Origin of the sequence: Sphingobacterium sp. UBA2480 (genome assembly GCF_002341965.1) — a bacterium.
Lineage (GTDB): Bacteria > Bacteroidota > Bacteroidia > Sphingobacteriales > Sphingobacteriaceae > Sphingobacterium > Sphingobacterium multivorum.
The window spans coordinates 291,838-349,508 of the sequence record NZ_DDPA01000006.1 but is presented as its reverse complement, the minus strand read 5'-3'; the positions used below and the strand labels follow the sequence as shown (position 1 = coordinate 349,508).

The following is a 57,671-nucleotide window of genomic DNA, read 5'->3' as shown; positions in this document are numbered from 1 at the left end:
AACGGGAAAACTAAGGCGTACTTTTTTAGATATTTTTCCATATCTATAGCTTTTTAAATGTAGTATAGACAAATTTACCTTATTTGACGCAGATATCACAGAAAAGCCCCGGAATTTATATCCGGGGCCTCTCTTATTTTGTTTATTTTGTGCTAGTAGGCAGGCTAGTTGCGATACTTAATGTCCTTTTGGTTCAGCATCGATACGTTTAATATCTGCTCCTAATTTACGCAAGCGTTCTTCGATATCTTGATAGCCACGCTCTATCTGTTCGATATTGTGGATCACTGATTTTCCTTTGGCAGATAGCGCTGCAATCAATAAAGACACGCCGGCACGAATATCTGGCGAAGTCATTTCAATACCCCTCAGATGGTGTGATTTATTCAGTCCAATAACGGTTGCGCGGTGTGGATCGCACAAAATGATCTGAGCGCCCATATCAATCAATTTGTCGACGAAAAACAAGCGGCTCTCGAACATTTTTTGGTGGATCAATACATTTCCTTTTGCCTGAGTCGCCACAACAAGTACGATACTTAATAAATCGGGTGTAAAACCTGGCCAAGGTGCATCCGAAATCGTCAGGATAGACCCATCGATAAATGTATCGATTTCATAGGATTCTTGTGACGGGATAAAAATATCATCACCACGTAATTCAAATTTGATACCTAAGCGCGAAAATACAGATGGAATAACACCCAGTTCTTCAAAACATACATCCTTAATGGTAATTTCTGAACCGGTCATTGCCGCAAGTCCGATGAAAGAACCTATTTCAATCATATCAGGCAACATCCGGTGTGAAGTTCCGCCAAGGCGCTCTACGCCTTCGATGGTCAACAAATTAGATCCAATACCGGATATTTTTGCTCCCATGCGATTCAACATCTTACATAGTTGTTGCAAATAGGGCTCACAAGCCGCATTGTATATCGTTGTTGTCCCTTTTGCCAATACAGCAGCCATCACGATATTCGCTGTACCCGTCACAGAAGCTTCGTCCAACAGGATATAACTTCCCTTTAACTCTGTCGCGTCAACGTTAAAAAAATGGGTAGTCGCATCGTATACAAACTTAGCACCCAATTTTTCAAAGCCTAAAAAGTGTGTATCCAATCGTCTACGTCCGATTTTATCACCCCCAGGTTTCGGAATAGCGGCCTTTCCGAATCGGGCCAACAAAGGGCCGACAATCATGATAGAGCCGCGCAATCCACCGCCTTTTTCTTTAAATTCGGGTGACTGGAAATAGTCTATATTTATATCTTTAGCTTCAAAAACGTATGTGTCTTTATCTATACGATTAATTTTAACACCTAAAGCAGCCAATAGATCGATCAACTTATTGACATCCTTAATATCTGGGATATTACTGATAGTCATAGGTTCTTCTGTCAGTAAAACTGCAGAAAGGATCTGTAAGGCCTCATTTTTTGCTCCTTGAGGAATAATCTCTCCCTTTAACGGTTTTCCACCGATTATTTCAAATGCGTTCATTTATATATAAGTGATATCTTCTTAGTGTCATACCCCTGTTCTTGTATTTGCCTCGGGATATTTAGCCTTCCGTCTACTACACAAAGATGGAAGCCTCAAAGAACCATGCTACCGATTAAAGTGGTACGGTTCTAAAAAAAAGAAGGCAATTGTAAAGAAATCTGTTAATCACTTCGCAATTGCCTGCTTCTTTAAACAAAATCTTTAAGAACTAGCCCCGTTTGTTATTATAGTTACCCTGCGGCTTTCTGTTTCTGTTATTGTTGTTGTTGTCCCTGCCGTAGCTGTTGTTATTGTTGTCTCGACTATAGCTGTTGTTATTGCTTCCGTAGTTATTGCGCTTCGTATTATTGTTATTGTTACTTGTCATACGAGGCTTGCCTCCACCTTTCGACTGGTGACCGGAATTATTGTTATTGCTATTGTTATTATTTCCGCCAGAATTACTATTAGCAGGACCTTTAACGCGATTTCCCGGAGGCGGAGTTTTAAAGTCAAGTTTAGTCAATACGGTACCTTCTGGTAAGGTCAATTGATAACCTGATAATTCTTTTAGATCCTGGATGATCAACTCGTCTGAAACAGAATCTTTATTCCAGGTCAGGTAAGCCATTTTCATAAAATTAGCGATACCGATGACCATCTGCTCTCTTTTGGCTTCGTCATTGGCCAATAACGCCTTTTCAATCATTTTCTCTACGGTAAAACCATAGTGCTTGAATCTAATGGAATGCTGCGGATAGCCTAAATGCTCAACTTCGTGTTTCACACTTTTCGCTGTGGCAATTGGATAAGGCGAGTCGATATCCAATTTAAAATCAGAGATAATCTGTAGGTGATCCCACAGTTTATGTTTAAAATCAGACACGTCTCTCAAATGTGGGTTCAATACCCCCATCATATCGATTACAATCTGCGCATGTTTATTTCTTTCTTCCTTTGTGGGTAAAGTACAGATGTAATCTACCATATTTTGCACATTGCGACCATATTCTGCAAGGATCAATTTTGGTCTAGTGCTGTTGTAGTCAAAGTTCATATAGCTAATATAAGTACCTAATTAAACGATTAAGATATCGTTTTGGTATTTTATTATTGAATTATTCTAAGTTTTGCAAATTTAAGCAACAATTGTTTCTGTCCCAACTCCTTAAAGAAAATAGTTGCTTTTATATCTCCTTTGTTTCCTTCGAGATTCACAACTTTACCAAATCCAAAGCGTTCATGTTCAACTTCCATGCCGACCTGAAGATTTGATGTATCTGAAGGAGCAAAACCCGCAGTAGGTTTGTGGGCTTTCGGCAGTATCGATGTGGTTTTAACCATGGGCTTAGGCTTAGGTTTAGAAAACGTATCATCACTGTCCTTTTGCTGCCATGCAATTCGTTCGCCTTGAAAACTTCCGGCTGAGGCAGAAGTTTGTCGTGGTTTAAAATCCAATGCAAGACATGCCGGATTCAATTCATCCAAGAAGCGACTAGGTTCGCAGTTATTCAGCGTTCCCCAACGATATCGCGAAGTAGCATACGAAAGTAGTAATTTTTTTTCAGCTCTCGTAACGGCAACATAAAAAAGTCTTCGTTCCTCTTCCAGTTCCGACCTGGAATTCAACGACAACTGGGAAGGAAATAGGTTTTCTTCCAAGCCTACAATAAAAACAATCGGAAATTCCAATCCTTTGGAAGAGTGGATGGTCATCAATGATACAGTATCCGCATTTGGATCTTTATCATTATCGTCGTTTGTCAACAGGGCGATATCCTGCATATAGACATCAAGTCCACGTTCTTCGATATCTTCCCGTTCCGAAAATTCCTTGATACCATTGAGGAGTTCCTGGATATTTTCGTAACGTGCCAACCCCTCTACCGATTTGTCTTCGTACAATTCTTTCAGAATACCACAGTGCTGTGCAATATGCATTGCGGTATCAAATGCGTTATTGTTTTTGGCCAGGGCCTGAAAACTCTGTATCATCTGTGCAAAACCACCGACAGACGTTGCGCTACGCCCATCTAGAAACTGGGCCGCATTTGCAACAACATCCCATATACGGTACTGATTCTGATCTGCAGCGATCATGATCTTCTCGATTGTCGTATCCCCTATCCCTCTACGCGGGTAATTGATCACACGCTTGAGTGCTTCCTCATCATTCGGGTTGAAGGTTAGTCTGAAATACGCGATCAGATCTTTAATTTCTTTCCGTTGATAGAAAGAAGTACCACCATAGATTTTATAAGGAATATTGATTTTGCGTAAGGCCTCCTCCATAGCCCTGGATTGGGCGTTTGTGCGATACAGAATAGCAAAATCCTTATAATTAAGTCCTTTTAACGATTTCTCTTCAATGATTTGATCGGCAACGATCTTACCTTCCTCATTGTCAGAGAAAGCACGTGAAACCTTGATCTTTTCGCCCTCTTCATTATCCGAAAAAACATTTTTCTCCAATTGATTCTGATTATTGGCAATCACCGAATTAGCCGCATTCACGATCATCTTCGTAGATCGATAATTCTGCTCTAGTTTAAAGATCTTAACATCCGGATAATCTTTTTGGAAATTCAGGATATTCTGAATATTTGCCCCACGAAATGCATAGATAGACTGTGCGTCATCCCCAACCACACAGATATTTTCATTGACTGCTGCCAGGCGTTTAACAATAAGATATTGCGAGAAATTGGTATCCTGGTACTCATCGACCATCAGGTACCGAAATTGATGCTGGTATTTATGCAGTACCTCTGGATGTTTATTTAACAATACATTTGTTTTAAACAACAGATCATCAAAATCCATTGCCCCAGCACGGTAACAGCGCTGTGCATAGGTCATATAAATCTGTCCCAATTGACCACGACCATTGGAAATATCCTCGGCCAATATGGCTTCATTCTTATTATATTCCTGCGGTGAGATCAGGTTATTTTTTGCCTGTGAGATACGTCCGTACACATGATTGACATTATACAGCTTATCATCGAGATTCATTTCCTTTAAAATGGCACGCAACAAACTTTTGGTATCATCCGTATCGTAGATGGTAAAGTTTCTGGGATAACCGATCAATTCAGCTTCTACACGGAGTATTTTTGCAAACACCGAGTGGAATGTTCCCATCCAAATATTTTTCGCTTCGCTCCCAACAACAGAAACGATACGCGCGCGCATCTCTTTGGCCGCTTTGTTGGTAAATGTTAATACCAAGATATTGAATGGATCAACACCTTTTCGAATCAAGTGTGCGACACGATAGGTAATGACCCGTGTTTTTCCTGAACCAGCTCCCGCAACAATCATCACAGGACCTTCTGTTTGCTCTACGGCTCCTCGTTGTGAAGGGTTTAAACCCGCTAAATAATCCAAATTAACTCCTTAAATTTTAAAACCTGAGAATAGGGTATAAAAGTACAAATTTCCTGTTGATCACTCAGGCTATTTTGCTAATATTTTTACACAAAAAAAACCGATAATCAAGATTATCGGTTTTTATATGCTCCAAGCAATATCTAGCCTCTGCTGTTATAATTTGGTGCTTCTTTCGTAATGGAAATATTATGTGGATGGGACTCTCTCAGCCCTGCTCCTGTAATACGAACAAATTGTGCTTCCTGTAATCTTTCGATTGTAGCAGCACCACAGTAGCCCATAGAAGCGCGTAATCCACCAATGTATTGATAAACAACCTCAGCCAGTGTACCTTTATATGGAACACGTCCCACAATACCTTCAGGAACCAATTTTTTGATATCATCTTCTACGTCTTGGAAATAACGATCTTTCGATCCTTTTTCCATGGCTTCGATTGAGCCCATACCGCGGTAAGATTTAAACTTACGTCCTTCATAGATAATTGTTTCCCCTGGAGCTTCTTCCACGCCTGCGAATAGAGAACCAGCCATAATGGTGCTTGCTCCAGCTGCGATTGCTTTTGCAATATCACCAGTCTGTTTGATACCCCCGTCTGCGATCAATGGCACGCCAGTTCCTTTAAGGGCTTTGGCAACTTCATATACGGCATAAAGCTGAGGAACACCGACACCAGCAATGATACGGGTTGTACAGATAGAGCCCGGTCCGATACCTACTTTTACAGCATCTGCACCTGCTTCAGCCAAAGCTGTTGCTGCTGCACCTGTTGCAATATTTCCAACGATTACCTGTAGGTCAGGGAACTGCGATTTCACCAATTTCAACTTATCGATTACACCTTTAGAATGCCCATGTGCTGTATCGATTGTGACCACATCCACACCTGCTTTCACCAAAGCCTCCACGCGGTCAAGGGTATCGGGTGTAACGCCTACTGCAGCACCAACCAATAAACGACCATGGCTATCTTTGGCAGCATTCGGGTAATGCTTATATTTTTGTATATCTTTAAAGGTAATCAAGCCTTTCAAAATACCTTCTTCATTGACTACTGGAAGTTTTTCGATTTTTTCGTTTTGAAGAATTTCTTCCGCTTTCACCAAATCCGTTCCTTCGGGAGCAACCACAAGATTTTCCTTGGTCATCAATTCATTGATGGGACGGCTCATATCTTTTTGGAAACGAAGATCACGATTCGTTACAATACCGACCAATTGACCTTTTTCGTTCACAACAGGGATTCCACCAATCTTGTGCTCCTTCATAATATTGAAGGCATCACCCACCGTTGCTGTTGCCAATAACGTAACTGGATCCTGAATCATACCGCTCTCAGAGCGTTTTACTTTACGTACTTCAGCAGCTTGTTCTGCAATAGTCATGTTCTTATGTAACATACCAATACCGCCAGCTTGTGCAATCGCAATCGCCAAATCAGCACCGGTTACCGTATCCATTGCTGCAGAAACCAATGGAATATTTAATTTGATTTTTTTTGTTAGCGAAGTGCTCGTATCAACGTCACGGGGTAAAATTTCAGAATAAGCTGGAATTAATAAGACGTCGTCGTAAGTGAGACCTTCTGCTACGAATTTTTGTGGATCTAATTGCATGGCAAATATGTATTGGGTTTTCTATTTGCCAGGCAAATTTAAGAAAAATAAGCAATAATAAAAAATAAAAGATACAAATTACAATCGGAAGACAAATTAGAAACGTTATGAATTAAGCATTCATTACGGCCAACGTGTAAGCAATATCATTTTTTGGCAAGCTATTTGCTTTTGTGTAACACGAAAAGTTATTTTAATTAATGAAAATATAAAGATAAGATAATTATGAAAAAGACATTACTCTCATTAGCTGCCGTCGCAGCATTAGCATTTGGCGCACAGGAAGCGAAAGCTCAGTCTCCATTTAGATCAGCGATAGGTGTTGTATTCGATGGTACAACAACTGACTTATGGGGTGTTCAATATAAGCAATCTTTTGGCGGTGCCAACATGGGACAAGCACAGGTGATGTTTGACGACCACGTGGTTGCTGTAGGTGCAGACTACCAATATGCAAGACCCTTCCAAGGCGTGAATGGTTTGGGATGGTATGCCGGCGTTGGTGCACAATTGACATTTATCGACGTAGGAGATAATATTACAAATGTTGCTTTACGTCCTCAACTAGGTTTGGAATTCAAAATTCCAGTTGCTCCGATTGCTTTCCACGCAGACTGGAAACCAGACTGGAGATTGAACCACAATAGTGATTTTGATGCATCAACATTTTCTTTTGGTATCAAATACACATTGAAATAATATAAGCAACTAAACAGTGTAAAAAGGTCCTTCTCGTCTTGAGTAGGGCCTTTTTTTATAAATAAAATCAATTAATATTTCTTTTTTTCTTCAATTCTCCTATTTTTATGCCGTTGACCTAATTGGCATAAATAAAACTTTTCATTCTACAAAAATTTTATACCTTTGCCATTCTTGGTAAAATGTGATTAAACGAGAACTAATTATCAATTACATAAACAGTATTTAACATTAAAATTAATACAATTATAACAGACGATGCAAGGTAAAGGGCTGATTAAACTTTTAGTGATAGTGGTGTCATTAGCGTGTCTATACTCCCTATCATTTACTTGGGTGACCCGCAATGTGGAGCGAGATGCTGAGAATTTTGCCAAAGGAGACTTGGCAAAAGAGAAAAGCTATCTCGACTCAATGGCAGGTGAAGTAGTGTACAATTTAGGTTTTGCAAAATACACCTATCGGGAAGCTAAAGCAAATGAACTCGCTTTGGGATTGGATTTGAAAGGCGGTATGAACGTAACCATGGAGATCTCATTGGACGAATTGATCCGCAATTTGGCGAACAATCCAAAAGATGAGAAATTCAACAAAGCGTTGGAACAGGCAGTGGCAAAAAGTAAAACGAGTGCAAAAACAGTCGTTGCTTTATTTATGGAGGAATACAAATCCATCGGTGCGACAACGCCACTTTCAACATTCTTCTCAACAAAAGACAATGCTTCTTTAATTAAACCGGGTGATTCAGACTCAAAAGTTGAATCATTCCTTCAAAAAGAAGCAGACAATGCCATCCAAAATTCTTACAAAGTACTTCGTACGCGTATCGACAAATTTGGCGTTGCATCTCCAAACATTCAAATTCAACAAGGTACAAACCGTATTTTAATCGAATTACCTGGTGTAAAAGATGAAAGCCGTGTTCGTAACCTATTACAAGGTTCAGCTAAATTGGAATTCTATGAGACCTATACGAATCAGGAAGTTTATCCAATATTAGAAAATATCGACAAAACTTTAGCTTCAACGTTAAAAGCTGCTCCAGCAGCTACGACAAATGCTGCTGCAGATACAAGCAAAAAATCAGATGATTTATTGTCTAATCTAACCGGTGGTAAGAAAGATGCTAAGAAAGACAGTGCTACTGTAAATCTAGGTCAGAAAAATCCATTATTTGAAGTATTACGTCCAGCAGTTTATATGGGCGAAAACCAACAAATGGCGCTTATGCCAGGTTCCATGGTTGGTATTGCTTCTTTAAAAGATACAGCAAAAGTAAATGCTTATTTACAACGTCCAGAGGTAAAATCAATCCTACCTGGAAACTTAAAACTTTTATGGGCTGTAAAACCTGAGCAAAAGACACCTGAGCAACTATCATTATATGCAATTAAAGGATCTGGACAAGACAACGGTGCTGTATTGACAGGGGATGTGATCACTGACGCAACAGCAAACTTTGATGAGAAAAATCAACCTGTAGTTGGTATGCAAATGAACAGTGAAGGTGCTCATCAATGGAAGAAAATTACAGCAAAGGCCGCTCAAAACAGAGATGCAATTGCTATCGTTCTTGATAATGTGGTTTATTCGGCTCCTTCTGTAAACGGTGAAATTCCAAATGGTAGCTCATCGATCTCTGGATCTTTTACAGTAGAAGACACCAAAGATTTATCAAACGTATTGAAAGCAGGTCGTCTTCCGACAACTGCTAAAATCGTTGAAGAAGCAGTTGTTGGTCCTACTCTAGGTCAGGCTGCCATCGATGCGGGTGTTAACTCTGCTGTTATCGGTATTATCGTAGTAATGATCTTTATGATCGCTTACTACAATACTGCAGGTATCGTGGCAAACATCGCGGTGTTGTTAAACGTATTTATCATTATGGGGGTATTGGCATCCTTAAATGCTGTACTCACCTTACCGGGTATCGCGGGTATCGTATTAACGATGGGTACTGCGGTCGATGCGAACGTCTTGATTTATGAACGTATCCGTGAAGAACTGGGATTAGGAAAATCGATCCGTCAGGCTGTTGCAGATGGTTACAAACACGCTTTACCTTCCATCCTGGATTCGCAGATCACAACGTTTTTGATCGGTATTATCTTATTCTTATTTGGTAGTGGTCCAATCTTAGGTTTCGCAACAACATTAATGGTGGGTATCATTACTTCATTGTTTACTGCGATCCTTGTTACTCGTGTTATTTTCGAATGGATGTTGGCGAAAGATTTCAAAATCAAAGTCTCTTTCCCTTGGTCTGCAAATACCTTGCATAATGCAAACTTTAAATTCGTTCAGAAACGTAAAATCTTTTATGCGATTTCAATCGTTGCCGTGTTAATTTCTGCGGCATCAATTTTCACAAAAGGATTCAGTTTAGGTGTAGACTTCCAAGGTGGCCGTACGTATACTGTCCGTTATGATAAACCTGTGGACTTGGAAGCTGTACGTACAAACTTGGATGATATCTTCCAGAAAACAACTGAAGTAAAAGTCTTTGGTGCATCCAACCAACTGCGTATAACAACAACTTACCATATCGAAGAAACTTCGGACACTGCTGATAAAGAGGTATTGGACAAATTAAACCAAGGTTTATCAAAAGTAGATGCTTCCAATAAACATGAGATCCTTTCGTCCCAAAAAGTTGGACCAAGTATCGCTACCGACATCAAATCTAGAGCAACCAGTTCCGCAGTTTTCTCTATCATCATTGTTGCAGCTTACATCCTGATCCGTTTCCATAAATGGGAATATTCAGTTGGAGCAGCTATTGCAACAATTCACGATGCGATTATTTTATTGGGATTATTCTCAATTTTGGATGGTATCGTACCATTCTCATTGGATATTGACCAACACTTTGTGGCAGCGATATTAACTGTAATTGCCTACTCGGTGAATGATACAGTGGTTGTATTTGACCGTTTACGTGAATTCGTATCGAAACCAAATGCGCATAATGAAGATCTAGGCGATGTGGTAAACCATGCGATCAACTCTACTTTAAGTAGAACAATCATCACATCATTGACAATCGTGTTTGTGCTTGCTGTATTGTTTATCTTTGGTGGTGAAGTTATCCGTGGATTCTCATTCGCAATCTTAATCGGTGTTATCGTAGGTACATATTCATCGATTATCTTAGCAGCACCTTCGGTATATGACTTACGTAAAGGAAAGCATTTAGCAGAAGGTAATACAGCTAAAAAAGCTGAAGTCGTAAGACCATAATAGCTAATGTTAATAAAATAAAGAAGGGCGTTCGAATGAACGCCCTTTTTTTATTGCATTCAAATTACTTGTCACACTAAATATTTTAAATATATTTGTTACACTAAATATTTGTATGCTAAACGAAAAATTTGACCGCTACTCTTTCATCTTGGACCAAACGGCCAAGAAAGTAAAACAGTTCGCCCAATCTTCTTTTGCGGAGAAAGGATTTGATATTACTGTAGACCAATGGACCATCTTAAAGGCTTTATACGAAACAGATCAACTTTCACAAAAAGAATTGGCAAAGCGCTGCGGAAAAGACCAGCCCACACTGACACGGATCGTTGATATCCTTCTTAAAAAAAACCTGGCCGAGCGGATTACTGACGAAACTGACCGTCGAAGTCTCTACCTTCATTTGACAGAAGAAGGAAAATTAAAAGTAGCATCGCTAACGCCGCTTGTTACAGAGATTCGCATGAAGGCCTGGGAAAATCTAGCAGACGAAGATTTCGAAGCTTTTACAAGAATTTTGAATACAATATATAACAACTTAAATATAGAATAGCTATGATAAATACGGATATCTGTATCATCGGAGCAGGACCTGTTGGCCTATTCGCAGTTTTTGAAGCTGGACTTTTAAAAATGCGCTGCCATTTGATCGATGTACTACCTCAAGTGGGCGGTCAGCTTTCGGAGATCTACCCCCATAAACCTATCTACGACATTCCCGGTTATCCAAGTATCACTGCGCAGGAATTGATCGATAAACAGCTCGAACAGATTAAACCCTTTGACCCCACATTCACCTTAGGCGAGCGAGTGGAACATATCACAAAACAGGACGATGGTTCCTTTATCGTAGAAACCAATGATCATACGATGGTCCATACACAGGTCATTGTCATTGCCGGGGGATTAGGTTGCTTTGAACCGCGCAAGCCAGAAATCCCAAACCTTCATCTCTTTGAAGGAAAAGGCGTCGATTATATGGTAAAAGATCCCGCCAAATACCGGGATAAAAAAATCGTCATTGCCGGTGGCGGTGACTCCGCGCTCGACTGGACTTTCCATCTTGCAGATATTGCGCAACAGGTCACTTTAATCCACCGAAGTGACTCCTTCAGGGGTGCCCCAGACTCGGCTGAGAAAGTGTTCAAATTGGCCCAGCAGGGTAAGATCAACCTATTATTGTCTCACAATCTGACCAATATCCTTGGCAATGGCTACTTGTCCCATGTTGAAACCACAAATAAAGAAAAAGAAGTCATTGCTACAGATGCAGACTATTTTATTCCTTTATATGGTCTTACACCGAAGCTTGGTCCAATTGCAGATTGGGGATTAAATATCGATAAAAATGCCATAGCGGTCGATACGTTCGATTACTCGACCAATATCGAACGAATCTATGCTATTGGAGACATCAACACCTATCCAGGTAAACTGAAACTCATTCTTTGTGGGTACCATGAGGCTGCACTAATGTGCCAAAGTGCGTTCAAATTTGTGTATCCAGATCAAAAATTGACATTCAAATACACCACAGTAAACGGTATAAATACTTTCTAGCCATGGACGATAATTTAATTCAAGTCACTGTTATAGATCGGGATGGGACCGAAAATATCCTGGAAGTTCCGACCGATATCAATCTTTCACTCATGGAGATTTTAAAGGCATCCGACTATGAGATATTGGCCACTTGCGGTGGTATGGCGCTGTGCGCTACCTGCCATGTCGAAGTTGTCGAAGGACTGCATACACTTCCCCAAGCGAGTGATCAAGAACTCGACATGCTGGACACGCTTCCGGATGCCGATGATCAAAGTCGACTTGCCTGTCAGATGTATCTACAGAATAACAATAACGGCATGAAAATCAAGATCAAAGGTGCGCTACAATAGTATCATCATTGTGTATAAAATACACAATGATGATACTATACATCGTTTTTTTTCAAAGGGTACAATGTACACTATAAAGAGCTAAAAATCAAACAACTACAAAACATATTATTGAAAGAATTAGCCTCTTTACAATAAAATTCACAACATATCAGCATAATAAATAAATATTTTTTAGCTTTTTGAGCCAAAATTTAAGATATTTGCAGCTTAATTCGATTGTACCGAATTTTTACAACAAACTATTAAAAATATGCCAAGCAATAGTTCAAATAGAAAATTCCCAAGAGTAATCATTATTGGTGCTGGATTTGGAGGAATTGAAGTTGCTAAAAAGCTTAAAAATAAGGAAGTTGAAGTTCTGTTGCTGGACAGAAATAACTTTCATACTTTTCAACCATTGATGTACCAAGTTGCCACGGGTACTCTTTCAGCGGACTCCATCTCCTTCCCTGTTCGCAAAATGTTCAAAGGTCAAGACAACTTTCATTTTAGACTTGCTGACGTAAAAAGCGTAGACAATGAAGCTAAGATTGTAAGAACAGATGTTGGTGATTTTGACTACGATTATTTAATTGTTGCGACAGGTGCTACCACGAACTTCTTCGGAAATCAGCAAATCACGAAATATGCTTTGCCGATGAAAAATATACAAGAAGCATTAAATATTCGAAGCTATGTTTTACAGAACCTCGAAGAAGCAGTGCGAATAGAAAACCCTGCTGATCGTAAAGCTAATTTGAACTTTGTTATTGTTGGGGGTGGTCCAACAGGTGTAGAACTTTCGGGAGCAATCGCAGAAATTAAAAACAATGTTCTTGAGAAAGATTATCCAGAATTGAAAAAATCTGAGATGTCGGTTTACCTGGTTGAAGGACTTCCAAAAGTATTGGCCAACTTATCTGAAAAATCTTCTAAAGATTCAGAAAAGTACCTCAAAGATTTGGGTGTAGAAGTATTATTGAATGTTCAGGTAACTGGATATGATGGCAATTCAATTACTTTCGCCGATGGCAGAAGCATTGAAACAAAAACTGTTATCTGGGGAGCAGGTGTAGCTGGGCAGTATCCGAATGGTTTCAAAAAGGAGATTATCCAACGTGGTAACCGTATACAGACAGATGATCAATGCCGTGTTATTGATATGCCAGGGGTCTATGCTATTGGTGATGTTTCGGCATTTATCACAGATGATCTTCCTCGTGGCTTACCTGGTGTTGCACCGGTAGCGCAACAGCAGGGAGCATATGTTGCAAAACACATTCTCCAAACCATGTCCAATCAACCAACAGAGAAATTCAACTATTTTGATAAAGGATCCATGGCTACGGTAGGTCGTAACAAAGCTGTCGTCGACATGGGAAAAATCCATTTCAATGGATTCTTTGGCTGGATGACATGGATGTTTGTCCACTTGATGTCCATCTATGGATTCAGAAATAAATTGATCACATTCGTCAACTGGTCGATCAAATTTTTCACCAAAAACAGTGGTGTGCGTTTGATCTTCCACAAATATGATGAGCCAACTCCAGAGGAAAAAAAAGCAGAAACTGCCCACTAACTTCCTATTGGAGTCTAAATAAACATATTTCAGTAGCCCGACAGCGGCATTATCCCAAACGATAATGCCGCTGTTTCTTTTATCTTTATTAACCTTATGAAGCTGTTTCTCTTCGCCATATTAACCTACTGAATAGGCTTCTAAAACGTTGTGACGGCTTCGCTTATCAGCTCTTCAAAGCATTTGAGTCTTTAGCTAGTTTTCAAAACCACCTTTTCACTTTTGGATTCTTGCTCCTTGTGCTCCATGATTTAAAAAACACCCACTTATTTCTTAATTTAACACGGCGTCCGATTAAAAATAACTTCAGCCGGGACGTAAGAATTACAGATTATATTCGTTAAATTTAAAGACAGTTTTTTCCAGATAGAATTTACTTTCAGAATATAGTTTTTTTTGATGTATAACCTCAAAAAGATTAATTTTTTTTGTGTAGGTTTGCATATTATTTTAAAATAGCTTAAGGATTAGCAGATGGGCTTATTTAATTGGTTTACGCAAGAAGTTGCGATTGACTTGGGTACTGCAAATACCCTAATAATTCATAATGACAAAGTAGTAGTGGATGAACCTTCTATTGTTGCATTTGACCGCACCACAAACAAAGTGATCGCCATTGGTCGCCAGGCCATGCAAATGGAGGGTAAAACACACGATAATATAAAGACAGTACGTCCTTTACGTGATGGAGTAATCGCTGATTTTACGGCAGCTGAACACCTGATCAGAGGTATGGTCAAATTGGTAAACAATGGTAAGAGCTGGTTTTTCCCTTCCCTACGTATGGTTGTTTGTATTCCTTCCGGTATTACGGAAGTAGAGAAAAGAGCTGTACGCGATTCAGCGGAAATTGCTGGTGCGAAAGAAGTCTACTTAATTCATGAACCCATGGCTGCTGCTGTCGGCATCGGAATTGATGTGGAAGAACCAATGGGTAATATGATTATCGATATCGGTGGTGGTACCACTGAAATTGCTGTCATCGCTTTATCGGGTATTGTGTGTGACCAATCTATTCGTGTTGCAGGTGATAACTTCGACTCAGACATCGTTCAATACATCAGAAGACAACATAATATCATGATCGGTGAACGTACGGCTGAAAAAATAAAAATTGAAGTTGGTGCGGCTCTTCCTGAGTTACAGGAACCACCAGCAGATTTCGCCGTTCAAGGTCGTGATTTGATGACGGGTGTTCCTAAGCAAATTACTGTTTCTTATACCGAAATAGCGCATTGTCTGGATAAGTCCATATCAAAAATTGAGGAAGCGATCTTAAAAGCACTTGAAATCACTCCACCAGAATTATCAGCGGATATTTATCAAACAGGTATTTATCTTACCGGTGGTGGTGCATTGTTGCGTGGTTTGGACCGTCGTATACAAGCGAAAACTAAACTTCCAGTGCATATTGCTGAAGATCCATTACGTGCTGTTGTAAGAGGAACTGGTATTGCACTTAAAAATATTGGACGATTTAAATTCTTGATGCAATCATAACGTTCGATAATTAATAACAATATTTTATTAAAGAGCGATATAATATGCAAAACTATTATATCGCTTGCTTATTAAATACCCACATTAAAAAATGAGAAACCTTTGGTTATTCCTGAGACGATATAATGCATTCTTCTGGTTTATCCTATTTTTTGGATTCTCGTTATTTTTGGTGATCACCAACAATTCTTTCCAACGTAATTCTGTTTTAAATTCTTCAAATAGTATCATCGGAGGCCTGTATGCAAAGGTCAATTCCTGGAAAAGCTACCTGCACCTCGGGGAGACCAACGATGCACTTGCAAAGGAAAATGCACAACTGAGAAAGGACTTACAAGCCTATCGATCAACAGACAGCATCAAGATCGGTCCTGTCCCGGCAATCGATAGCAGTGAGTTTGGGCGTTACGAATTTATTATTGCAAATGTCATCAACAATAGCATTCACCAAAAGGCAAATACGATCACACTCGATAAAGGCAGTAAAGATGGTATAGAGCGAGGTATGGGTGTTATCGCTCCCAACGGAGTAGTTGGTATCGTATTGAATGTTTCCCAAAACTTCTCGACAGTGCAATCCCTATTGCATCCCGATACGCGTATATCCGTAACATTAGGCCACACCGAGGTTTTCGGCTCGTTGGTATGGGGCAATAGCATGGATTACCGCGCGGCAATGGTCAAGGAAATTCCAAACCATATCAAAGTCAACAAAGGAGATAAAGTGTACACCTCAGGATATTCAGGACATTTTCCAAAAGGAATTTTTGTTGGAACGGTCATTCAGACGGGGATCTCTTCAGGAGACGCTTTTTTGGATCTTAGACTATTGTTGAGTACCAATTTCTCCAACTTGCAACATGTCTACGTTGTAAAAGACTTGTTAAATAAAGAATTAAAGACACTAGAAGAATCGACAAAGGACAATGGCTAGGATTTTAATATTTAATATTATTCGATTTATCGTTTTGATAGGGATGCAAGTTTTCCTATTTCAAAATATCGGTTATTACAATCTGGTCGCTGCATTTCCTTATATCTTATTTATTTTTTTACTTCCTACAGGAACACCTAATTTCCTGGTGTATTTGATCGCATTTCTCACGGGACTTACCGTAGATTCGTTTTATGATACCCTTGGGGTCAATACCGCAGCCTGTGTTGCACTGGCAGCCTTCCGTATTTTCTTCATGAAAATTACGCTTGAAGTTGAAGAACGCGAATCTTTCTTTACCCCGATGTTGGGCTTCATGAATATTCGCTGGTTCTTTTCCTACATCTTTTTCGGAACATTGATTCATCATACATTTTTGTATCTCTTGGAATCTTTTTCCTTCCAGCACATCCAATACACCTTATTGAGTATCGTTTTAAGTTGTATATTTACAGTAATTATCATGCTATTATTTAGCATATTATTCTACAAAAAGAAAGATCGGTTGTAGTAAATCGATGGATAGAAATTCATTTCTATGAACAGTTTTTTTGCGCGTAAGTACGTCGTTTCAGGAATCTTTATTGCCATCACATTGACCTTGGTGGCCCGCTTATTCTATTTACAGATCATAGACGATTCCTATATACATTCCGCAAACAGCAATGTCATGCGCAAGGTCATTGTGTACCCCGCCAGAGGGGTTATTTTGGACCGAAAGGGAAAGGTATTGGTTCAGAACGAACCGGTATATGATCTTATGGTTACTCCGCGTGAGGTGAAAGAAATCGACACCGCTTTGTTTTGCAAATTGATAGACATTGACAAGGAGGGCTTTATCAAACGGATGGAAAAGGCAAGAGTGCACTCGCCTTACCGTGCATCTATTTTTGAAAAACAGCTGTCTGTACGGACATGGGCTCAATATCAGGAATACCAATATCAATTTCGTGGTTTCTATGTTCAAAAAAGAACAATCCGAAGTTACCCCGACAGCATAGCAGCTCAATTTTTAGGATATGTAAGTGAGGTAAATGATAAAGATATCGAACGCTCCAATGGGTTTTATCGTAGTGGTGACTACATTGGTCGCAGTGGAGTAGAACGCTCTTATGAAGACCTTATTCGTGGAAAACGCGGTGTCAACAACTTAATGGTTGATGCGTTGAACCGTCCGAAAGGGGTGTTTATGGAGGGGAAATACGACACACTTGCTGTTGCAGGGGAAGGACTGGTTTCCTCTTTGGATAAAGACCTTCAGATTCTTGGGGAGAACCTCATGAAAAATAAATTGGGGTCCATAGTTGCCATTGAGCCTGCAACGGGTGAAATCTTGGCCTATGTCAGTAGCCCGAGTTACAACCCCAACATGATGGTCGGCAGGCAGTCTGGCAATAATTATATGAAATTATTGAAAGACGAAACCAAACCGCTTTTTAACCGCCCTATTCAAGCCTCCTACCCTCCAGGCTCTGTATTTAAAGTTGTTTCAGCATTGACTGCGCAGCAGGCTGGTGTTATTGATCGTAATACCGTATTTTTCTGCCCACATGGATACAGCTATGGTGGTGGACGCGGCTGGATGGGCTGTACGCACTATCATGGATCAACCACATTACAGCGCTCTGTAGCCGTATCATGTAATACCTATTATGGTTTTACCTATGCTAAGATGATCGACGGACGTGGGCTTTCGGGACCTAAGGCCTACGATCTATGGCGCAATGCCGTGACACAGTTTGGAATTGGCCATAAACTAGGCATTGATCTACCGGGTGAAAAGCCGGGTTTACTGCCGACATCAGATTTTTATACCAAAAGATACGGTAACGATAAATGGCGTTCAAGTTTCAATATCTCCTTATCGATCGGACAAGGGGAAATGGGAATAACACCGTTGCAAATGGCCAACATTATGGCTATCGTTGCCAACAAAGGCTTTTATTACAGACCCCATTTGATTAAAGGTATTGGTGCACAGAAAATTGCCAAGAAGGAATTTACCGAAAAAGTCAGTGCCGGAGTGGATGAGCGGTACTATCCTGTTGTTATCCAAGGGATGAGTGATGCTGTTAATACACCCGAAGGTACCGCTTGGGCCAATCGTATCCCGGGCATCGAAATGTGCGGAAAAACAGGTACAGCGCAAAACCCACATGGTGAAAACCATGCCGTTTTCTTTGCTTTTGCCCCACGAGAAAACCCTAAAATTGCTATTGCTGTCTTTGTTGAAAACGCGGGTTACGGTGGAACCTGGGCAGGACCTATCGCAAGTATGATGGTTGAGAAATACCTCAAAGACACGATAACTGCGCCAAAATATATTCAGGACCGCATTTATAAAGCAAATTTTCTTCCTGCACCCAAAAAAGTTGTGGATCCAAAGACTAAAGATGTAAAAAAGACAGACTCAGTCAAATCGAAAACTGACACGTTAAAATCAAAACGCCAGCTGGCAGCTTTAACAAAACCAAAGGAAACAATTGTTCACCATAGCGAGATAAAGAGAAGATATGAATAATCAAAAAACAAGTTTTTTTGGAAAGATAGACTGGCTAACCATCACGCTTTGGCTTGCGCTATGCTTAATCGGCTTATTCAATATCCGTGCAGCGGTGTTTAATCCTGAAATGCCCAATTTCTTTACCTTAGGAACCAATTATGGAAAACAGTCTTTATATCTTGTTTCCGCAATTATTCTAGGGGTATCCATTCTCATCATAGACGCGAAATTTTTCAGTTCCGCCTCACCGATATTTTATGGTATAACAGCTGTATTGCTTGTCATCGTGCTCGTGGTAGGGCGAAATGTCGGCGGAAACCAAGCGTGGATTGACCTAGGTTTTTTCCGCTTACAACCTTCTGAGTTTGCCAAACTTTCGACCTGTCTGCTCTTAGCTAACTTTTTGAGCGCTCAGAGCAATAAAGCACCGACCATGCAGACACTGGCCATGGGAGCCGGTATTGTCTTATTTCCTGTATTTTTAGTTATGCTGCAGCCCGATACGGGATCTGCCCTTGCGTTCTTTTCGTTGATTTTTGTATTCTATCGTGAAGGCTATGTAAATAATGAACTGCTTATATTTGGCGGGCTCTGCATTTTACTTTTTGTTCTTTCTTTATTGGTCAATCCTTGGATACTTATCTTGATTTTAGCATTGCTTATTGGCCTTGTCATGTGGAACTACCGCAAGAGAAGAAAATACATTATCAATCTCAGTATACTTTTTGCTGCATGCGCTGTATTTATTCTCTGTGTGGACCTGGTGTATGAGCATGTGCTACAACCTCATCAACGTGACCGTATTGACATTATCCTGGGTAAAATGGAAGACCCTAAAGGAAAAGGATATAATTTGAATCAGTCGAAGATTGCAATTGGATCAGGGCAGCTCCTAGGCAAGGGTTACCTGCAGGGAACGCAAACAAAATACAACTTTGTACCTGAGCAGAGCACGGACTTTATTTTTTGCACCGTTGGAGAAGAATGGGGATTTGTTGGATCGGTTACCTTATTACTTATCTATCTCACCCTACTGCTTCGCATTATTCATATAGCCGAACGACAGCGCTCAGCCTTCGCCAGGATATATGCATACGGTGTAGCGTCCATTCTCTTTTTTCACTTATTCATCAATATCGGTATGACCATCGGTATTGTTCCGGTTATCGGTATTCCGCTGCCTTTTATTAGTTATGGTGGTTCATCCTTATGGAGTTTCACCATTTTACTGTTCATCATGCTTAAATTTGATTCAAATAGAAAAGGAGNNCTCCTTTTCTATTTGAATCAATATTTAATTCTTTTCAACTCTTTTACCGCATCATTGAGAAAAACTATCATCGCCTCTGCATGACGCAGAAAAATTGTTAAATGCGTTCCAAAACGAGCTGTATGGCCTTATCAACAACTTCTTCAGGTGCGGAAGAAAACCGGCCATCTACCCGACTTGCCAAGATCGCATTGATGGATAAAGCTTGATGTCCAAACATATTAGCCAACGCATAAATACCAGCTGTTTCCATTTCCAGGTTGGTGAAGCGCTGACCTTTATATTGAAAGGAGTTGATCAAATCTATAAAATTAGGAATCGTATTCGTGGAGCGGACAGTCCTTCCCTGCGGAGCATAAAATCCGGGCGCAGTTAACGTAACTCCCTTCGGTAAATCAAAGGCAATTCGATCCAAAAGGCCTGCACCAGCTTTCGCAACGTAGGGGTTTAGGTTTAATGCAGAGAAATATTTGGCTAGTTCTACCTGAAGCGCCTGCTCCTCGCCGTCGTAAGATCCCTGATAATAGTTCATCAATGCATCAAGACCTACTCCATAAGCAGAGGCTAAAATAGTTCCCATCTCGACATCTTGTTGTACTCCTCCAGAAGTTCCAATGCGTACAATATGCAATGAGCTGAGCGTCGACTTTACTGTTCTATTGGCAAAATCAATATTTGCCAGTGCATCCAGTTCATTCAACACAATGTCAATATTATCAGTACCTATACCTGTTGAGATTACCGTCAACCGTTTATTTCCCAGATAGCCGGTATGCGTAATAAACTCACGCTTCCCTTTTTTGAGTTCAATACGGTCAAAGTACTTCGAGACTTTGGCTACACGGTCTGGATCGCCAACTGTAATTACTGTACCTGCCAGATCTTCCGGCAATAAATTCAGATGGTATATACTTCCATCTGCATTTAAAATCAATTCCGATGCGTTGATCATATTGTATACAAATAGCTTAACTGACAACCTTCTATTTTGGAAAACCGATCCACAATTCGATTGACTTGCATTTTTCGGACTTCAAACTCCAAATAACACTGATTATCAAACTCTTGCTTTTCAATGTCCACGCCCTCTTCCTTTATGATCCGCATAATATCATTCATATGCAGGTAATCAAAGGTAATACTATAATGGTCATTCACTGTACGCTCGATAATTTCGGCATGGATCAAAGCATCTTGGGTTGCTGATTTGTAGGCATTAATCAAGCCTGGAACCCCCAACAAAGTACCACCGAAATAACGAACGACAATGACGATAACGTTGGTGACATCCATAGACAGCAGAACGTTTAAAATAGGTCGTCCTGCAGTCCCCGAAGGCTCTCCATCATCGTTTACACGAAAGACCGCACGATCAGGTGTGAGGCGATAAGCCCAACAATGATGCCTCGCTTTCGGGTGAATCGCTTTCACTTCCAAGATCAAATCTTTTAATTGATCTTCGGATTTAAAAGGAAAAGCATAAGCAATAAACTTACTTCCCTTATCCCTAAAAATTCCCTCGTATTTTGCATTGATAGTCCGGTAAGTATCTTCAAATAAACTCATAGATATGCTATGATTAAAACTGAAACAATAGAAAGCGCTATGCCTAGATAATTCAACAACGATAGCCTTTCCTTAAAAAATAAGACGCCGATTAACGCACCCAATGAAATTACGCCAATGTTCATCCCCGTAAATACAACTGATGGATTTTCTGGTAGCGCACGATGCGCTTTCATATAGAATAGGATGTTACAGAAGTTAAATACACCCAAAACCAATCCATAGCCCATAGCTTGCCTTGAAAAACGTTGTTTTTCCACAAAAAGGAAATACAGCAATAGCACTATTGCAATAGACATCGCCATCACAAAGATAATAAATAGGGAACTGATATAAGGTATATCGACATGCAAGGCGACTTGTTTGAAGAGGATATCAATTATGCCCATACCGATAAATACCAATAACGGGTAAAGCGCTTTATAACGACTGTCTGCCGAACTAACATGCTGATTCTTTTGCCAACCAATAGAACATAGGATGGCCAATAAACCAAGAGCTATTCCCAGCATCTTGTGTCCTTCCATTTTTTCATGAAAAAAGAAAAATGATGCAAGCAAGGGTATGAACAACGATAGGCGCTGTGCAATCTCTGTCTTGACCAAACCGCTATAGCGAATGGACAAAGCAATAAAAACAAACATTCCAGGAAGTAATATCGCCAGGCTCATATACAACGTCATCGGCATAGCATCCCATACCAGCGATTTTAGATCTGGTTGTAAGACAAAATAGGTCAGTGCAACTGCCATGGGGTAATTCCAAACGATAACCTGTTTGGTTTCAACTCCATTTTGTTTTTCCAATTTTAATAAAACAGCAACGGTGACGCTGCAGATGACACTTAATAAAACAAAAATCATGATTCAAATTTCATTTATCTCCAAAGGCCACGTTTCTCCTGACGAGCCTGACGCTCCAATTTTACAAATAATTCTGCATATTGTACATTTGGTGCCAGCGTATAGGATACTGCATACCCTTGTTCAACCAAATCCCGATTGATAAATTTCTTTCCAACATACACATAGGCAAGAAGTCTTCCATACCGATCCCGTTTTCCAACGTCAAAGACCAACTTAACACTTTTGCCGTTTAACATCGTCGTTAAATACTGCTTTGCTTCTTGACCATAGTACCCGATTTCCTTCCGCGCAGTACGTCTCGTTTCCGGAGTATCTACTCCTATCAACCTAACTTTCTCCCCTTTTGGGGTTCCATTTTCAATGACAAAGGTATCGCCATCAATAACACGCTTTACTTTGGCGTCCTTTTCCTCTCCTTTAAAAGTGAAACCTGTCAACACCAAACAGATCACACTTATACACACATAAAAATTAATTCGTTTTAGCATAAAATCCAGCGTTTGCCCAAAGGTAATAAAATACTTTTTTAACAAAACAGCTAAAAAAACAATAATATTAACATTAAAAACACCTAAATTTAATATAAAAATATAACTAAAAAACACGAAAAAATACAATCATTTTTAACACATAAAACAACTAAAAAATAAGGCTTTTTATAAAATAAAAATTGTTATAAAAACAGCCAAATAACCTAATTACAACATTATAACAAAATAGATATTCAAAAAAAATTAAAAATAAACAAGTAAAATTCAGCTAAAAAAACACATAAAAAACACATAAAAAATTCATTAAATAAATCAGATATTTTCAATAAAAAATTATTTTTTTCTTTGATATTTCAAAAACATTCGTACATTTGAAATGTCAAACAACAACAGGATGAACAGAACATATACATATTTCTATTTTAACTTCTTTTATTTTAAAAATAAGAGCCGGGATTAGATTGTGTATAAATCATAAAAAATACAAACAAGAAGAGTCCCGGTTCAAATGATCGGGACTCTTTTTTTTGGAGACAACATAGCGAACAAAAAACAATGAGTTTAAAAATTGCAATACAGGGAGCAAAGGCTTCATTTCATGAAGAGGCCGCATTTAAATTTTTCGGAAGAGAAGTTGAAATTGTAGAATGTGATTCATTTAAAAAAACTTGTGAATTGCTGAAGCAAAGAAAAGTCGACTATATCGTTATGGCGATCGAAAATTCAATTGCGGGAAGCTTATTGCCGAATTATAATTTATTGAGAGATTACAAGTTCCATATCACTGGGGAAGTTTACCTAAACATCCAACAGAATCTCATGGTATTGCCGGGCGTTAAATTAAAGGATATCAAACACATCGAATCGCATCCGATTGCTATTCGCCAATGCGAAGAATTTCTTTCTGAACTTGAGGGCGTACGCATAACCGAGGGATCTGATACGGCTGCAACTGCAAAAATGATTGCCGAGCGAAAATTGACGGATACTGCGGCAATTGCAGGGACATTGGCCGCTGAAATATATGGTCTTGAAATATTAGAAAAGAGAATCGAAACCAATAAAAAGAACGCAACGCGTTTCCTCGTACTATCGAATGAGGTTGTCGAACATAAAAATGCCAATAAAGCGTCATTATCATTCCAAACAGGAAATACAGTGGGATCTCTGGCGACTATTTTACAATGTTTTGCTGAACAGAATATCAACTTGAGCAAGATTCAGTCAATGCCGGTAATCGGAAAACGCAATGAATATGATTTTTTCGTCGACGTAGAATGGAAAAAACAAACAGACTACGAAGCAGCTATACGTAAAGTACTCAAACATAGTGTCAATTTCAATATTATGGGCGAGTATGTCAAAAACGAAAAACTATAATTAACAATTTACGCAGACAATATTAAAATAGATAATCAAACTTAACATGAAAAATACATTAGACATCACTCCTTTAAAATCTTGGTTGGATACAGGAGACAAACCTTTAATTATCGCAGGTCCTTGTAGCGCAGAAACAGAAGAGCAGCTGGTATCAACAGCGCATTTGTTGGCAAATACCGGAAAAGTAAATATTTTACGCGCTGGTATCTGGAAGCCACGTACACGTCCGGGAGAATTTGAAGGTATCGGTTCAATTGGTTTGGAGTGGTTGAAAAGAGCGAAAGAAGAAACAGGTTTATTAACAGCTACTGAAGTTGCTACAGCAAAACACGTGGAAGAAGCTTTGGCTGCTGGTGTGGATGTACTATGGGTAGGTGCACGTTCAACGGCAAATCCATTTACTGTACAAGAAATTGCTGATGCTTTGCAAGGCGTAGATATTCCAGTATTTGTTAAAAACCCTGTAAACCCCGATTTATCGCTGTGGATCGGTGCATTGGAACGTATCAACCGTGCTGGTATCAAAAAATTAGGTGCTATTCATAGAGGCTTCTCATCGTACGAGAAAACAGCATTCCGTAATGAACCAATGTGGGATTTAGCGATTCAGTTAAAAACGGCTTGTCCAAACCTACCGATCATCAACGATCCAAGTCACATCTGTGGAAACCGCGAATTGTTACCATACATCGCACAAAAAGCAATGGATATGGATATGCAAGGATTGATTATCGAATCACATATCGATCCATCTGTCGCTTGGACTGACGCAAAACAACAAGTAACGCCAGCTGCATTGGCCGAGTTGATCGACCACTTGACGTTACGTAAAGCTGCTTCGGACAACCCTTCATTTGAAGATAAATTAGCAGAATTGCGTAGCAACATCGACAAATTAGATGATTTGATCATCCAAAAAATTGGTGAACGCATGAAAATTGCTGAGAAAATCGGCGAATACAAACGCGATAACAACGTGACAATTTTGCAAGTTAACCGTTGGGATGAAATTGTTCAAAAACGCACAAAATTAGCGGAAGCGCTTTCTTTGGGTAGCGAATTTGCGACGAAATTCCTGGAATTAATTCACAACGAATCTATCCGCAAACAAAATGCGGTCATGAATACGCAAGAGCAACCAACAGCAGAAGCATAATGAATCAACAAGTCATCACGCTGACGCATCCTGCAAAAAAGATACAGGGCACGGTCCAACTCACAGGTTCAAAATCTGAGAGCAACCGTGCTCTTATTATCCAATCGCTGAGCAAAGGACAAGTTGAAATAGCCAACCTCTCTGAGGCTGCAGATACGGTTACTCTAAACCGCGTATTAAAAATCGCGTCAGAACCGCAACCTGGTTATAATACAATTGACATAGGCCCTGCAGGAACAGCTATGCGCTTCCTTACAGCTTACCTCAACCTTGTTAAAGGCAATTTTATCCTGACAGGGACAGAGCGCATGCAACAGCGTCCAATTGGGATATTGGTCGATGCCATGAAAGAAATTGGTGCCGAAATCCATTATGAAAAAAAGGTGGGTTACCCTCCTTTGAAGATTGAAGGCGGATTATTTCAAGGAAAAGACCGTGTTAAGATTAAAGGAAATATCAGCAGTCAATATATATCGGCCCTGCTATTAATTGCTCCGGCATTAAAAAAAGGACTTACCTTAGAGATTGAAGGCGAATTAACTTCCAGACCTTATGTATCCATGACTTTGGATATGCTTAAAAGTGTCGGGATCCAATATGAATGGACGGAGAATGCGATTAAAATTGCACCGCAAGCATTTGAAAAGCAAACCATATATGTCGAACCAGATTGGAGCGCAGCATCCTATTGGTATGCTATTGTAGCACTAGCTGATGCAGATGCCTCGATCGTATTGCCCGGGCTAAGACAACATAGTTTACAGGGCGATATTGCCATCATAAGCATTATGGAACATTTTGGGGTTTATTCGAGCTTTGAATCGGATGGATTGCATTTAACTAAAAAAGAAATCAATTCAGACAAAACCTTGTTCGACTTTAAAGAATGCCCTGATCTTGCGCAAACAGTAGTCGTTGTCGCAGCTGCTTTAAAACGTAATGTTTCCTTTACAGGTCTAGAAACCTTAAAGATTAAAGAGACCGACCGTATTGCTGCATTGCAGACCGAAATCGCGAAGTTCGGTGCTGAATTGATCGAAGATGGTGACACATACCATCTGAAAACTGCAGGTGTATATCAACCAGAAGATGTGACCTTCGAGACTTACGAGGATCACCGCATGGCGATGGCATTCGCACCTTTGGCTTTAGTTTTTGACCAAATCAAGATTGCTGAACCTCAAGTTGTAGAAAAGTCATATCCTGATTTTTGGAAACATTTACAAGCGCAAGCTTTTATAATTGACTAACATATCAAAAACAGGGATTAACATCAATATTAATCTCTGTTTTATGATACAATCTCCCAGATAGCCTTTTAGCTTGGGACAAAAAGTGTAATGTAATCTATTAGGCCATCTTCGAGTTACAGACTCATAATTTGTATTCAGTCTGGTGCTTTAGAATTGCATTTAAAGGCAAATTTATCTAAGTTTATTGAAATTTAATTTTTATGGCAGGAAATTCATTTGGCGATTTATTCAGAATTAGCACTTTCGGCGAATCACACGGCAAAGCTATAGGTGTAATTATTGATGGTTGCCCTTCAAATATAACAATAGACGAGGAATTTATCCAGTCTGAGCTCGACAAACGAAAACCCGGTCAATCTAAGATCACGACACAAAGAAAAGAAAGTGATACTGCACAAATCTTATCTGGCGTATTCGAGGGCAAATCAACGGGAACACCAATAGCAATTGTTATTCCAAATGAAGACCAGCGTTCGAAAGATTACACCCATATCAAAGATATTTTCAGACCTTCCCATGCTGATTTCACTTATCAGATGAAATATGGCATACGTGACTATCGTGGCGGTGGACGGTCCTCAGCGAGGGAAACCGCTGCCCGTGTTGCTGCTGGTGCTGTAGCAAAAAGCTTTCTGAATCAATTTGGCATCGAAATCTTTGCCCACGTTTCGGGAGTAGGTACTATTGAGGCGCCAAATGTAGATACCAAAGACCTCAAAGCTTTGCTTGAGTTGCGGGAAGCCAACATCGCACGTTGTGCAGATCCAGCGACAGCCAATGAAATGGTTGAGTTTATCGACTCGGTCAGAAAAGCAGGTGACACCGTTGGCGGACGTATTTCGGCTGTCATCAGACATGTGCCTGTGGGATTAGGCGAACCGGTCTTTGATAAGCTCCATGCAGACCTTGCTAAAGCAATGATAAGCATCAATGCGGTACATGGTTTTGAATATGGTTCAGGTTTTGCAGGTTCGGAGTTGCGAGGTTCCGAACATAATGATATATTTGTAGCAGATGACCATGATTTAAATCGAGTGCACACACATACCAACTTTTCTGGAGGGATTCAGGGCGGGATTTCAAATGGTATGGATATTACTTTCAAAGTAGCATTTAAGCCTGTTGCCACTATCATGAGAGATCAAGAAACAGTGGATATCCATGGCAACCCTGCTATTGCAAGTGGCAAGGGGAGACATGACCCTTGTGTTGTTTCGAGAGCAGTAATTATTGTGGAAGCTATGGCAGCACTTGTAATCGCGGATCATCTACTTAAAAATCAAAGTTACAAACATGCTGCAAGATAATTATGTCGTAGGTGTTGATATTGGAGGCACACATATTTCTGCCTGTATCATTGACACAAAACAATGGAATATATACTTAGAAAACGTGGCCAGAAACCACGTTTTTTCTCAAGGAGATGCTAAAACGATTTTACAAACCTGGGCATCAACTATACGCGATATCATAGCCACCTCACCGGCTCCTATTCAGTTCATCGGCATTGCTATGCCGGGACCCTTTGACTACGAAAATGGAATATCTAAGATACAGGGACAAAGCAAATATGACAATCTGTACAACATGGATGTCAAAGCGCTTTTAGCTGAAGAGCTGGGACTTCCGCCTACGTCTATCCACTTTATCAATGACGCAGCAGCCTTCCTACAAGGTGAAATATTCGTACAGAACTTGCAAACAAACAAGCGGATATTAGGAATTACGTTGGGTACTGGACTTGGATCTGCGGTATGGAATCAAGGTGAAAAAGCCTATGATGCCGCCCTATGGAACAGCCCTTACGAAGATTGTATTTTCGAAGAATTTCTTGTCACACGGTGGTTCATCAAACGTTTCAAAGAAGTATCAGGAAAAGATGTTACGGGACTTAAAGATATTTTAGATCATCATCGGGAAACTAAGGAATTTCAAATCATCAAAGATGAATATGCTAAACATCTCTTTGATTTTATGCAGTTCTTCGCAGAGAAACATGCTGCTGAAATATTTATAGTCGGTGGCAATATCGCCAAAGCGCTACCTATTTTCATTGGTGACCGAAGTGAATTTGAAAGATTTCAAATTTATACAGCAATACTTGGTGAAAAAGCCGCTATGATTGGCGCTGCGAGTATATTCAATTAAAATATCATCCCAGCCGTTGGAATATTTAGCTTAGTAAAGCAAAAAGATATCCATCTATTAAAACATAGATGGATATTTTTCTGGATTAGCTTCATGCATAATTGCATACACTGTCTCGACAACATCATCAGAAGATGGCTTCGAGAAATAATCCCCATCTGAGCCATATGGCGGACGATGTGCTTTTGCAGTCAGTGTCCTCGGCTGACTATCCAATAGATAGTAGCCATTTTGCTTCTCTAATATCTCTTGCAAGATGAAAGCTGAGGCCCCACCGGGCACATCCTCATCCACAATAAGTAGTTTATTTGTTTTCTTCAGCGATTCAGCACAAAGTTTTCCTTTGTCAAAAGGCTGCAATGTTTGTGCATCAATAATTTCGATGAATATCCCCAAACGTTCCAATTCCACGGCCGCTTCTTCAACAACACGTAAAGTTGACCCATAGGATACCACCGTGATATCCCGCCCCTCTTTAACACATTCGGCATAACCGATTGGCACAGTAAATTCACCAACGTTTTCTGGTAGACGCTCTTTTAGACGATACCCATTCAGACATTCGACAACGATAGCAGGTTCGTCAGAGCGGAACAACGTATTGTACATACCTGCTGCCTGGGTCATATTACGCGGCACACATACATGCAGACCTCTCAAAGATCCTAAAATTACTGACATGGGCGATCCGGAATGCCATATACCTTCCAATCGATGGCCACGTGTACGAATAATTAATGGTGCTTTCTGACCTGCAAAGGTGCGATAACTTAAACTTGCCAAATCATCACTTGCTACTGTAATACCATAGATTAGGTAATCCAGGTATTGGATCTCAGCAATTGGGCGAAGTCCACGGATTGCCAAACCTAGTCCTTTTCCTATAATTGAATTCTCCCGAATACCGGTATCAAATACACGATGCACACCTAGCTTTTCTTGTAAACCTGCAAAACCTTGATTCACATCTCCAATCTTACCGACATCCTCTCCAAACGCCAATAATCGTTCGTCACGCCGGAAGTTCTCTTCAAAACATAGATTCAAGACCTCACGTCCGTCGACCACTTTAGCTTCTTCACTGTAGACTGCAGGTACGACCGTCACGTGAGCAGGTGAATCTACACCATCTGTAAATAATTTTGAATTATAACGTTTCTCATTCAGTTCCTGCTTCTCTTTGTACCAATTTAATAATTGCTGGCGCCCGTCGCTATGCTGACCTTTAAGCTCGTGCAATACCTTGCGAACCTGGCCATAAACTTCTTTCAAAGAAGGCTCAACCATCGATTGCAATTTCTTTGACGCAAAATCAGCCCGCTCATTTGGAATACCCTGAAGTAAATCAATAGCTTCCCGAGCTTCGATGCTCAACGTTTTAATATAATCGGCCCAAGCTCGTTTTTGTTCTTGACGAACATGGTCTTTAGCATGTTGATCCAATTGATCCAATTCTTCTGTGGTAGCAATACCAGAACTTAAGATCCATTCTTTCATTTTCGCGATACAATCGAAATCAGTTTCCCATTGCAATCTTTCTTGCGATTTATACCGTTCGTGTGAACCTGAAGAAGAGTGTCCTTGAGGCTGCGTCAATTCGGTCACATGAATCAGACATGGAATATGTTTTTCGCGAGCAATTTGGGCGGCCTGCTCGTAGGTTTCACATAAACCCGCATAATCCCATCCCCTCACTTTGAATATCTCGATCCCGTTTGTTAGGTCTTCCTTCTGAAAACCTTTGAGGACTTCGGAGATATCTCCTTTTGTTGTTTGAATTTCATTAGGCACAGATATCCCATACCCATCATCCCAAATAGAAATCACTGTTGGAATCTGGTGAACACCTACGGCGTTGATGACTTCAAAAAATACGCCTTCAGAAGTAGCAGCATTTCCGATAGTGCAGAATGCAACTTCATTTCCTTTATTTGAAAAATAAGATAGATAGTCTAAATTTCTATTCTGTTTATACAACTTAGAAGCCAGGCCCAAGCCCAGCAATCTAGCCATCTGACCGCCAGTGGTCGAAATATCTGAAAACGAGTTTTTCTGAACCATTTGATCCAACCAGTTACCTTGGTCGTCCACAACACGCGTGGCAAAATGGCAGTTCATTTGCCTTCCTGCAGAAGAAGGATCTGCCTCAACATCGGGATGGGCATATAATTGAGAGAAAAAATGATAGACATCACTGATGCCAGAAGCAAATATAAATGTTTGGTCACGGTAATATCCCGACCGCCAGTCCCCATTTCTGAAAACTTTAGCCATCGCGATTTGTGCCAATTCTTTTCCATCGCCAAAAATACCAAACTTAGCCTTACCTGTAAGCACTTCTTTACGTCCCAATAAACTCACGTAACGACTTTCTAAGGCAGTTCGATAATCATTCACAATAATCTTTTTGAACTCGTCAAAGCTCAAAGTGGAAATAGATTCATTGTTTTGGTCAAATGCAGTATCAAACATATTCTTTTTTGTTTCAACAAATTTAACAAAAATATTATTCTATATAATTGGTGTTTATCAAATAAATTGATAATCAATAATTCAGATTTGAAATAGAATATTCTAATTTCTCAAATTAGTACTTTTTGACAAAAAATCCTAATTTTTACAGATTTTTAATTCCAATCAGCAGGCAAAAACACCATTGTCCTTTTTAATTTTTATTTTTGGGTTTTACATTCATTATTTTGAATTTTTCAGCACTTAAACTCGATAAAATCCTTATCGCTAATCTTGAAAAACAAAAGCTTTCTTCGCTTACACCTATTCAAGAAATAGCTATCCCCGCCATTTTAGAAGGTAGAGACTGTTTGGCGATTGCCCCAACCGGCACGGGAAAAACGGAGGCTTTCGCCGTCCCTATTATTCAGCGCTTACGAACCAAGATTACCCCAGATCACTTATCGGTCCTTATACTCCTTCCTACACGGGAACTTTGTATACAGACCAAACAACGCATATCGGGGCTTATCGATGGAATGGAGTTGACTATCGCCAGCTTCTATGGTGGCGGAACTTATGAAAGTCAACTCGACGTTTATCCGAAAGCCCAGATGGTCCTTGCGACTCCAGGACGTTTGCTGGATTTTATTGAACAAGGCATTATCGATCTAAAAACGATAGATATCCTGGTGATCGATGAATTCGATCAATTGTTAGATCTCGGTTTCACGAAAGAAATCAATAAAATCATCAGCACATTGCCTGCTGAGAGACAAACCATTTTCAGTTCAGCTACGAAAACCCCTGAAATCGAAAAAATTGTTCGAAAAAGATTAAGTACCCCTGTTGAGATCAACCTAGAAACAACGGCCAAAAAGGGTCAAATAGAAGAATCTGTCCTCTATGTTGATAAAAATGATAAAAAGACCCTTCTGCGTTATCTCCTTGAAAACCGTATTGCACAGCAAGTAATCGTTTTCACGCGAACAGTTCATGCTGTCGAACGCATCGCAACAGATTTAGATCGAAATGGCATTTCTTGCTCGGCATTATATGGCGATATAGCGCAGCAAAAACGAGAAGAGATTATTGCTAAATTCAGACAAAAAGAGGTACGTGTATTAATTGCGACGGACCTTTTGGCTCGAGGAGTAGATTTTCCGGATCTAGAAGCTATCATCAACTACGAAATTCCGGATTCCGCCGAGCTCTATACGCATCGAATCGGTCGAACAGGTCGTTCGGAAGCAGAGGGAAAAGCATTTACCTTTTGCGATGCGGAGGACAATGAAAAGTGGATAAAATTACAGTTATCCTTAAAACGGCAAATTAAAATTGACGATCAACATCCTTATTTATTGAGCTGGGAGAAAATGCGTTCTAGCAGCCAAAACAATCAACGAAAAGGCGGTTCGAAATCAAGAAAACGTCGTTAATTAATAAATATTCTTTTACTTTTACCAGCAAATCAAAAAATCACAATCCGAGATGAGTACAATACATTTATTTGACGATAGCAACAATGCGAATGATAATCGTTTGGGAGACCTGGAAAAAACGATTATAATAAATAGCCTGATGGAAGTTCCCTTTGAAGAGCGGGATGAAGAGTGGCGTGATATTTTTCTGGCTAATATTGCTGAATGCACCTTAAAATTAGCAGAAACAGAAGTGGTTGTTGGTCCTGATGGGTTCCCCTATTTTCAACTCGAAAGTGTTCCGAAAGATCAGAACTTTCAGGCCTTTGTCATTAAAAATCGGCTGAAGGATTACGTGTTGCCAAAAGGTTTTGGTATTGCTATCAATACACAAAATGAAAACCCCGACTGGGTATTCACCTACGGCGACTTGGTTAACTACTTTTTAAACGGAGAGTTTTATACAGATGATAGTGTTTTCTCAAAGAAAAATGAACAAACGATTATCGGTCAAGATGAAGAAATATTAGTGGGGCAACCTGCCGAGACCATTCTTCCACAGGCTGTCCGCAACCAATTACGTGAATTTTTAGATTATTATGGCGTAAAGAATGCAAAGGTGATGCTCATTGCGCGTAATTATAAAGATGAAGAAAATGCTTCACAAGATTTGGCATTCAATATCGCTGCGAACCAATTCAGGACTGAAAAAGAATTCACCAACATCATGGAAGCAATTGGCTGGTTTCTTCCGAGACATTATTCTTATATCGGATTGGATGAATTTGCAGTAGACAATGGTTTTATGCCACTGTAAAAGACAGAAACTAAAATATATACAAACATAATTAATCCATGTTTCCATTTAACGTAAGAGTGTACGGAATATTGATCAATGAAAATCAAGAGGTATTGATCAGCGACGAAAGAACGGAAAATGTTTCATTTACCAAATTCCCTGGTGGGGGCTTAGAATACGGGGAAGGCTTATTGGATGCTTTGATCCGGGAGTATCAGGAAGAATGTGCTTTTGACATTGCTGTGGTTAAACATATTTACACCACAGACTTTTATGAGAAATCAAGTTTTAACGATAGCCAAATCATATCGATTTACTATCAGGTCAAGAATACCTCAGCTATTCAGATCAGAACGACTACCAAAGCCTTTGACTTCGATCCTGATCAGAAACCTGAAGATAATAAGCTTCAGTCTTTTCGATGGGTACCGATTGAATCGGTGTTAACGGAAGATTTGACCTTCAAAACAGATCAGATCGCCTGGGAAGAATTCTTAAAAACGGTCAAATAATAATAATTTTTCAATTTTCATCATTTTTATTTGTATTTAAAAAATAAAGACATATCTTTACGTAAACCAATGGAAATACTTGATTTTTTTAAAGTATTGACCTTAATAATTACATTTTATTATTTATTTGACATCTCGCATGTGACGAGGAATAAAAGTAGAGGAGCGTGGGATGAGACATACATTGGTTTATTGAATTTGTAAATTCCTAGTCCTATAGGTTTTTTAATAGTTAGTGTGATTTTATGGCGATACTCCCCGTATCGCCTTATTTATTTTACACTTTTTTCCAGCCCCTATTTGAATCCCATATAAGAAGCAAAACAAAGGTTTTTATGTAAAACATCAACATTTTTAAAGCCAACTTGTGTCAATAAGTTGAGTTGATAAATCAGCGATCTTGGTGTATCCTCGTGTTCAATATAGTCAAAAACATGATCACGGTACTGTTCATCCTTCAGGCTAGTTAAGTATTCACCATATTTTTCTCTATAAATTAATTTTTGAAGCTGTTCATTATTTTGCTCAATCAAATCAAAAATCCACACACTTCCCCCGGTTCTCAATAAGCGGAACAGCTTGCCAAACGCATTTTCCCAATCTTTATCATCTCGAAGATGATGTAAAACGGATGTTGCGACGATGACATCAAATTTGTCTTCTTCCAAAGCAGCAGTACGAAAGTCGCCTTTAATCAAATGAATTTCTCCGTTGGTCAATTTTCCAACGCGTTTCTTTGCCCTATTTAACATGGGCTGGCTCAGGTCCAACAGACTAACATTTGGATTAGACTCCAATTTTTGCAATAGTTTTACGTCGTAATTGCCAGCCCCACATCCAATGTCCAATATATTTTGAGCGTTTGGATAAAGACTGACAATGGCATCCGTAATAAGCTCCATATTCCATACCGCATCCAATGTGGTTGCTTGACCTGTTTCTAAATTTGAGAACCGTTCGACATCATTGTCAAACCGTGTTTCAATCTCCTGTAGTGTAGCTTTGTTCATCTCTAAATTGTTTATGCTCTAAAGTTCAGATAGATTCCCCCTACAGCTGTATCTTACAGTCCGTCGGGCATTTCATCCATTAATTTTTAATAATTTAAAGGTAGGACTAACTGGAATTCATTAAAAATATTTATTTTGTCATCAATTCATACCAAAAAAGTATCGATGGAAATCCGACATCTCATTTATTTCAAAACAGTAGCCGAAGAGCTTCATTTTGGCCGAGCAGCAGAACGCTTATTTATGTCCCAGCCCCCATTAAGCCGGCAGATTAAAGATCTAGAAGACGAATTGGGTGTTATTCTTTTCTTCCGGACCAACAAACGTGTCGAGCTAACTGAAGCAGGTAAATACTTTTTGGAGGAAGTGTTAGAGATTCTGCAGAACATAGAGCACAGCAAAACGATCACCAAACAGATTCACAACAATATCTCCGGAGAATTCAAACTAGGCTATATCAGTTCAACACCAAAAAAGATGCTTGCTACAGTATTGAAGCAAATTCAACAAAAGTTTCCATACTTAAGGGTTAGTCTTTTTGAAACTTCGACACAGAAGCAAAAGCTGGCGTTGGAAAATGGAAAATTGGATCTAGGCATCATGCGCGCTCCAATTTATTCAAATGAATTGCTGACCACTCCTCTTTTCGAAGACCCTATGGTGATTGTAGGTCCTTCACAGGTGGAATTTAATGCGATCAACTTTTTTAATGAAAGTTTCATTTCTTTCAATCAGAAATACGCCTCCGAATATCACCGGCTTGTTATTAACACCTGTAATCGCATGGGCTTCGAACCTAAGATTGTACACCAGAGCAATTCGATGTCTTCCATCCTTGAGTTGGTAGCACAGGGGTTGGGCCTGGCAGTCGTCCCCTATTCCACCATCAAACAATACCCGCATTTAAACCTAAAAATCATGAAGCTTGAAGATATGGATAGCAAAACAGAAGTGATCCTGGTCTCTAATATAAAAAGTAAAAACAGTGCATTAGGCGAATTTATAGAATGTATTCAAAGAGAGTACCTCAATTTTAATGCATCCTAAAAAGTTTATCCTACGCTTGCCCATATAAAAGACACGGAGTCCACAAAATGTGAACTCCGTGTCTTATGTTAAAGAGTAGCACTATCTCTTCTCGAATTTATAAGCCAATGTTGCCATAAAACTACGCGGTGGAATCGGATTCACACTATAGTTTTCATGGATATAATAATTAAACGCGTTGGTAATATTGGATAATTTACCCAAAATACTCCAGTTTTTATAAGCATAACCAGCGGAGAAATCTATGGTCGTAAATGGACTAACAGAGATCAGACGATTGAGGCCATCGCGTACATTGATCTTAGTATTATTCCAACCTGCATTACGTCGACCTGTATAAAATGCGGAAAAACCTAATTTCAGTCCTTTAACTGTCCCATTTTGAATGGTATAAAACACGGTTCCATTAGCCGTATGTGCTGTGGTTCCTACCAGACGTACATTTTCTTCGTTCCCAGAAATTTCAGTCACTTTCTCCTTACCATCAACGATGGTTGTATAACTTGAAATCGGATTGGTTTCGGTATAACGCATATAATTGTAGGAATAACCTGCAATTACATTCAGTCCTGGAAGTAAGGTTCCAGTAACATCAACTTCCAATCCGCTTGAAGCCGTCTTTCCAGAAAATTCTTTCATATTTGCATCGCTATTGCTTGTTCCATTCGGAAGCACCAATAACTGTTGGGCAAAGCGATTGTTGTTAATTCTATACCAAGCAACATTTGCGGATAACCTACCGTTGAAAAAGTCATTTTTCACACCGGCCTCATACTGATCGATGATGGAGGGAGCCATCGGTTGATAATTCACATCATATCCCGAATTCGATGTAAAGTTATTCGCATAAGTGACATAGACACTTGATGAGCGGATCGGCTGATAGATCAATCCAAATTTAGGCGACCATGCTTTATCCACTTTTGCTCCAATCGGATTTTTTTGACCATCTAGATTAATAATCTCTTCCGATTGATTCGTCGCATAAGTATACTTTTCCGAATTCGGTGTACGCTGATACGTGTAGCGAATACCAGCCAACACTTTAAATTGTTCAGTAACTTCTATTAGGTCCTGAAAAAATACGCCATAACGAAAGATATCCGTCGTTGTTTTGGTCAATAAATCCGCTTGTGGCATATCTGTCCGAAGTCCATTTCCCGAAGCCAAATGCTGCGCAGTTTGCGAGGGATTAAAGACATAAATAGAATCGTATACACCGCCCACATTTTTAGATGCATCAATTTTATAGGCATACGCATTTGAATGCGACTGATCGGCATCTGCTCCCACCAAGATCTTATGCTTGATCGCCCCTGTTTTTACAGTTCCTGTTAGATTCAATTGCTGATTGGCTGTAAACTCATTTGATTTGGATCGGGTTAAATTCCGTGGAGCAATTCCATTTTTATTCGCTTGAATCCGATCTGATCCATAGTAATCACGATCGTAGGTTTGGTAACTTGCTATTGCGTTTAAATTCCATGAATCATTAAACTTATGGTTCAAATTGATCTGCCCGTTTGAGGTATTTGTTCTGTTGAAAGCAAAAGGCACATTCATAAAAGTGTTTCTTCCAACTTCATTATTCAACTTACCATCCACGGTCCCCATTCCAAAGTCCGGCGTAAAATCACTTTTTAAGTAATCGAATGTAAAGTTGAGATCAGTTTTATCGGATATTTTATATAAAACAGAAGGATTTATATATGTACGTTTTGATGTGACCTGATCCCTAAAGCTACCCGCTTTTTCATAAGTTCCGATAACCCGGAATGCAACCTTATTGGAGATTGGACCATACACATCTACTGTTGGTTTATAGAAGTCATAACTTCCTACACGCATTGACGCTTCGCCTCCATAATAAAATTTAGGCTTTTTCGTCACTAGGTTTACTACGGCCCCACCAGATACACCGCCATACAACAAAGCAGAACTTCCTTTTAAAATCTCGACATATTCTAAGGTGCTCGCCTCAATCGAACCTCCATTATTGGTTCGCGCGCCATTCTTAAATATATTATTCCCGCCTAAGCTATAGCCCCTTGCGTAAAAATTTTCGTTGACCCCACCACGGTTCGCTCCCATCGCGACACCGTTTGCATTTTTTAGCGCGTCGCTCAGGCGATTAACCTGTTGATCCGCAATTACCTGTTCGTTTATAATTTGTACACTCTGCGGCAAATCCCGGTCAATAATCCCTGCTTTACCCACATTCACTGTTTTGCTGTTGTGCGAGTTGTAGCCCACGACTTCCACTTGTTCCAATTGAGATTCAGAAATATTCAAAGCAACATTCACGGCCATCGCCTTTCCATTTTTAACCTCTATAGTACGCTCCTCGACTCCATTTCCGATACTTTTGATCCGAATAGTATAGGTTCCATCCGGAAGATTAGAGAAATGGAAGCTTCCATCACCTGAAGTCGAAGTAGACCTACCTAAAGAAACTATGGTTACTGTAGCCGATTCAATTGGTGCACCATCTTTGGTTTTAACACGGCCATGTATCCCCTTACTTTGCGCCGATGCATCCAAATGAATTGCTCCTACCAATCCTAGACTTAAAACAAGTCCTAGAAAAGTTCTTTTCATGTTAATAAATTGTGAGTTCGTAAAAATTATTTGTCGGCGCAAACATACGATATTATTTCATTGTTTAGAATAGTTTTAAATAAAAATAGTTTATTAAGCTAATAAAGCATGATTGAGCTGTATAGCAACTATGATATGCTGCACGGATTCATTGTAACTATTTCTATTATTCATCAGTATTTCCTTACATTTATACCAGAACTAACATCCCAACTAATCAATCCAATGAGAAAGTATAAGCTCCTACTCGCCGTCTTTATTTTTCTATTCGTTCCCACAGTTTTGCTGGGCCAGCACACACAGGTTGATCATGATCTTACAGAAATTATGCGTCGGTATAATGCCGTAGGGCTCAGTGTGGTCGTCGTCAAAAACAATAAAATTGAGTATCACAAAAATTATGGTTACAAAAACTTGGAAACCAAAACGCCTCTCGGAGAAAATGACCTCTTTCGGATTGCTTCGATTTCAAAGTCATTCACCGCAACATCATTGATGCAATTAATAGCGGATGGCCGATGCAAACTCGACGACGACTTCGGGGATTTGATAGGTTTCCCAATCAGAAATCCGAATTTTCCAGGCAAAAAAATCACCGTCCGGATGATCCTTTCCCATACCTCCAGTATCAATGATAAAAACGGTTACTTCAACCTAGATGTCATCAATCCATCCAAGAACCCCAATTGGAAAGATTCCTACAATCTTTATGAACCCGGCACACAATACCAATATTGTAATCTCAATTTTAATATGGCAGGAGCTGTTCTGGAGAAACTGACCAATACACGCGTCGACAGCTATATTGTTAACCATATCCTCAAACCGCTCAACCTATATGGTGGTTATTGTATCGACTCTTTGGACCAAAGAAGATTTGTTCCTTTATATTCCTTTGATGCTAAAGGTACACCGCATGAAGAACCCAGTGCCTATAATCCACGTCGGGAGGAACTCAATCAGTACATCTTGGGCTATAGCACTCCTGTGCTCTCTCCGACAGGTGGAATGAAAATATCTGCCTTAGATTTAGCTAAATACATGATGATGCATATGAATTACGGCCATAGCAAGGGAAAAAACATCATCGATAAAAAGTATGCGAAGATTATGCAGACCGCTGTAAATAAAGAATCGGGCTATGGATTAGCTATGATGAATAATTCTAAAATTATACCGGGGATTACTTTGACAGGCCATACGGGTTCGGCTTACGGGCTTTATAGTGCACTATTTTTCAACCCTGCAAAGAAATATGGCTTTATTGTCATTACAAACGGCTGCAATATTCCCGACAGCGATGACTTCAACCCTTTGCTTGAAGACTGCATTAGCGCCCTGTACGATGCTTACATTGAATAGGCAACGGCTTACATCAAATAGGCAAAAGTTTAATAAATAAACGAAAGCCAAACCCATAAAATAGAGCCTTGTCCCGGTTTATGGCAAAACCAGGAGCCTTCGTATCAACTGGACAATAACAAAGTAAAAAAGCTGNNCAGCTTTTTTACTTTGTTATTTTTACTATTTCTTGTTTTCCACCCAGTTTACAATAGCAGGATCCAGCGGATTCGTCGCAGAACGGAAACGATGGACAAGTTTGCCGTTCTCATCAATCAAAAACTTTTCAAAGTTCCATTTGATATCACCTTTAAAATCTGGGTTCTCCTGAGCGGTCAAATATTTAAACAAGGGTGAAATTTGATCTCCTTTTACATCGACCTTTTCGGCCATTAAAAAATCAACACCATAATTTTGTTCACAAAACTCTTGAATCTGCGCATTTGAACCCGGTTCCTGTTGTCCAAAATTATTTGCCGGAAAGCCAATAATAACGAGCTTATTGCCATAGGTCTTGTGCAATTCCTCCAGATCTTTGTACTGTTTTGTAAAACCACATTTCGAGGCTGTATTCACGATCAATATTTTCTTCCCCTTGAAATCGGACATTTTCACTTCTTGCCCTTCAAGTGTCGTAAACTTAAAATCATAAAAGCTGGGATTGCCAAATAACATTGACATATACACCATAATAGTTGCAATAATCATATTTAATTATTTTAAAGACTTAACAATGAATTACTTTCTCTTTCCAATACCGCATCAAAAAGCTCGTTGATAGGAGATTTTAAAATGGTCCCTACCTGTATCTGATGTGCTTCACAGACTTCCCGCAAGATTAAATCAAAACTATACGCAATAGAACCCACAAAGTGACATGCATATTTATTATAGTCGGGATAGGTCAGAATTGAAGCTTGAACAAATTCTTCAAATCCACTCTTTACCAGATCTATAATATAGGGATGGGTAATATTATCGGACATGAACGGCGCAAAAGATGCTAAGAAAGCATTTGGACGTTCTTTTTGATAAACATTTTTGATGACAATCTCTTTATTGATTCTGTATTTGTTCGCAAATTTTTCGTTCAGATCTTTCGGCATACGGCCATATAGGAAAAGCCTGACCAGATTTTTTCCAAAATAAGCCCCCGACCCCTCATCACCTAATACGTAGCCATTTCCATTATGTGAGGGCATAAGCTCCTCCCCGTCAAAAAAACTCAAATCAGACCCCGTCCCCAATGTCGCTACATAACCTTTTTTATTACCACAGGTCGCTAAGGCACTACCAAAAAGATCGTTCTCAACAGAGATGTAAGCGTTTTCGAATAAGGGTGTCAATGCATTTGAAACCATTTCCCGACGATCGGGCGTAATGCATCCCGCACCAAAAAAATACAACTCAGTAACTTCATCGGCATAGGGAATAATTTCGGGTATTTCCTTAATAACACGTGTGATTTCCTTTTCATTCACAAAAAAAGGATTAAGTCCATTTGTACTGAATGAGATAGGCGCACTATCTGGCAATTCCAACTTCCAATCCGACTTTGAAGAGCCGCTATCAACAACTAAGATCATACAAATTCTTGATTATTTTCCCCCTATAAACTACTGTATCAAACTTAGCAAAAATTCTGATAAAAAACAGATTTTTTGCTTCATCTCCCCAGCCCAATTAAAACCGTCGTTTTATCCAAAGCAGCAATTTTGCCATCGAATTATACCTCATTTCTTAAATAAATTTATGTATATTGGAGGATACTATCAGCTGCTTCCTGTCATCANNTGATGACAGGAAGCAGCTGATTCATAATTGTAGAACCAACAATCTTTTTTTTTGTTTGGTTAAGCGTACGATACTTGTAATTTTGTAAGCTCATACTAAAATCATCTTTCATGGACAGTGACCCTTTCAACATACCCGAAATACATTTTGAGGTATCATTTTCAGAAGCACAAGCTCATTACATCGAAGTAAAAATGAGCATCACAAAGCTCAACCAGCCTTATGTCGATCTAAAAATGCCAGTTTGGTCTCCTGGATCTTATTTAATTCGTGAATATGCTAAAAATGTAGAACGATTTCGATCATTTGACAAAACAGGAAATACGATTTCCTATCAGAAAATTTCAAAAAATACCTGGCGAATACCCACAGAATCTTTGGATCAAATCGAAGTAATCTACGCTGTATACGGTTTTGAAGTTTCTGTGCGTACCAACTTTTTCGATAGTGATCATGCTTTTATTGTGCCTACGGCAACTTTCTTTCATATCGATGGCCGTATAGACAGTCCTTCAACAGTCAGCATAGCACTAAAAGATTCTTGGGCAAGTATATCAACAGGACTCGAACAAATTGAAGAACATAAGTTTTATGCACCAAATTTTGACGTATTATACGATACGCCCATCGAAGCGGGTAACCAAGATGTCTGGAAATTCCAAGCTGCCGGTGTCGAGCATGAATGCGCCATGGTCGGAGGTGGTAGTTATGATAAAGACCGTCTGACGAAAGATATCACACGTATCGTCGAAGAGGAAACCCGCATCTGGGGTTCGAACCCCAATGAGCGATATGTCATTATTACCCACAATTACCAATCTGGAGGTGGAGGCCTAGAACATCTCAATTCAACAGTATTGGGAGCGTCGAGGAATGCGTATTTAAATGAGACAAGCTACAAAAACTATTTGAGTCTCGTTGCACATGAATATTTTCACTTATGGAATGTCAAGCGCTTACGTCCAAAAGCATTAGGACCGTTTAATTACGATGGCGAGAACTATACCACAGGCCTCTGGATCATGGAAGGATTCACTTCATATTATGATAATTTAATTATTAAACGCTGTGGATTTTATGATGAAAAAGAGTACCTCGCTTTGCTAGCTAACGATTTCAATATTGTACTGAACCGACCGGGTCATGCGATACAGTCTGCCGCAGCCTCAAGTTTCGATACCTGGATTAAATATTATAGGCCTGATGAAAATTCGATGAATTCAGGAATTTCCTATTACAACAAGGGGGCAATGCTGACAGCATTGTTGGATATTAAAATTATCGCTGCTACAGAAGGTCGACTAAAATTGGATGATGTTATCCGTGAGGCTTATGAGGAGTTCTACCTAAAACTTGATCGCGGATTTGAAGAAAATGAATTGAGAAGCCTTGCTGAACGCATCGCAGGCACGTCGTTAGACGACATTTTCAATGCTGCCCATCAGGACGGAGAACTGGATTATAACGATTATTTTAATCTCGTTGGTTACGAAATTGTGGATACCAATATTGATAACAACACATTGACATTCGGCATTACGACCAACAAAGTGGACGGGTTAATTTCGGTAGCGACAGTGGAAAAAGATTCTGGCGCGTATGACGCTGGATTAAGTGTAAAAGACGAACTTATTGCAATTAATAATAACAGGCTCGATGTGAAAGACAAGGAAATTGATTTCATTGTTCAACATGCCAAAGAGGGGGAAACATTAAACTTCCTGGTGGCACGAGATGGTTTAGTGCGTGAAATCCCTGTTCAGATCAGAAAGAGCAATAAAAAGATCTATGAAATCCGTCCGCTCAAAGAACAAACCTTTTTACAGGAATTGCTGGGTAAAATCTGGATGGCATAACACGAAAGTACTAGTATTAAAATTAAAAAAGAATAGCGGGGTCTCCCGCTATTCTTTTTTAAAATTTATATCTTACCGAAAAACCGATCGGATCAAATAATTTGATACTGGATTCGTTTAGAAAATCGAAATAAGGTTTTACATCCAATGAGATCTGAAATGGAGCTTGGGGAATATTATATTCAATACCAACAATACCGTCGATACTTAAATTGAGTTGTGAGTCAAACGAATGACGTTGACCATCTATAATTTTATCTTTCTCTTTATAAGAGCCTACGCTACCACCGAAACCATAATACCAATTGAATCCTCCAGTCAATGGTTTATAGATTTCATATAAACCAACAACGCGGAAACGGCGGAAATCAGAATTGCTCTGAATGCTCATGATAGCCTCCAATGCATGGTCCGAGTTAAGCGTATGACGATATGTAATTCCCTGAGCAGACCCAAAACGTCCACCAATAGCACCCTTATTGTCCAACTGAGCCATAGCTCTATTGGATAATGCTCCAAACATCAGCATTCCACCGACAGCCAAAAATATTTTTCTCATAAAAATCGTACGCTTTTTTGCTTTACATTTTTTTCAAACATAGATAAATTGCTTTTTATATGCAATATATTGCAGTGCACATAAAAACTATTTACCAGAAGTTCCCCTACGAAGGACCTTTTCAATAGGGTAAATATCCATTACAGCTATAACGAAACAATGTTTAATTTGTTATGACAATAATCCCGAATTATCCAACTTTATTTCTGTATATTTAGGTCAACACAGCATGTAGTAGTAACCAAATAAACTCAAGTGATATGGGCAGAATTTTTGACTTTATAACCTTATATAAAGAAAAATACGCAAAGGACATCATGGTGGCAGGTCGAGATGGAAACGGCCAGTGGAAAACGTATTCTACCAAAGAGTACACCGACGCGATTGACACCTTAAGCAGGGCGTTACTTAAACTAGGCCTCAAAAAAGGTGATCGGGTCGGAATCATGTCCGGCAACCGTCCCGAATGGAATTTAGTTGATTTTGCCTGCAATCAAATCGGTCTCGCAACTGTTCCCCTCTATCCCACATTATCTGCACAGGATCTTTCATTTATCGTGAATGACTCGGATGTCAATGTACTCTTTGTCAGCAACAGCGAATTGACAGACCGTATTGAACAAGCGATCAGGGAGCACGGTATACACCCACAACTGTATACTTTTGATGCCATTGAAAATTATACCCAGCTAAAAACATTCATCGAAACAGCAAAAGATGACTCAACTGATCTAGCTCCGCTTCGTGATGCAGTCACAGAAGATGATCTGCTAACCTTAATTTACACTTCAGGTACCACAGGACGCCCTAAAGGCGTATACTTGTCCCACAAAAATGTATACAGCAACGTCTTGGCCTGCAATCATCTCATCCGATCAGATTTCAAAACGGCGCTAAGCTTTCTTCCGCTATGCCATATCTTTGAACGCATGGTAGTATATATGTACTATTCGAAAGGAATTCAGATTTATTTTTCGGAAACCTTAGACAATGTCGTTGCCGATATCAACGATGTCAAACCGGATGTCTTCACCACAGTACCGCGTGTACTGGAAAAAGTATACGATAAGATTATTGAAAAAGGGAAAGCCTTAACGGGATTAAAAAAGAAAATTTTCTTCTGGGCTGTTGATCTCGGCCTGAAATTTCAAGAACCTGAACGAAATGGACCGCTTTACAATCTCAAACTTGCGATTGCTAGAAAACTCATATTTTCCAAATGGCAAGAAGCTCTTGGCGGAAATATTAAAATTATCGTGTCAGGTGGCGCTGCCCTTCAAGAACGTTTAGCGCGTGTATTCTGGGCTGCTGGACTTAAAGTGCTCGAAGGTTATGGGTTAACTGAAACCTCCCCCGTAATTGCGGTAAACTCGTACTTACCCAATGGATTGAAATTTGGGACGGTAGGGAAACCCCTCAAAAACTTAGAAGTTAAAATTGCTTCAGATGGCGAAATCCTTGTCAAAGGTCCTAGTATCACGACTGGCTATTATAAAAATGAAGAAGCCACGAAAGAGGCTTTTGACGATCATGGATTCTTCAAAACAGGCGACATCGGAGAAATAACATCCGATGGTTTCCTTAAAATCACCGATCGAAAAAAGGAAATGTTTAAGACGGCAGGTGGTAAATATATTGCCCCCCAATCCATTGAAAACAAACTCATGGAATCTACATTAATCGGACAAGTCATGGTTTTCGGAGAAAATAGAAAATTTCCTGGAGCCTTGATTGTTCCTGCATTTGATGTGCTGTCAAAATGGGCAAGCCAAAAAGGTATTTCCAGTGGTTCAAACGAAGAAATCATCAAAAATCCAGAAGTAATCCAAAAATATCAGGAAGAAATTAACCGATTATCTACTAACTTTGGGCATTGGGAAATTGTCAAGAAATTTATTCTTCTTCCAAAGGAATGGACAATCAACGACGGTCAATTGACACCAAAATTGAGTTTAAAACGAAAAATTATTTTAAAAGAGAACGAAGCCGTAATCGACAAATTGTATCAGGAACAAAACCAAGAATAGCAATTTGCACGATTATTGGGGCTGATCATCTTATTATGAAGCACGTTACACTACGAGATTTATTTACACTCGCCTACTGGAAAAACATTTGGCATGTCTTAGTTGATGCCTTTAATGGATTCAATGATGACAAATGTATGAAGAAGAGTGCTTCATTGGCTTACTATACTGTCTTCTCCATCGGCCCACTTCTTATGATTGTGATCTGGTGTATCGGCTTCTTCTACGGAGAACATCTTCAGAGTGGATCTTCGGCGCAGGATCAGGTGTTGGAGGAAGTCATGGTTCTTTTTGGACAGGATGTAACAACGCAGATCCAGTCCTATCTTCAAAAGATAACTTTCGAGAATAAATCTAATATGGGGATCACGATAGGCATTGTTACATTGATTCTCTCCTCTACGACCTTATTCGTTGATATACAAGACTCCATAAACAATATCTGGAAAGTAAAACCGAAACCCAAAAAAGGCTGGTTAAAATTGATCATCAATAGATTGATTTCTTTTTCCATCGTGATCGCCTTGGGCTTTTTACTAATTGCTTCACTCATGATCAATGGAGTTATCGTTGCCGTGACCAATTTAGTTATGACCTATTTTCCCTTTATTCCCATTGCGCTTATCTCGTGGGTAAATACAGGCATCACTTTCTCGGTCATTGTCATTTTATTTGGCTTTATCTTTTCTTTCCTTCCCGATGCCAAAGTAAAATTCAGAGACATGCTCGGGGGAGCCATTTTTACAGGTTTACTTTTCATGTTAGGCCGGTACGGCATTTCAATCTATCTGAATCTCTCTTCCACAGCCAGCTTTTATGGAGCCGCAGGATCGATAATTGTCATGTTATTATGGATCTACTATTCGGCTGCGATATTGTATTTTGGAGCAGAATTCACCAAGTTTTATGCCATTAAATTTGGCGCGGGCATTGTGCCTTCCACATTTGCGGTAGCGGTTGAACAGACGGAAAAAGTTAAAAAAACAGGAAGCGACGCCGAAGCACATGTTGGAGACACCATTCAGGTCTTAAAACAATAAATTTATTTTTTGTCTTTTTTACCACTGATGGAACCGTCTATACCGATGACGTCAATGACTTTGTCTCCAATCTGCGTGATATCGGATTTTAACCCGATCATGACGGTAAAAATATTAACAGGCCTATCCTGTATCTTCCTAAAATTATGGAGATAACCAAGCTCGAGCCCTAAAAAGAAGCCATTAAATTTGTAATCTGCGCCAGCCCCCAATTTACTGGAAAAATTCAGATGATTTTTATTCTCCATCTTGACGAGCTTTTGATCTGCTAGCACACGCGCTCTCGGCTCACTCGCCAGACCAACGCCAGGCCCAGCAAAACCGTAGATATTCAGTCTACGCATCTGTTTCCTAATCCCGCCCGAGAATGAAAAAGTATAGAAATTCGTATTGGCATCTTCTATGCGGTATTCGAAATCGGGATCAATTAAGGGTTGTTTGTACTTAAATGAAAGTGTATAAAGCGTGGGGGATACAAAAAACATTGAATTTTTCAGGGATATATCTAAACCAATACTACCCGAAAACTTTGGCGAAAGTATATCTTTGGTTTTCCCGATCGGAAAACCCATTCCGGTTGTACCCCAATAGTAAACTTTTCGATAATGTATCGTATCAACGCCGCCCTGAGCCCGTATAGAGCTCCAACACAAAGAAAGAAGGAGAAAAGTAAAAAAGAATTGTTTCATTTAAATGCGTTCAATATTGAATAACAACAATATTAAACGCATTTTGTTCAAAAAATCGTCCGACTATAGATAACTTTTTGATTGCGGCCCTTGGTTGAACAACAAATCGATAATACTCAAATCTGGGTAAAATCCATTTTTATCAGAGAAAACCTGATAATATTCTTTTGGATCAGGCCATATACTTTCTTTTTTGGGATGTATAAGGTTGCGGAAATCGATCGCTTCTAACGGCTCGGCCACATACGCTTCTGTAAACCCTATTGTTCGTTTAAGTTTGATTGATTTTAGAATAAGCTCCAGCTGGGCCACATTAAAATCGACGAGATAGTCATATTTACCTTCGTAAAACCGTATAAAATCATCCTCATAATACTCAAAATATGCAGAACTCCGGTAAGCGGTCTGTATACTTAACCAGTGTAAACGTTGCCAGTTAAATTCATAACTTATCCGAATATCTCTCATGGGAACTCGTTCTTTATTGCCATGTTGAATGGGTACGATCAAATCCTGCACACCATTTGCTGAAGCAATGCGTGCCCGCGTACGATAGCTCTGCTTTTGAAAATGCTCGTATTTCTCGATGAACAAAGGAAGATTATGCTCTTGTATTGTATGAAAATAAGATATTGGTGGAAGATAACATGCCGGAAGTAATAACTGCGATTCCATAAAAACTGATGATTTTTGTTATAAGTGACGCAAAAATAACTTAAATTAAGGATATTTGTAAAGAACACTGGGAATTTTAGCTATAGCATGAAACAAAAAGCGTTAAACGCATTAATCTATATCATCTCTCTTCTCCCCTATTGGTTTCTATATTTGATCTCCGATGGGCTTTATTACATACTCTACTATATGATTGGATATAGGAAGAATATTGTATTTCAAAACTTAAAGAATGCTTTTCCAGAAAAAACGGATAAAGAACGCCTGGTTATCGCCAAAAAGTTTTACCGTTTTTTCCCGGATCTCCTTGTCGAATCGATCAAATTGAAAACGATTACGGCTGAGGAAGTCAAGAAAAAGATGACTTTGGAAGATGTAGAAGAATTGACGAGACACCTCGAGGCAGGCAAAAACGTAATCGGGGTGACTTCACATTATGCCAATTGGGAGCTTGGTATTCACCGTTTGAGTTTAATCACAAACTTCCCTACACTGATAGTATACAAACCACTCAACAACAAAGACATTGACACGGTGTACAATGACATGCGGGGACGGTTTGGCGCCGAAATGGTACCAATGAAACAAATACTCCGTCATATCGTCAAGTTGAAGGGCCAGCCCAATATCAGTATACTCGTTGCGGATCAAACACCGCTGTATTCGGATTCCGATTATTTTATTAATTGGCTAAATCAGGAAACATTGGTCTATACAGGAGCCGAAAGACTTTCTAGAATAAGTAAAGCACCTGTGGTCTATTGTTATATCGGAAGAAAGCCCAAAAGAGGGCAGTATTTCTGTAAATTCGTTACTTTAATCGAAGATCCAAGTGGCTTTGGCGAGCATGAAATTACCGATATACACAATCAATTTGCTGAACAGCTTATTCGTGAAAACCCAGAATATTGGTTATGGTCACATAATCGCTGGAAAAGAAAACGTAGAAAATGAGTAAATTACCCAAAGTAGCTGTCGTTATCCTCAATTGGAATGGTCGATTTTTCCTGGAAAAATTTTTGCCATCCGTATATAATAGTTCGTATCCGAATGTCGAATTTGTCATTGGAGACAATGCCTCCGATGATGATTCAATTTCATTTGTGAAACAGTACTATCCGACGATTACTATACTTGAAAATGATAAAAACTATGGCTTCGCAGGAGGTTATAACAAAATACTGCAGCGTGTAGATGCTGATTACTATGTACTCCTGAATTCGGATGTCGAAGTGAGCCAAAACTGGATTGAACCCGTGATTGAATACTTGGAAAGAAACCCTTCCCTGGCAGCAGCACAGCCCAAAATACGTTCATTTCATGACAAGCAGAAGTTTGAACATGCCGGAGCCGCCGGTGGCTATCTGGATTACTTTGGCTTTCCATTCTGCAAAGGGAGAATCCTACATGAAGTAGAAGATGATGCGGGACAGTACGATAAGGAATCTGAGATCTTTTGGGCATCTGGAGCTGCGCTTTTTATTCGCTCAAAAGCCTGGAAGGAAGCAGATGGCCTTGATGAAGATTTCTTTGCTCATATGGAGGAAATCGACCTGTGTTGGCGATTAAAGAAAATGGGCTACGGCATAGGTTATTGCCCTAAATCTGTTGTTTATCATGTTGGTGGAGGAACCCTCAATGCAAGTAATCCCAAAAAGACTTACCTCAATTTTAGGAATAATATGGTCATGCTGCAAAAAAACCTACCGCTAGGCAAAGCCATATGGATTATTTTCATCAGGCTTTGGTTTGACTTTGCTGCCCTTGCTAAGTTTCTGATCGACAGAAAACCTAAGGATGCTTGGGCAATCAGTCGTGCGCATCAGTATTTCTTCTTGAATATTTTCAAAAATGCTAAAAAACGAAAAAAATACAAGGCGAAAGAAAATACAAAAGGGCATTACACAAAATCAATTATCATTGATTTTTACACAAATAACAAACATAAATTTTCACAGCTAAATCCAGAGGATTTTAAATAGCATATTATTTTCCCAAAACACAAAATGCAGAAAACCGCATTTTAAAAATAAAGCAGTCATTACAACAAGATTCTTTATTTATTTTATTTAAACGTACTTTTTATTTGTAATTTTGCAAAATGTTGGTGATGGATATTGAAAAAAAGATAAAAGACTTAACGGCAGAGCTCAACCATTATAACTATCAATACTATGTATTGGCGAACAGTGTTATTTCGGACTACGACTTCGACCTCAAATTAAAGGAACTCGAAGCGCTGGAAGCTCAATATCCCAACTTTGCCGACCCCAACTCCCCTACACAGCGTATTGGTGGAGACATTACCTCCCGATTTCAAACGGAAAAACACCGCTGGCCAATGCTTTCATTGGGCAACACATACAATCAGGAGGAATTACTTGACTTCGACCAGCGGATCCGCAAAATCATCGGCGATCAGTTCGAGTATGTTTGTGAATTAAAATTTGACGGTTTATCCATCAGCTTGACTTATGAAAATGGCTTACTAAGTAAAGCCGTTACACGCGGGGATGGTACACAAGGCGATGTTGTCACCAACAACGTTAAAACGATTCGTTCTATCCCGATCAAACTCAAAGAAGGAGATTATCCAGATCAATTCGAAATACGAGGTGAAATATTTATGCATAAATCAGCTTTTCTCCGCCTGAATAAGGAACGAGCCGATAATGAGGAGCAAACCTATGCCAACCCAAGAAATTTCGCTTCTGGAACCATCAAACTCCAAGATTCTGCTGAAGTTGCCAAGCGCCCATTGGACTGTTTCCTTTACTTTTTGTACTGCGACAACAGAACAAATCTATTTCACGATCATTGGAATAGCTTAAACCATGTCAAAGACTGGGGATTCCACGTCAGCGAGCATAGCAGAAAATGCAGCACATTAACCGATGTTTTTGCATTTATTGACTATTGGGATGTCGAACGTCACAACCTAGGATATGAAATTGATGGAATCGTTATTAAAGTAAATGATTACGCACAACAGGAAGAGCTTGGCTTTACGGCCAAAAATCCACGTTGGGCAATATCCTATAAATTCAAAGCCGAGCGTGTAGAAACCATTCTTAACTCGATTAGTTATCAAGTTGGACGTACCGGCGCTGTTACACCTGTTGCCAATCTTCAACCTGTACAGCTGGCAGGCACAACCGTAAAACGCGCTTCCTTACACAATGCAAATGAAATCGCACGTCTCGACCTACACGAAGATGACACTGTTTTTGTGGAAAAAGGGGGCGAAATTATCCCTAAAATAATTGGGGTAAACCTCGACAAAAGGTTATCGGGATCGACAAGTTTTGTCTACCCGACTTCCTGTCCGGAATGTGGCACAGTACTTATACGGCAAGAAGGGGAAGCAGTACACTACTGCCCGAATGAAACTGGATGTCCGCCGCAAATTGTTGGCAAAATGCAACATTTTATCGGACGAAAAATGATGGATATCGAAGGAATGGGAGATGAGACCGTGGATACTTTCTTCAAGAAAGGTTTGCTACACAACATCGTTGACATCTATGGCCTGAAAGACCATCAAGATGACCTACAACAACTGGAACGTTTCGGTCAAAAATCAATCGATAACATGCTCAATGGCATTGAAAAATCCAAAGAAAAACCCTTTGAAAAAGTTTTGTTTTCGCTTGGAATACGTCATGTCGGCGAGACAATTGCAAAAAAATTGGCGCAGCATTTCAAAAATATTGATGCGCTAGCCCAAGCCTCAACAGAAGAAATCGAAGGAGTACAAGATATTGGACGCCGTATCGCGGAGAGCGTCAAAGAATACTTAGACAATCCAATTCATCAACAACAGATTGTTGCACTGCGGAATTATGGCTTAAATTTCGAAATTGAGGAAAAGGAGATTATCCTGGCGAGCAATTCACTTGAAGGGAAAACTTTTCTGATTTCCGGTGTATTTGCAGAACATTCACGTGAAGAGCTGGCAGCTGTAATTGAAAGCAATGGCGGAAAGATGTTATCTTCCATTTCTGCCAAACTAAGCTATCTCGTGGCAGGAGATAAAATGGGACCGTCCAAACTAGCGAAGGCTGAAAAATTGGGTATCCCGATGATTAATGATCAAGAACTATTTGAACTCATTAATCCCAAGTAAGTTTTTTTAATTAAATTTATATAAATACAAAAACAAGATGAACGAGCTTCACGGCGCAGGAGTAGCATTAGTCACTCCTTTTAACTCAGATGAATCTGTTGATTTCGAAGCATTAGGTCAGCTAATTGACTTGCAAATCAACGAAGGTATGGATTATTTGGTTTCTTTAGGTACAACTGGAGAAGTTGCCACTTTAACCAATGATGAACGAAAGCGCATCTGGGATTTTACTGTCAAGCGCGTGAACGGTAGACTACCCTTGGTTGCTGGAATTGGTGGAAATAATACAGCCGAAATTGTGGAGCAAATTAAAAACTTTGATCCAACAGGTTTTTGCGCAATTCTATCGGTATCTCCTTACTACAACAAACCAACACAAGAAGGCATTTACCAGCATTATAAGGCTGTTGCAAGCGCCTCTCCACTTCCGGTTATTTTATACAATGTACCTGGACGTACGGGTAGCAATATAACAGCACAGACAACATTGCGACTGGCCAATGATTTTTCGAATATCGTAGCCATCAAAGAAGCTTCCGGCAATTTTGCACAATTCAGCGAAATTCTACGGGATAAACCAGCAGAATTTCTATTGATTTCCGGAGACGATCCGGTTACCTTGCCGATGATGTCGCTTGGCGCTGCTGGTATCATTTCAGTGATCGGAAATGCGTTACCGAAAAAGGTAGCCACATTAGCGAAGTTATGTGCTGAAGGCAATTATGCCGAAGCTAGATCAATCCACAATGAACTTCTTAACATCACAGATCTATGTTTTATTGAAGGAAACCCAGCTGGTGTAAAATACATTCTGCAGGAATTGGGGATTGGAAAAGATCAATTAAGGCTTCCTTTAGTGCCTGTTAGCGAAAAAATCCAGGCAGCTATCAAAGAAGAATTAAAGAAATTGAACTAAGATATAGTCGAATTCGTTTGAGAAAAAGTTTAGATTCCAGGAAAGGGTCTAAACTTTTTTATTTCAAAGCATTGCAACATAACAATATAATAACTACCTTTGCACTTCCACAAAAGTGGAATTTTAAATAACAAAATTAATTAACAAAATGCAACAGTACGAATCTGTAATCGTTCTTACCCCGTTGCTTTCTGATGATGCTGCGAAAGAAGTAATCGCAAAATTCAAAAACATCTTAACAGAAGGCGGAGCCGAGATTGTCGCTGAAGACAATTGGGGTTTGAAAAAATTAGCGTATCCAATCCAGAAAAAAACTACTGGATTTTATCACTTAACTGAATTCAAGGCTCCAGGTGAATTAATCAATAAATTAGAGGTTGAATACAAACGTGATGAGCGCATTATGCGTTTCTTGACTGTAAGCTTAGACAAACATGCTAAAGCATACAACGAGAAAAAACGTAGCGGTGCATTCAACAAAAAAGCTGAAACTAAAACTGAGGAGGGCGCAAACTAATGGCTAACGAAAATATCCAATACGTAACTGCTCCTAAAGTAGAGGACAACCGTAAAAAATACTGTCGTTTCAAAAAGAATGGTATCAAATATATCGATTATAAAGATGCTAACTTCTTGATGAAATTTGTAAATGATCAAGGTAAAATCTTACCTCGTCGTTTAACTGGTACATCTTTGAAATTTCAACGTAAAGTAGCTCAAGCTGTTAAACGTGCTCGTCACATCGGCTTATTACCTTACTTAGCTGATGCAATTAAATAAGGAGGACGATAGAGAATGGAAGTAATTTTAAAACAAGATATCAAAGGCTTAGGTGAGCAAAACGATATCGTTAATGTAAAACCAGGTTTCGGTCGTAACTACTTAATCCCGCAAGGATTTGCTATCCAAGCGACTGAATCTGCAAAGAAAGTTTTAGCTGAGAACATCAAACAAGCTCAGTTCAAACAAGAAAAAATCAAAAAAGACGCTACTGAATTAGCAGGTAAATTGGAAGCTATCAAACTTTCAATTGGTGCTAAAGCAGGTGAATCTGGTAAAATCTTTGGTAAAGTAAACAGCATCCAAATTGCTGATGCGTTGAAAGCAAAAGGTTTTGATGTAGATCGTCGTCGTATCACTTTCGAAGTTGAACCTAAAGAATTAGGTGAATACATCGCTAACTTAAACTTACACAAAGAAGTGAAAGTTCAAGTTCCTTTCGAAGTAATTGCTGAATAATTCAGTTTATTTAGTCAATAATATAAAGCGGCTATCCTTTCGGATAGCCGCTTTTGTTTTACCCCTACTTTACCCCCAAAAAAAACTCGCGTTACGGAGAGCAACGCGAGGCATAATCTAGGGTATTTGAAAGGGAAAATCTTTATCAATCTCTATTTTTTTTCAAAAAAAACAACTCTTAAACTATCGAATCATAAAAAAACTATCAAAATCAAGAAAATCGGAACAAATTATTTTCGAAACTCAATTTCAATACTCAAAAGAAGCAAAAAATATTCATTTTTACAAATTAAATTCATTTTTTTTCTAAAAAAAAACACAAATAACTTAAAAAAACAAAAATATCAATAGAAAAATCAGTAAAACTCAAAAAAACATGAAATAACAAGAGTATAAAATCAAGAAAACACTATAAAAAAAATAAAATCAGCATAAAAACAAACAAAAAATTGTAAAAACAAGATAAAAACAGTAAAAAATTAAAAAAAATAGCCTAAAACACAATGTTTCAGGCTATTTTTTTTAATTTTTCCGCTAAATTATGCTAATTGTTTTTCCAATTTCTCGTTCAATACTGATTTTGGAACAGCTCCAATTTGTTTATCAACGATTTCTCCATTTTTAAAGAACAATAAAGCTGGAATATTACGAATGCCATAACGAACAGAAATCTCTGGATTTTCATCTACATTCACTTTTCCTACAACAGCTTTACCTTCATAATCCTTAGCCAATTCTTCAACCACAGGACCTACCATACGGCAAGGACCACACCACTCTGCCCAAAAATCGATTAATACTGGTTTGTCTGCTTTTAAGACAACTTCTTCAAAGTTGCTATCTGTAATTTCTAATGCCATAATCTTTTAATTTTATAAACCGAAGTTATATCTATAATACTATTTAATTGCTAAAATCAATAAACAAAGATAGTAACTACTACCAATGTATTTGTAATCTTAATTACACAAATTCTAATCCAAACTAATTCAATCGGTAATTTATCCCTTCAAACTTATCTATACAGTCCAAAAATTCATTTGTTAGGTTTATTTTCAGACTTTTAGCTGGCATTTCGACAGATATTTCATCTTGGGGATCCCAGATTTTAAACTTTAATTGACAATTTGGCACAACTCCCTCGATCTCATTTTGCGCCAGTATATCCTTGATACCATCAAGAAATGCTTCGTTCAACTTAGGTAAAGGAATATTGATCGTAAAACTCTTCGCCATCTTCTCACGAAGATCCGAAAGCAACTGCACACTGCGTAGCTCAAAGCCCCAATTTCCAACCTGTCTGAAACGCTCCTGTACCAAACCCCGCAATTGCACAAAATATCCCTCTTGCAAATATCCCTTCAACTTGACATATTCTTCACCGAAAACTGCCATATCATAAGAATCACTATAATCCTCGATGATAAATGACGCAAAAGGCTTACCCGTCTTCGTCAATCGATGGTTTGCCGATGCGATAATACCACCAATCACCAATTCTTTGTTCTTGATCCGATTAAACTCAAGCAAAGTCTCTTCATCGACCTCTGCCGCCTTAACCTTATTGATCAAGGCCAAATCTGACACCGAATTCTGACAAAAATGTTCAATCTCAAACCGGTAGGTATCCAAGGGGTGACTGGTCAGATAAATACCGATAACATCTTTTTCATATTTAAGCTTTTCAATCAATCCCCATTGCGGACATGGCGCCAAAACCGGCTCAGGCAATTCTGCAGCCCCTCCTACACCAAACAAGCTCGCTTGGGCCGAACTTTCATTTTCCTTAAAGCGCTGGCCAAATCGGATCGCCTTTTCCATTCCTGTTGAATTTTCATCCGAATGAAAATATTGTGCACGGTGCGTATTCTCAAAACTATCAAAGCCTCCAGCATAAGCCAGACTCTCAAAAGCTTTCTTGTTGACCGCACGAAGATCGATTCGTTTAGCCATATCAAAAACAGATTTATACAATCCTGATTGCCGTGTTTGCACGATAGCGTCTACCGCTCCTGCCCCAACACCTTTCACCGCACCTATTCCAAAACGAATAGCTCCAGATTCATTTACCGTAAACTTATAATAGGATTCATTCACATCTGGACCCAATACCTGCAAGCCCATTCGTTTACATTCCTCCATAAAGAATGTCACCTGCTTGATATCATTCATGTTATTGGAAAGTACCGCAGCCATGTATTCCGCAGGAAAATGCGCTTTTAAATAAGCGGTCTGATAAGCAACCCAAGCATAACAGGTCGAGTGGGATTTATTAAATGCATAACTCGCAAAAGCTTCCCAGTCGGTCCAAATCTTCTCCAGAACTTTTGCATTATGCCCTTTCTCCTCTGCCTGCGAAACAAACTTCGGCTTCATCTTATCGAGTACAGCCTTTTGCTTCTTACCCATAGCCTTACGCAAGACATCGGCATCACCTTTTGAAAATCCCGCAAGCTTCTGGGACAAGAGCATAACCTGCTCCTGGTAGACTGTAATACCGTAGGTTTCCTTGAGGTATTCCTCACAAGCATCCAAATCGTAAACAATGGGGTCTATACCGTGCTTACGCTTAATAAAACTTGGAATATATTCGATTGGTCCCGGACGAT

General features: G+C 39.3%; 50 protein-coding genes (2 of these 50 only partly in view). 31 read left to right on the top strand and 19 right to left on the bottom strand.

The features are described 5' to 3' along the window. The 5 genes from B3600_RS13165 to guaB form a co-directional block, all read right to left on the bottom strand. Positions 1–41, bottom strand: partial view of a hypothetical protein gene (locus B3600_RS13165; protein WP_286753219.1) — the 5' portion only. Its footprint begins 892 nt before the window's first position; 41 of the gene's 933 nt are visible here — the first part of the coding sequence; it begins with the start codon at positions 39–41; its stop codon lies beyond the left edge, outside the window. 136 nt (positions 42–177) lie between these two features. Continuing rightward, positions 178–1,503: a UDP-N-acetylglucosamine 1-carboxyvinyltransferase gene (murA, locus tag B3600_RS13160; RefSeq protein ID WP_286753218.1), complete on the bottom strand. Its 1,326-nt coding sequence runs from the start codon at positions 1,501–1,503 to the stop codon at positions 178–180. Positions 1,504–1,714: 211 nt separating this feature from the next. Next, positions 1,715–2,542, bottom strand: a complete 828-nt coding sequence (locus B3600_RS13155; protein ID WP_286753217.1) for a DUF4290 domain-containing protein — start codon at positions 2,540–2,542, stop codon at positions 1,715–1,717. A gap of 53 nt (positions 2,543–2,595) precedes the next feature. Then, entirely contained in the window at positions 2,596–4,875 is a 2,280-nt protein-coding gene (locus tag B3600_RS13150; RefSeq protein WP_070565989.1) for an ATP-dependent helicase, read from the bottom strand. Between the two features lie 143 nt (positions 4,876–5,018). Further along, positions 5,019–6,494 carry an IMP dehydrogenase gene (gene guaB, locus B3600_RS13145; RefSeq protein ID WP_070565990.1) on the bottom strand — a complete coding sequence of 492 codons (1,476 nt, stop codon included), beginning with the start codon at positions 6,492–6,494 and terminating at the stop codon, positions 5,019–5,021. Positions 6,495–6,719: 225 nt separating this feature from the next. Here guaB and B3600_RS13140 point away from each other — a divergent pair, with 225 nt between their 5' ends. The 11 genes from B3600_RS13140 to rodA all read left to right on the top strand — a co-directional run bounded on the left by B3600_RS13140 (position 6,720) and on the right by rodA (position 20,183). Then, positions 6,720–7,193, top strand: coding sequence for a hypothetical protein (locus B3600_RS13140; protein ID WP_070565992.1), 474 nt, complete (start codon positions 6,720–6,722; stop codon positions 7,191–7,193). A 258-nt stretch (positions 7,194–7,451) separates the two neighbouring features. After that, the gene (gene secDF, locus B3600_RS13135) at positions 7,452–10,433 is read left to right on the top strand and encodes a protein translocase subunit SecDF (RefSeq protein ID WP_286753216.1); all 2,982 of its coding nucleotides are present in this window, start codon (positions 7,452–7,454) and stop codon (positions 10,431–10,433) included. 115 nt (positions 10,434–10,548) lie between these two features. Further along, positions 10,549–10,986, top strand: coding sequence for a MarR family winged helix-turn-helix transcriptional regulator (locus B3600_RS13130; protein WP_046671811.1), 438 nt, complete (start codon positions 10,549–10,551; stop codon positions 10,984–10,986). A 2-nt stretch (positions 10,987–10,988) separates the two neighbouring features. Continuing rightward, positions 10,989–11,993, top strand: coding sequence for an NAD(P)/FAD-dependent oxidoreductase (locus B3600_RS13125; protein ID WP_286753215.1), 1,005 nt, complete (start codon positions 10,989–10,991; stop codon positions 11,991–11,993). Positions 11,994–11,995: 2 nt separating this feature from the next. Beyond that, entirely contained in the window at positions 11,996–12,328 is a 333-nt protein-coding gene (locus tag B3600_RS13120; protein ID WP_286753214.1) for a 2Fe-2S iron-sulfur cluster-binding protein, read from the top strand. A gap of 253 nt (positions 12,329–12,581) precedes the next feature. Continuing rightward, entirely contained in the window at positions 12,582–13,892 is a 1,311-nt protein-coding gene (locus B3600_RS13115; protein ID WP_286753213.1) for an NAD(P)/FAD-dependent oxidoreductase, read from the top strand. A gap of 474 nt (positions 13,893–14,366) precedes the next feature. After that, positions 14,367–15,392: a rod shape-determining protein gene (locus B3600_RS13110; RefSeq protein ID WP_046671815.1), complete on the top strand. Its 1,026-nt coding sequence runs from the start codon at positions 14,367–14,369 to the stop codon at positions 15,390–15,392. A gap of 91 nt (positions 15,393–15,483) precedes the next feature. Further along, positions 15,484–16,326 carry a rod shape-determining protein MreC gene (mreC, locus tag B3600_RS13105; protein WP_070566004.1) on the top strand — a complete coding sequence of 281 codons (843 nt, stop codon included), beginning with the start codon at positions 15,484–15,486 and terminating at the stop codon, positions 16,324–16,326. Next, positions 16,319–16,837 (top strand): hypothetical protein, encoded by a 519-nt coding sequence (locus B3600_RS13100; RefSeq protein ID WP_046671817.1) that lies wholly within the window; start codon positions 16,319–16,321, stop codon positions 16,835–16,837. Before mreC ends, B3600_RS13100 begins: the two co-directional genes overlap by 8 nt. 27 nt (positions 16,838–16,864) lie before the next feature. Continuing rightward, the gene (gene mrdA, locus B3600_RS13095) at positions 16,865–18,847 is read left to right on the top strand and encodes a penicillin-binding protein 2 (protein ID WP_046671818.1); all 1,983 of its coding nucleotides are present in this window, start codon (positions 16,865–16,867) and stop codon (positions 18,845–18,847) included. Beyond that, positions 18,840–20,183 (top strand): rod shape-determining protein RodA, encoded by a 1,344-nt coding sequence (gene rodA, locus B3600_RS13090; protein WP_286753212.1) that lies wholly within the window; start codon positions 18,840–18,842, stop codon positions 20,181–20,183. The genes mrdA and rodA overlap by 8 nt, the downstream gene beginning before the upstream one ends. A 13-nt stretch (positions 20,184–20,196) precedes the next feature. On the opposite strand, the gene B3600_RS13085 is transcribed toward rodA, so the two are convergent. Genes B3600_RS13085 through B3600_RS13070 form a run of 4 tightly spaced genes read right to left on the bottom strand, consistent with a single transcriptional unit; the run spans position 20,197 to position 23,019 of the window. Further along, complete coding sequence (locus B3600_RS13085) at positions 20,197–21,051, bottom strand: nucleoside phosphorylase (RefSeq protein WP_286753211.1); 855 nt, start codon at positions 21,049–21,051, stop codon at positions 20,197–20,199. After that, entirely contained in the window at positions 21,048–21,665 is a 618-nt protein-coding gene (locus tag B3600_RS13080) for an IMPACT family protein (RefSeq protein WP_112375621.1), read from the bottom strand. The genes B3600_RS13085 and B3600_RS13080 overlap by 4 nt, the downstream gene beginning before the upstream one ends. After that, the gene (locus tag B3600_RS13075; RefSeq protein ID WP_286753210.1) at positions 21,662–22,528 is read right to left on the bottom strand and encodes an EamA family transporter; all 867 of its coding nucleotides are present in this window, start codon (positions 22,526–22,528) and stop codon (positions 21,662–21,664) included. Before B3600_RS13075 ends, B3600_RS13080 begins: the two co-directional genes overlap by 4 nt. Positions 22,529–22,542: 14 nt before the next feature. Further along, positions 22,543–23,019, bottom strand: a complete 477-nt coding sequence (locus B3600_RS13070) for a thermonuclease family protein (RefSeq protein ID WP_286753209.1) — start codon at positions 23,017–23,019, stop codon at positions 22,543–22,545. 558 nt (positions 23,020–23,577) lie between these two features. Between B3600_RS13070 and B3600_RS13065 the strand changes: the two genes are divergently transcribed. From B3600_RS13065 to B3600_RS13045, 5 genes are all read left to right on the top strand, one after another. Beyond that, the gene (locus B3600_RS13065; RefSeq protein WP_046671823.1) at positions 23,578–24,402 is read left to right on the top strand and encodes a prephenate dehydratase; all 825 of its coding nucleotides are present in this window, start codon (positions 23,578–23,580) and stop codon (positions 24,400–24,402) included. A gap of 46 nt (positions 24,403–24,448) precedes the next feature. Continuing rightward, positions 24,449–25,561, top strand: coding sequence for a chorismate mutase (locus B3600_RS13060; RefSeq protein ID WP_046671824.1), 1,113 nt, complete (start codon positions 24,449–24,451; stop codon positions 25,559–25,561). Beyond that, positions 25,561–26,811 (top strand): 3-phosphoshikimate 1-carboxyvinyltransferase, encoded by a 1,251-nt coding sequence (gene aroA, locus B3600_RS13055; RefSeq protein WP_286753208.1) that lies wholly within the window; start codon positions 25,561–25,563, stop codon positions 26,809–26,811. Before B3600_RS13060 ends, aroA begins: the two co-directional genes overlap by 1 nt. A gap of 203 nt (positions 26,812–27,014) precedes the next feature. Next, positions 27,015–28,121, top strand: a complete 1,107-nt coding sequence (gene aroC / locus B3600_RS13050; protein WP_286753207.1) for a chorismate synthase — start codon at positions 27,015–27,017, stop codon at positions 28,119–28,121. Then, positions 28,108–28,962, top strand: coding sequence for an ROK family protein (locus B3600_RS13045; protein WP_286753206.1), 855 nt, complete (start codon positions 28,108–28,110; stop codon positions 28,960–28,962). The genes aroC and B3600_RS13045 overlap by 14 nt, the downstream gene beginning before the upstream one ends. Before the next feature lie 57 nt (positions 28,963–29,019). Here B3600_RS13045 and B3600_RS13040 read toward each other — a convergent pair whose 3' ends face one another. Continuing rightward, complete coding sequence (locus B3600_RS13040) at positions 29,020–31,434, bottom strand: alpha-ketoacid dehydrogenase subunit alpha/beta (protein WP_286753205.1); 2,415 nt, start codon at positions 31,432–31,434, stop codon at positions 29,020–29,022. Between the two features lie 227 nt (positions 31,435–31,661). On the opposite strand from B3600_RS13040, the gene B3600_RS13035 reads away from it, so the two are divergent. Genes B3600_RS13035 through B3600_RS13025 form a run of 3 tightly spaced genes read left to right on the top strand, consistent with a single transcriptional unit; the run spans position 31,662 to position 34,145 of the window. After that, a complete protein-coding gene (locus B3600_RS13035; RefSeq protein WP_286753203.1) occupies positions 31,662–32,852 on the top strand; it encodes a DEAD/DEAH box helicase in 1,191 nt (396 codons plus the stop codon). 52 nt (positions 32,853–32,904) lie between these two features. After that, positions 32,905–33,651 (top strand): hypothetical protein, encoded by a 747-nt coding sequence (locus B3600_RS13030; RefSeq protein ID WP_046671829.1) that lies wholly within the window; start codon positions 32,905–32,907, stop codon positions 33,649–33,651. A gap of 38 nt (positions 33,652–33,689) precedes the next feature. Then, the gene (locus B3600_RS13025) at positions 33,690–34,145 is read left to right on the top strand and encodes an NUDIX domain-containing protein (protein WP_046671830.1); all 456 of its coding nucleotides are present in this window, start codon (positions 33,690–33,692) and stop codon (positions 34,143–34,145) included. A 296-nt stretch (positions 34,146–34,441) separates the two neighbouring features. On the opposite strand, the gene B3600_RS13020 is transcribed toward B3600_RS13025, so the two are convergent. Beyond that, the gene (locus B3600_RS13020; RefSeq protein ID WP_286753202.1) at positions 34,442–35,155 is read right to left on the bottom strand and encodes a class I SAM-dependent methyltransferase; all 714 of its coding nucleotides are present in this window, start codon (positions 35,153–35,155) and stop codon (positions 34,442–34,444) included. Between the two features lie 165 nt (positions 35,156–35,320). On the opposite strand from B3600_RS13020, the gene B3600_RS13015 reads away from it, so the two are divergent. Continuing rightward, on the top strand, positions 35,321–36,202 hold the full coding sequence (locus tag B3600_RS13015; protein WP_286753201.1) for a LysR family transcriptional regulator: 882 nt from the start codon (positions 35,321–35,323) through the stop codon (positions 36,200–36,202). 81 nt (positions 36,203–36,283) lie between these two features. Here the strand turns inward: B3600_RS13015 and B3600_RS13010 are convergent, their stop codons facing one another. Next, a complete protein-coding gene (locus B3600_RS13010; protein WP_286753200.1) occupies positions 36,284–38,800 on the bottom strand; it encodes a TonB-dependent receptor in 2,517 nt (838 codons plus the stop codon). A 225-nt stretch (positions 38,801–39,025) separates the two neighbouring features. On the opposite strand from B3600_RS13010, the gene B3600_RS13005 reads away from it, so the two are divergent. Beyond that, positions 39,026–40,162 carry a serine hydrolase domain-containing protein gene (locus tag B3600_RS13005; protein ID WP_286753199.1) on the top strand — a complete coding sequence of 379 codons (1,137 nt, stop codon included), beginning with the start codon at positions 39,026–39,028 and terminating at the stop codon, positions 40,160–40,162. Positions 40,163–40,324: 162 nt separating this feature from the next. On the opposite strand, the gene B3600_RS13000 is transcribed toward B3600_RS13005, so the two are convergent. After that, positions 40,325–40,849 (bottom strand): glutathione peroxidase, encoded by a 525-nt coding sequence (locus tag B3600_RS13000; protein WP_286753198.1) that lies wholly within the window; start codon positions 40,847–40,849, stop codon positions 40,325–40,327. Between the two features lie 11 nt (positions 40,850–40,860). Further along, positions 40,861–41,727, bottom strand: a complete 867-nt coding sequence (locus B3600_RS12995) for an N-acetylglucosamine kinase (protein WP_070566035.1) — start codon at positions 41,725–41,727, stop codon at positions 40,861–40,863. Positions 41,728–42,045: 318 nt separating this feature from the next. Here B3600_RS12995 and B3600_RS12990 point away from each other — a divergent pair, with 318 nt between their 5' ends. Next, positions 42,046–43,791 carry a M61 family metallopeptidase gene (locus B3600_RS12990; RefSeq protein ID WP_286753197.1) on the top strand — a complete coding sequence of 582 codons (1,746 nt, stop codon included), beginning with the start codon at positions 42,046–42,048 and terminating at the stop codon, positions 43,789–43,791. A gap of 58 nt (positions 43,792–43,849) precedes the next feature. On the opposite strand, the gene B3600_RS12985 is transcribed toward B3600_RS12990, so the two are convergent. Beyond that, positions 43,850–44,350: a hypothetical protein gene (locus B3600_RS12985; protein WP_070566042.1), complete on the bottom strand. Its 501-nt coding sequence runs from the start codon at positions 44,348–44,350 to the stop codon at positions 43,850–43,852. A 260-nt stretch (positions 44,351–44,610) separates the two neighbouring features. On the opposite strand from B3600_RS12985, the gene B3600_RS12980 reads away from it, so the two are divergent. Both B3600_RS12980 and B3600_RS12975 read left to right on the top strand, forming a co-directional pair. Beyond that, positions 44,611–46,377, top strand: coding sequence for an AMP-dependent synthetase/ligase (locus B3600_RS12980; protein WP_070566044.1), 1,767 nt, complete (start codon positions 44,611–44,613; stop codon positions 46,375–46,377). Positions 46,378–46,412: 35 nt separating this feature from the next. Then, the gene (locus tag B3600_RS12975) at positions 46,413–47,417 is read left to right on the top strand and encodes a YihY/virulence factor BrkB family protein (protein ID WP_070566046.1); all 1,005 of its coding nucleotides are present in this window, start codon (positions 46,413–46,415) and stop codon (positions 47,415–47,417) included. Between the two features lie 2 nt (positions 47,418–47,419). Here the strand turns inward: B3600_RS12975 and B3600_RS12970 are convergent, their stop codons facing one another. Together B3600_RS12970 and B3600_RS12965 are read right to left on the bottom strand one after the other, a co-directional pair. Continuing rightward, positions 47,420–48,106 (bottom strand): hypothetical protein, encoded by a 687-nt coding sequence (locus B3600_RS12970; RefSeq protein ID WP_070566050.1) that lies wholly within the window; start codon positions 48,104–48,106, stop codon positions 47,420–47,422. A gap of 63 nt (positions 48,107–48,169) precedes the next feature. Further along, a complete protein-coding gene (locus tag B3600_RS12965) occupies positions 48,170–48,781 on the bottom strand; it encodes a WbqC family protein (protein WP_286753196.1) in 612 nt (203 codons plus the stop codon). Between the two features lie 87 nt (positions 48,782–48,868). Between B3600_RS12965 and B3600_RS12960 the strand changes: the two genes are divergently transcribed. The 7 genes from B3600_RS12960 (at position 48,869) to rplI (ending at position 55,062) form a co-directional block, all read left to right on the top strand. Next, entirely contained in the window at positions 48,869–49,735 is an 867-nt protein-coding gene (locus B3600_RS12960) for a lysophospholipid acyltransferase family protein (RefSeq protein WP_046671746.1), read from the top strand. After that, complete coding sequence (locus B3600_RS12955) at positions 49,732–50,763, top strand: glycosyltransferase family 2 protein (protein ID WP_046671747.1); 1,032 nt, start codon at positions 49,732–49,734, stop codon at positions 50,761–50,763. Before B3600_RS12960 ends, B3600_RS12955 begins: the two co-directional genes overlap by 4 nt. A gap of 119 nt (positions 50,764–50,882) precedes the next feature. Further along, positions 50,883–52,907 (top strand): NAD-dependent DNA ligase LigA, encoded by a 2,025-nt coding sequence (gene ligA / locus B3600_RS12950; protein ID WP_070566058.1) that lies wholly within the window; start codon positions 50,883–50,885, stop codon positions 52,905–52,907. 37 nt (positions 52,908–52,944) lie between these two features. Then, positions 52,945–53,823 (top strand): 4-hydroxy-tetrahydrodipicolinate synthase, encoded by an 879-nt coding sequence (dapA, locus tag B3600_RS12945; protein ID WP_046671749.1) that lies wholly within the window; start codon positions 52,945–52,947, stop codon positions 53,821–53,823. Between the two features lie 148 nt (positions 53,824–53,971). Then, the gene (gene rpsF, locus B3600_RS12940) at positions 53,972–54,340 is read left to right on the top strand and encodes a 30S ribosomal protein S6 (RefSeq protein ID WP_046671750.1); all 369 of its coding nucleotides are present in this window, start codon (positions 53,972–53,974) and stop codon (positions 54,338–54,340) included. Further along, on the top strand, positions 54,340–54,603 hold the full coding sequence (rpsR, locus tag B3600_RS12935) for a 30S ribosomal protein S18 (protein ID WP_028071347.1): 264 nt from the start codon (positions 54,340–54,342) through the stop codon (positions 54,601–54,603). Before rpsF ends, rpsR begins: the two co-directional genes overlap by 1 nt. A 15-nt stretch (positions 54,604–54,618) precedes the next feature. Next, positions 54,619–55,062 carry a 50S ribosomal protein L9 gene (rplI, locus tag B3600_RS12930; protein ID WP_046671751.1) on the top strand — a complete coding sequence of 148 codons (444 nt, stop codon included), beginning with the start codon at positions 54,619–54,621 and terminating at the stop codon, positions 55,060–55,062. A gap of 539 nt (positions 55,063–55,601) precedes the next feature. Here rplI and trxA read toward each other — a convergent pair. Further along, positions 55,602–55,922, bottom strand: coding sequence for a thioredoxin (trxA, locus tag B3600_RS12925; RefSeq protein ID WP_046671752.1), 321 nt, complete (start codon positions 55,920–55,922; stop codon positions 55,602–55,604). A 124-nt stretch (positions 55,923–56,046) separates the two neighbouring features. Next, positions 56,047–57,671 carry the 3' portion of a DNA polymerase III subunit alpha gene (gene dnaE, locus B3600_RS12920; RefSeq protein ID WP_070566062.1) on the bottom strand. The gene runs 2,794 nt beyond the window's last position, so only the last 1,625 of its 4,419 coding nucleotides appear in the window; its start codon lies off the right edge, out of view; it ends in the stop codon at positions 56,047–56,049.

Excerpts from the sequence above, each read along its gene's own strand:
- B3600_RS12970 (WP_070566050.1), bottom strand. The coding sequence starts at position 48,106 with ATGAAACAATTCTTTTTTACTTTTCTCCTTCTTTCTTTGTGTTGGAGC.
- B3600_RS13140 (WP_070565992.1), top strand. The coding sequence starts at position 6,720 with ATGAAAAAGACATTACTCTCATTAGCTGCCGTCGCAGCATTAGCATTT.
- B3600_RS12990 (WP_286753197.1), top strand. The coding sequence starts at position 42,046 with ATGGACAGTGACCCTTTCAACATACCCGAAATACATTTTGAGGTATCA.
- B3600_RS13080 (WP_112375621.1), bottom strand. The coding sequence starts at position 21,665 with ATGAGTTTATTTGAAGATACTTACCGGACTATCAATGCAAAATACGAG.
- B3600_RS13000 (WP_286753198.1), bottom strand. The coding sequence starts at position 40,849 with ATGATTATTGCAACTATTATGGTGTATATGTCAATGTTATTTGGCAAT.
- rplI (WP_046671751.1), top strand. The coding sequence starts at position 54,619 with ATGGAAGTAATTTTAAAACAAGATATCAAAGGCTTAGGTGAGCAAAAC.
- B3600_RS13005 (WP_286753199.1), top strand. The coding sequence starts at position 39,026 with ATGAGAAAGTATAAGCTCCTACTCGCCGTCTTTATTTTTCTATTCGTT.
- mrdA (WP_046671818.1), top strand. The coding sequence starts at position 16,865 with ATGAACAGTTTTTTTGCGCGTAAGTACGTCGTTTCAGGAATCTTTATT.
- guaB (WP_070565990.1), bottom strand. The coding sequence starts at position 6,494 with ATGCAATTAGATCCACAAAAATTCGTAGCAGAAGGTCTCACTTACGAC.
- B3600_RS13010 (WP_286753200.1), bottom strand. The coding sequence starts at position 38,800 with ATGAAAAGAACTTTTCTAGGACTTGTTTTAAGTCTAGGATTGGTAGGA.
- ligA (WP_070566058.1), top strand. The coding sequence starts at position 50,883 with ATGTTGGTGATGGATATTGAAAAAAAGATAAAAGACTTAACGGCAGAG.
- B3600_RS12955 (WP_046671747.1), top strand. The coding sequence starts at position 49,732 with ATGAGTAAATTACCCAAAGTAGCTGTCGTTATCCTCAATTGGAATGGT.
- B3600_RS13070 (WP_286753209.1), bottom strand. The coding sequence starts at position 23,019 with ATGCTAAAACGAATTAATTTTTATGTGTGTATAAGTGTGATCTGTTTG.
- B3600_RS13155 (WP_286753217.1), bottom strand. The coding sequence starts at position 2,542 with ATGAACTTTGACTACAACAGCACTAGACCAAAATTGATCCTTGCAGAA.
- B3600_RS13015 (WP_286753201.1), top strand. The coding sequence starts at position 35,321 with ATGGAAATCCGACATCTCATTTATTTCAAAACAGTAGCCGAAGAGCTT.
- mreC (WP_070566004.1), top strand. The coding sequence starts at position 15,484 with ATGAGAAACCTTTGGTTATTCCTGAGACGATATAATGCATTCTTCTGG.
- B3600_RS12960 (WP_046671746.1), top strand. The coding sequence starts at position 48,869 with ATGAAACAAAAAGCGTTAAACGCATTAATCTATATCATCTCTCTTCTC.
- B3600_RS12985 (WP_070566042.1), bottom strand. The coding sequence starts at position 44,350 with ATGAGAAAAATATTTTTGGCTGTCGGTGGAATGCTGATGTTTGGAGCA.
- B3600_RS13020 (WP_286753202.1), bottom strand. The coding sequence starts at position 35,155 with ATGAACAAAGCTACACTACAGGAGATTGAAACACGGTTTGACAATGAT.
- secDF (WP_286753216.1), top strand. The coding sequence starts at position 7,452 with ATGCAAGGTAAAGGGCTGATTAAACTTTTAGTGATAGTGGTGTCATTA.
- B3600_RS12975 (WP_070566046.1), top strand. The coding sequence starts at position 46,413 with ATGAAGCACGTTACACTACGAGATTTATTTACACTCGCCTACTGGAAA.
- B3600_RS13065 (WP_046671823.1), top strand. The coding sequence starts at position 23,578 with ATGAGTTTAAAAATTGCAATACAGGGAGCAAAGGCTTCATTTCATGAA.
- B3600_RS13115 (WP_286753213.1), top strand. The coding sequence starts at position 12,582 with ATGCCAAGCAATAGTTCAAATAGAAAATTCCCAAGAGTAATCATTATT.
- B3600_RS13085 (WP_286753211.1), bottom strand. The coding sequence starts at position 21,051 with ATGATCAACGCATCGGAATTGATTTTAAATGCAGATGGAAGTATATAC.
- aroA (WP_286753208.1), top strand. The coding sequence starts at position 25,561 with ATGAATCAACAAGTCATCACGCTGACGCATCCTGCAAAAAAGATACAG.
- B3600_RS13125 (WP_286753215.1), top strand. The coding sequence starts at position 10,989 with ATGATAAATACGGATATCTGTATCATCGGAGCAGGACCTGTTGGCCTA.
- aroC (WP_286753207.1), top strand. The coding sequence starts at position 27,015 with ATGGCAGGAAATTCATTTGGCGATTTATTCAGAATTAGCACTTTCGGC.
- B3600_RS13110 (WP_046671815.1), top strand. The coding sequence starts at position 14,367 with ATGGGCTTATTTAATTGGTTTACGCAAGAAGTTGCGATTGACTTGGGT.
- B3600_RS13045 (WP_286753206.1), top strand. The coding sequence starts at position 28,108 with ATGCTGCAAGATAATTATGTCGTAGGTGTTGATATTGGAGGCACACAT.
- B3600_RS12965 (WP_286753196.1), bottom strand. The coding sequence starts at position 48,781 with ATGGAATCGCAGTTATTACTTCCGGCATGTTATCTTCCACCAATATCT.
- B3600_RS13030 (WP_046671829.1), top strand. The coding sequence starts at position 32,905 with ATGAGTACAATACATTTATTTGACGATAGCAACAATGCGAATGATAAT.
- B3600_RS12995 (WP_070566035.1), bottom strand. The coding sequence starts at position 41,727 with ATGATCTTAGTTGTTGATAGCGGCTCTTCAAAGTCGGATTGGAAGTTG.
- rpsF (WP_046671750.1), top strand. The coding sequence starts at position 53,972 with ATGCAACAGTACGAATCTGTAATCGTTCTTACCCCGTTGCTTTCTGAT.
- B3600_RS13060 (WP_046671824.1), top strand. The coding sequence starts at position 24,449 with ATGAAAAATACATTAGACATCACTCCTTTAAAATCTTGGTTGGATACA.
- B3600_RS13120 (WP_286753214.1), top strand. The coding sequence starts at position 11,996 with ATGGACGATAATTTAATTCAAGTCACTGTTATAGATCGGGATGGGACC.
- B3600_RS12980 (WP_070566044.1), top strand. The coding sequence starts at position 44,611 with ATGGGCAGAATTTTTGACTTTATAACCTTATATAAAGAAAAATACGCA.
- B3600_RS13040 (WP_286753205.1), bottom strand. The coding sequence starts at position 31,434 with ATGTTTGATACTGCATTTGACCAAAACAATGAATCTATTTCCACTTTG.
- B3600_RS13100 (WP_046671817.1), top strand. The coding sequence starts at position 16,319 with ATGGCTAGGATTTTAATATTTAATATTATTCGATTTATCGTTTTGATA.
- murA (WP_286753218.1), bottom strand. The coding sequence starts at position 1,503 with ATGAACGCATTTGAAATAATCGGTGGAAAACCGTTAAAGGGAGAGATT.
- dapA (WP_046671749.1), top strand. The coding sequence starts at position 52,945 with ATGAACGAGCTTCACGGCGCAGGAGTAGCATTAGTCACTCCTTTTAAC.
- B3600_RS13075 (WP_286753210.1), bottom strand. The coding sequence starts at position 22,528 with ATGATTTTTGTTTTATTAAGTGTCATCTGCAGCGTCACCGTTGCTGTT.
- B3600_RS13025 (WP_046671830.1), top strand. The coding sequence starts at position 33,690 with ATGTTTCCATTTAACGTAAGAGTGTACGGAATATTGATCAATGAAAAT.
- trxA (WP_046671752.1), bottom strand. The coding sequence starts at position 55,922 with ATGGCATTAGAAATTACAGATAGCAACTTTGAAGAAGTTGTCTTAAAA.
- rpsR (WP_028071347.1), top strand. The coding sequence starts at position 54,340 with ATGGCTAACGAAAATATCCAATACGTAACTGCTCCTAAAGTAGAGGAC.
- B3600_RS13130 (WP_046671811.1), top strand. The coding sequence starts at position 10,549 with ATGCTAAACGAAAAATTTGACCGCTACTCTTTCATCTTGGACCAAACG.